Here is a 57671-nt window from a genome sequence, read left to right on the forward strand (position 1 = left end):
GGTGAGCCGGTCGACCAGGTGCGTGCGGATGAAACGCACGGGGTCGTACAGGTCCAAACGGGTATCCCCCAGGTCCTGGACCAGGCGCAACGTGCAGGGGCTGGTGTCGCAATAGATCGGGTCCAGGCCGCCACGGCTGGCGTGCAGCAAGGCATTGATCAGCTCCTGGCGCTTGTGTTCAGCCTGCTCGGGATAGCCTTTGGAGGCGAAGGGCTGGCCGCAGCACAGGCTTTCGGCATTCTCTGGGAAGACGACCTGATACCCCGCTTTCTCCAACAGGCTGCGGGTCTTGTCCAGCAACGAGCTCTGCTCGCGATCGGCATACGCAGGGCCCATGACCTTGGACACGCAGGCAGCCAGGTAAACCACGCGCGGGCGCGGGTCGTTGCTCGCCTCACCTACGCGCACAGGGCGCAGAGGCTGGGGCATCGCCGGGGTCCAGCGGGGCACGCGGCCTTTGCTGGTCTTGCTCAGGGCGGCGCTCAAGCGGTTAAGACGAGGCGCGCCCAGTAGCTTGCGGGCTGTATTGGCGGCGGTCAGGGACAGGCGCGCGCCGCCCATGGCCGTCTTGAAGTGTTCGGCCAACCAGTCGGCGGCCTTGCCATGTTCGGCCGCCTGGGCGCGCAGCTTCTTGACCAGCTCGCCGGTGTTGATGCCCACCGGGCAGCGCTGGGCACACAGCCCCGTGGCAGCGCAGGTGTCCATGCCCTGGTACTGGAAGGTGTCGCGCAGGGCGCGGGTATCCTGGCCGTTGCGTTCCTTGGCCTGGATATCCCGCCACATGACGATGCGCTGGCGCGGGCTGAGGGTCAGCCCCTTGGACGGGCACACCGGCTCGCAGAAACCGCATTCGATACACTTGTCGACGATCACGTCGGCAGCCGGTAGCGGCTTGAGGTGCTTGAGGTGAATGGCCGGGTCTTCGCTGAGCACCACATCAGGGTTGAGAATGCCGTTGGGGTCGAGCAGGCGCTTGAGCTGCCACATCAGCTGGTAGGCATCATGCCCCCATTCGAGCGCCACGAAGGGCGCCATGTTGCGGCCGGTGCCGTGCTCGGCCTTGAGCGAGCCGCCGAACTCCACGGCCACCAACTGCGCCACGTCGTCCATGAAAGCCTGGTAGCGAGCCACCTCCTCGGCGCTGTTGAAACCCTGGGTGAAGACAAAATGCAGGTTGCCTTCCAGCGCATGGCCGAAAATGATCGCCTCGTCGTAGCGGTGCTGGTCGAACAGCTGGATCAGGCGGTTGACGCCCTCGGCCAGTTGCTCGACGGGGAAGGTGACGTCTTCGATGATGACCGTGGTGCCGGTCTGGCGCACGGCGCCCACGGCGGGGAAGGTGTCCTTGCGGATCTTCCACAGCTGGTTGTACACCACCGGGTCTTCGCTGAAATCCACTTGCTGTTCCAGGGGGAACTCGCCAATCGAGGCCATCACCTGGTGCACCTGCTCGTGCAGCAGGGTCTGGCTGGCGGCGCGGGATTCGATCAACAGCGCGCAGGCATTGGCCGACAGGCCCTTGACCCACACCGGCATGCCGGCCATGTCCTGCACCGAGCGCAGGCTGCGCCGGTCCAGCAACTCCACCGCCGACACGGGCTGGCGCTTGAGGATCGGCACGGCGCGGCAGCAGCTTTCGACACTGGGGAACACCAGCAGGGCGCTGGCCTTGTGTGGGTGGTCGGGCACGGTGTCGTAGGTCACCGCGCTGATGAAACCCAGGGTGCCCTCGGAGCCGACCAGCAGGTGCTGCAGGATGTCGAGCGGCTGGTCGAAATCCACCAGGGCATTGAGCGACAGGCCAGTGGTGTTCTTGAGCCGGTACTTGTGCCGGATGCGCTCGGCCAGGGCCGTGTTGGCGCGGGTCTCCCGGCCCAGGCGGGCGAGGGCGTCGAGCAAGGGGGCGTGGCTTTTCTGGAAGGCCGCGACGCTGGCCGGGTCCTCGCTGTCCAGGCAGGTGCCGTCGGCCAGCACCAGGCGCAGGCCGGCCAGGGTGTGGTAGGTGTTCTGCGCCGTGCCGCAGCACATGCCGCTGGCGTTGTTGGCAACGATGCCGCCTATCTTGCAGGCATTGATCGAGGCGGGGTCCGGGCCGATCTTGCGCCCGAATGGCGCCAGCCAGGCATTGGCCTGTGCGCCGATGACTCCCGGCTGCAGCCTGATCTGCTCGCCCTGGCCGCGCACCTCGCGCCCGTTCCAGTTATCGCCCAGTACGATCAGAACCGAATCGCTGATGGCCTGGCCGGACAAGCTGGTGCCGGCAGCGCGGAAGGTGATGGGCACTCGCTCACGCTGGGCCAGCTTGATCAGGCCGACCACCTCGGCTTCGGACTCCACGCGCACCACCAGCTTGGGGATCAGGCGATAGAAGCTGGCATCGGTGCCGAAGGCCAGGGTAGAGGTCGGGTCGTCGAAGCGACGCTCGGCAGGTATCAGGCGCTCGGCATCGCGCAGAAACGCAGCAGGCAGGCTCATGCAGTCTCCTCGCGGGGCCGCGACGTCTGGTGCGGCGCGTGCCCCGGTAATCAGGCGGTGTTTCAGGCAGGCGCTCAGGCGCCCAGTTCGCGTACCAGCGAGTCGCGGGTGATCTCGCCGATGGACTTGGTGCCGGTCAGCACCATGGCCACGCGCATTTCTTTCTCGAACAGCTCCAGCAGGTTCTTCACCCCCGCCTGGCCATGAACTGCCAGGGCATACAGGAAGGCCCGGCCGATCAGCACGGTGTCCGCGCCCAGGGCGATCATGCGCACCACGTCCAGGCCGCTGCGAATGCCGGAGTCAGCCAGGATCTTCAGGTCGCCCTTCACCGCGTCGGCAATCGCCGGCAAGGCGCGGGCACTGGACAGCACGCCGTCGAGCTGGCGGCCACCGTGGTTGGACACGACGATGCCGTCGGCGCCGAACTTGACCGCATCGCGGGCATCGTCGGCGTCGAGGATGCCTTTGATGATCATCGGGCCGTCCCAGAACTCGCGGATCCACTCCAGGTCGCGCCAGGAAATGGACGGGTCGAAGTTGTTGGCCAGCCAGCCGATGTAGTCGGCCAGGCCCGTGGGGTTGCCCCGGTAGGTGGAGATGTTGCCCAAGTCGTGCGGGCGGCCCATGACGCCCACGTCCCATGCCCACTGCGGGTGGGTCATGGCTTGCAGCATACGCCGCAGCGGGCCGTTCTTGCCGCTCATGCCCGAGTGGGCATCACGGTAGCGGGCGCCGGGAGTAGGCATGTCGACGGTGAACACCAGGGTGCGAACGCCGGCGGCCTTGGCGCGCTCCAGGGCATTGCGCATGAAGCCGCGGTCCTTGAGCACGTACAGCTGGAACCACATCGGCCGGTCGATGGCCGGGGCCACTTCTTCGATGGGGCAGACCGAAACGGTGGACATCGTGAACGGGATGCCGTGGGCGGCCGCCGCACGGGCCGCCTGCACTTCGCCACGACGGGCGTACATGCCGGTCAGGCCGACCGGGGCCAGGGCCACGGGCATGCTCAGGGTTTCACCGAACAGCTCGGTCTGCAGGCTGAGTTCGGACATGTTCTTCAGCACGCGCTGGCGCAGGGCGATGCTGGCCAGGTCCGAAACGTTGTGGCGCAGCGTGTACTCGGCGTAGGCGCCGCCGTCGGCATAGTGGAACAAGAAGGGCGGCAACTTGCGCTGGGCGGCGGCGCGGTAATCGGTAGAGGCAGAAATGATCATGGGCTCTCGCAGCTTGGCAGGTGAGTAAGGCCGGGCAATGTGTGCTGCCCGGCCCCTTTCACTTTAGTGATGAACCAGCATGCCGGTCAGCCAGTAGGCCTGCACCAAGGTGATCAGGCCGACGATGGTGGCGAAGAACAGGCTGTGCTTGACGGTGAAGCGGAACAGGTCGGACTCCTTGCCCACAAGGCCGGTGGCGGCGCACGCCACGGCGATCGACTGCGGCGAGATCATCTTGCCGGTCACGCCGCCACTGGTGTTGGCTGCAACCAGCAGGGTGTCGTTCACGCCGATCTGGTGCGCGGTGGTGGCTTGCAACGAGCTGAACAGGGCATTGGAGGAGGTGTCCGAACCGGTCAGGAACACCCCCAGCCAGCCCAGGAACGGCGAGAAGAACGGGAACGCCGCGCCGGTGCCAGCCAGTACCAGGGCCATGGTCGAGGACATGCCGGAGTAGTTGGTCACGAAGGCGAAGGCCAGCACCATGCCGATGGACAAAATGGGCCAGCGCAGCTCGTACAGCGTTTCCTTCAAAGTGGTCAGACCAGTTTTGAGGTTGATCTTGAGCACGGCCATGGAGATCAGCGCCGACAGGAAAATCGCGGTGCCCGTGGCAGAAATCGGGTCGAGCTTGAACACGGCCGGCATGGCCGTAGGCGCGGCCACGATGGGGGCGGTCTTGATCACCAGTTGGTCGAGGTGCGGGATGGCGAAGTTGAACACGAAGTTGTACATCGCACCGCCCGGGGCGAACGCGGCCTTGAAGGGCTTGAGGGTCCAGATCGTGACCAGCACCGTGAGAATCAGGAACGGCGACCAGGCTTTGAAGATTTCACCCAGGCTGTAGGGGCTTGGCTGGCTGCCACCGGTTTGCACCACGGCCGCGCCAACGCTGCCGGTGGCCGCTGCGAACGAACGCTTGGGCTGCCACACTTTCAGGAACAGGGTCAGGGCGATCAGGCTGGCCAGGGCCGAGGTGATGTCCGGCAGTTCCGGGCCGATGAAGTTCGAGGTGAAATACTGGGTGACGGCGAAGCTCAGGCCGGCCACCAGGGCTGCGGGCCAGGTTTCTTTCACGCCGCGCAGGCCGTCCATCATGAACACCAGCCAGAAAGGCACGAACAGCGACAGCAACGGCAGCTGGCGACCGGTCATGGCGCCGATGTGGAAGGCGTCGATGCCGGTGACCTGGCCTGCCACGATGATCGGGATGCCCAGCGCGCCGAAAGCGACCGGTGCGGTGTTGGCGATCAGGCACAGGCCTGCGGCGTACAGCGGGTTGAAGCCAAGGCCCACCAGCAGCGCGGCGGTGATCGCTACCGGCGCACCAAAGCCGGCCGCCCCTTCCAGGAAGGCGCCGAAGCAGAAACCGATCAGCAGCACCTGCAAGCGCTGGTCGTCGGTGATCGACAGCACCGAGCTGCGGATCACCTCGAACTGGCCGCTCTTGACCGTGAGTTTGTACAGGAACACGGCCGCGACGATGATCCAGGCGATGGGCCACAGACCATAGAGGAAGCCGTAGCCGGCAGCGGCCAGAGCCATGTCGACAGGCATCTTGAAGGCGAAGATCGCCACCAGGATCGACAGACCCAAGGTGATGCTGCCGGCGACGTGGCCTTTGAGGCGGAAGACGGCCAGGGCCAGGAAGAAGAACACGATGGGGATGACCGCCGCCAGGGCGGACAGGCCGAGACTGCCCAGCGGGCTGTAGAGTTGTTGCCAGGTTTGCATATGGGGTGGCCCCTAATTGTTGTTGGTCATGCGCTGGCCCTGGATAATTGGTAAGACCAATTTACAATGGCTCGCCGCTAGGTTAAAAGCGCACACGGGGGTGTGTCAATTTGTCCGAGGCAGCACTTTGGTCGAATGCCGATAAGCGGGCAGGTGATGTGGCATGAAAAACGAGCGCTGGTGGGTGTCGGCCGGCTGCGGATCGGCGAGAATGGATGCCCCGGATATCAGCCGGGATTCGTGGAGAGCGTGTGATGGTTTTTGATCAGGTCCGCCAGCGGCGCCTGTCCGACGACATTGTCGATCGGTTGGAAGGGATGATTCTGGAAGGCACGTTGACGTCGGGCCAGCGGCTGCCGGCCGAACGCGTGCTGGCCGAGCAGTTCGGGGTGTCACGCCCGTCGCTGCGCGAAGCGATCCAGAAGCTGGTGGCCAAGGGCTTGCTGGTCAGCAAGCAGGGCGGCGGCAACTATGTGGCGCAGTCGCTGGGCTCCACGTTCAGCGACCCGTTGTTGCAACTGCTCGAACACAGCCCCCAGGCGCAACACGACCTGCTGGAGTTCCGCCACACCCTGGAGGCGTCTTGTGCCTATTACGCTGCCCAGCGCGCCACTGCACCCGACCGGGCTCGCTTGAAGGAGGCGTTCGACGTGCTGCAGGACTGCTACGCGCGGGCAGGGGAGGTCACACGGGCCGAAGAAGGCGCCGCCGATGCGCGTTTTCACCTGGCCATTGCCGAGGCCAGTCACAATGCCGTGCTGCTGCATACCATCCGCGGGTTGTTCGACTTGCTCAAGCGCAACGTGGTCACCAACATCGGGGGCATGTATCAGCAACGCAGCGAAACGCGCGACATGCTGATCAGTCAGCACCGGGAGTTGTACCTGGCGATTGTCGAAGGTCGGGCCGAGGATGCGCGGGAGGTGTCCAGCCGGCACATTCTGTACGTGCAGGAGGTGCTTGAAGAGGCGCACGAAGAGGCGCAGCGGGTCGCGCGGGCGGAGCGACGCAACGGGCACTAAGGGTATTTGTGCAGGCGAGTGTGCGCGTGAACAGCAGGCCGCTGCGGGCGACGTGCTGTTCACGGCAGGTACACATCCCTTTGAGGAAAAGATCGGGCAACTAGCTGCCCGTACCATCACTCGGCGGGGAAGGGGGCAAACGTTAGTCTTCCTTGCCCTTGTTGCGTACGGCCCGCTGCAGCTCGCGGTTGGAATCGCGTTCGCGCACGGTATCGCGCTTGTCGTATTCCTTCTTGCCCTTGCCCAGTGCGATTTCGCACTTGATCAGGTGCTTGCTCCAGTACAGCGCCAATGCCACGCAGGTATAACCCTTCTGCGCCACGGCTGCTTCGAGGCGCTCGAGCTCACGCTTGTTGAGCAGCAGCTTGCGGGTGCGGATGGGGTCTGCGATGACGTGGGTGCTGGCGGTGGTCAGCGGGGTGATGTGGCTGCCGAACAGCCAGGCCTCACCGTCCTTGAGCAGCACATAGCTGTCAACGAGGTGCGCCTTGCCGGCTCGCAGGCTTTTTACTTCCCAGCCGGACAGGACCAGCCCGGCCTCGAACTTGTGCTCGATGAAGTAATCGTGTCGCGCTTTCTTGTTCTGCGCGATGGTCCCGGTCGGATGTTTTTTTTGCTTAGCCATAGGGACGGCATTATAGGCAAGTCCGCGCGTCGTCCGCTATGGGATTTCTGCGTGCTTGAGCCACTGGAATGAATACCGGACAATACCTGCACTGTCATAGGTACAGAACCTGTAATCGGAATGCTGCGAAGCACCGCCACCCAGCCTTGGAAGTGACGCCTGGATGACTACCCATATTCAACGCTCCGCCCTGCTGCCATACCCCGCCCAGGCCTTGTACGACCTGGTAAACGATGTGGCCAGCTACCCGGACTTCTTGCCCTGGTGTTCCGACTCGACGGTGCTCGAAGCCAGCGAAACCCACATGCGCGCCAAGCTCGAGGTGGCCAAAGGCGGTATCAGCCAGCACTTCGTTACCCGTAATGTGCTGGTGCCGGGGCAATCCATCGAGATGAACCTGGAGGAGGGGCCGTTCTCCCAGCTGCATGGCATATGGGTGTTCAAGCCCTTGGGTGAGAAGGCCTGCAAGATCAGCCTGGACTTGTCGTTCGACTATGCCGGCTCATTGGTACGCGCCACGCTGGGGCCGCTGTTCAATCAGGCCGCCAATACCCTGGTGGATGCGTTTTGCGAGCGTGCCAAGCAGTTGTACGCTGCTTCCTAAGGGTTGCAATCGAGGTATGGCCACACTCAAGTGGCAGGGAGCGGTGACGCTTGATTGGAAGCGTCTCTTGCAGCAATGAAAAAGCCCGGACACCGTCCGGGCTTTTTTCGTATCAGCGCGTTTAGCGCGTTTCCAGCGGTGCCGGTGTAGGCACTGGCGTGGTTTCGATGGTGTCGATCTCGCGCTGGATGGATTCCTCGACCGAGCCTGGTTTGGCCGGTTTTTCTTCCGGTTGGGCTGCCGGCTGCTCGCCGTTGGCACCTGGGCTGACCGTGGTGTCGCCGCTGCCACCAAGGATTTCCTGGTCGCGGCTGACGCCCGGCATGAAGTCGCCAGACAGGCTTACCAGCTGGTCGCTTTCATTGAAGAAAATGCTCATGCGTTCCTGTTGGCGCTGACCGCCACCAGGTTGCAGGCTGTAGAGGTAGTCCCACCGGTTGGTGTGGAACGTATCCTGAATCAGAGGGTTACCCATGATAAACCGCACTTGCCGCCGGGTCATTCCCGGACGCAATTGGTCTATCATGTCCTGCGTGACGACATTGCCCTGCTGGATGTCGATTTTGTAAACCCCGGGAAACGAGCAACCGGCGAGTGCGAGCAGTCCCACGAAGGTGAGGCTGGTTAGCAAGAGCTTGGTGTTTTGCATCGGTGGGCGACTTCCACTATCTTGGCTGGACAACGTAAACACCGATCATACCCGTATTAAGAGAAGCTGCGAAGCAGCATCGGCGAGAAAGCTGACCATGGTTGAAAATAGCGAATTGCGCAAAGCCGGTCTCAAGGTGACCCTGCCTCGAGTCAAGATCCTTCAAATGCTCGACTCTGCCGAGCAGCGTCACATGAGCGCCGAAGATGTGTACAAGGCCCTCATGGAGGCAGGCGAGGATGTTGGCCTGGCCACCGTGTACCGTGTACTGACCCAGTTCGAAGCAGCGGGTCTGGTGGTTCGCCACAACTTCGACGGCGGTCATGCGGTGTTCGAACTGGCCGATGGCGGTCACCACGACCATATGGTCAACGTGGATACCAGTGAAGTCATCGAGTTCATGGACGCCGAGATCGAGAAGCGTCAGCGTGAAATCGTCGAAGAGCACGGTTTCGAGCTGGTGGACCACAACCTGGTCCTTTATGTGCGTAAGAAGAAGTAACGATTACTTCGTTCCGAACAGCAAAGGCGACCCTAGAGTCGCCTTTGTTTTTTCTGCAAACGGTGGTGGTGGCCGTTCTCCCGGCCCTGTGCCGAAGTGCCTCAGGCCTTGCCGCTGACCACCATCTTGCGCGCATGGGCCAGCGATTCCTTGGTCAGGTCGATGCCACCCAGCATGCGCGCCACTTCTTCGACCCGCTCGCGTTTGCCAAGGCTGGCCACGGCCGTGTGCGTGGTATCGCTCTCGCGGACCTTGTGCACGAACAGGTGGTGATGGCCTTGGGCGGCCACCTGAGGCAGGTGGGTGACGGTCAGCACCTGGCCGCGTTCGCCCAGGCGACGCAACAGCTGGCCCACGATTTCCGCCGTAGGCCCGCCGATACCCACGTCCACTTCGTCGAATACCAGGGTAGGGATGCGCGACGTCTGTGCCGTAATGACCTGGATCGCCAGGCTGATCCGGGACAGTTCGCCGCCCGAGGCGACTTTGGACAGCGCCTTGAGGGGCTGGCCTGGGTTGGCGCTGACCAGCAATTCGATCTGCTCCAGCCCATTGGGTGATAGGTCGGCCGTGTCATTGGGCGTGAGCTGAATGCAGAAGCGGCCACCGGGCATGCCCAGGCGCTGGATTTCCTGCTCGACCGCCTCTGCCAGTTGCTTGGCGGCATGCTGGCGCAGCCCGCTCAGTTCGCGGGCCTTCTCTTTGTAGTGCTGAGCGAATGCAGCCATTTCTTCGCCCAGGCGCTCCAGGGATTCATCGCTGGCGTTGAGCCCTTCGAGCTCCTCCATCAACTGCTGCTGCAGGTGTGGCAGCTCCGTGGGGTGCACCCGGTGTTTGCGCGCCAGGGTATAGATAGTGTCGAGGCGCTCTTCCAGGGCCTGGAGGCGCATGGGGTCAGCATCGAAATTGTCGAGGAAGCGGTTGAGTTCGCCCACGGCTTCTTCCACCTGAATCTGCGCGCTGGCAATCAGGTTGGCCGCTTCCGACAGGGCCTTGGGGGCGTTGCTGGCAGCGCCCAACCGGTTGAGGCTGGAGGTGAGCGCGCCAAGCACATTGCCCGAATCGCTTTCACTGCATTGGTCGATGACCTGGCGGCAAATGCCGAACAGGGCCTCGGCGCTGGTGAGGTTCTTGTGCTCCTGCTCCAGGTGCTCCAGCTCGTTTTCGCCCAGGCCCAGGTTGTCCAGCTCTTCGAGCTGGTAGCTGAGCAGTTGGTGGCGGGCCCGCTGTTCGTCGCCGGAATTGGACAGGCGCTCCAGTTCGAGCCGCGTCTGGTTCCAGCGCTTGGCCGCCATCTGCACTTGCCGGGCCAGGTCGATGGCCCCGGCGTACTCGTCGAGCAGGCGCCGGTGGGTATCGGCCTTGAGCAGGGACTGGTGCTCGTGCTGGCTGTGGATGTCGATCAGCAGCTCGCCCAGAGCCTTGAGGTCACCGAGGGGGCAGGGCGTACCGTTGATATAGCCACGGCTGCGGCCTTCGGCAGTGATGACACGCCGCAGGATGCACAGCCCATCGCTGGCCAGGTCGCGTTCGGCGAGCCAAGTGTGGGCCTCGGGGATGTCGACCAGGTCGAACGTGGCCAGGATGTCGGCCTTGTCGGTGCCGGGACGTACCACGCCGCTGTCGGCGCGGTCGCCCAGGGCCAGGCCCAGGGCATCGAGCATGATCGACTTGCCCGCACCTGTCTCGCCCGTGATCACGGACATGCCGCGGGCGATTTCCAGGTCGAGGTGTTCAACGATGGCGTAGTTGTGGATGGACAGGTGCACCAGCATGAGGGCGACTCCAGAAAGTCATGTCTGGTTATTTATACAGTAGTTTTTTCCAGCCTGCCAATGCCCTTTTGGCGCAAACGCTTCAAGGCGTAAAAACCAGGCTGCCCCTTGAAGCTGTATTTTCCGGCCCCATATACGCCACATCACCGGCGAGCCTGGCTCGCAGTCCACCAAATTGCGCAGGAGATATCCCATGGCTGATGAGCAGCTGAACGAGAAAGACCTCAACGTCGAGCAAACCGGTGCCGACAACGCAGCTGATGCCCGCGTGCTGGAACTCGAAGAACAGCTGGCCGCGGCCAAGGACCAGTCACTGCGTACCGTGGCCGAACTGCAGAACATTCGCCGGCGTGCCGAGCAGGATGTGGAAAAGGCGCACAAGTTCGCCCTGGAGAAGTTCTCCACCGACCTGCTGCCTGTGATCGACAGCCTGGAACTGGCCCTAGCTCACTCCAGCGCCCAGGACGAACACGTCAAGCAGATCCGCGAAGGCGTCGAGCTGACCCTGAAGATGTTCCAGGACACCCTCAAGCGCTACAACCTCGAAGCCATCGATCCGCATGGCCAGCCGTTCAACCCTGAGCACCACCAGGCCATGGCCATGCAGGAAAACGCCGAGGTCGAACCCAACAGCGTGCTGAACGTGTTCCAGAAGGGCTACCTGCTCAATGGCCGCCTGCTGCGCCCCGCCATGGTGGTGGTCAGCAAGGCGCCGAGCGCAGCGCAACCTTCTATCGATGAAAAGGCTTGAAATCCTTTCGGGCATCCCCATCTAGGTGTCAAGCCTTCAAGTATTACCGCAGTTGGCCGCAGTAGCCGCTGCTACCTCATTCAAGTTTCGGGAGAGTTAACATGGGCAAGATCATCGGTATCGACCTGGGGACCACCAACTCGTGCGTCTCCGTGCTGGAAAACGGTAACGTCAAGGTCATCGAGAACGTCGAGGGTGCGCGTACCACCCCATCGATCGTGGCATACGCCAACGACGGCGAAATCCTGGTCGGCCAGTCGGCCAAGCGCCAGGCCGTGACCAACCCGCACAACACCCTGTTCGCAGTCAAGCGCCTGATCGGCCGCCGCTTCGAAGAAGACGTCGTGCAGAAAGACATCAAGCTGGTGCCTTACAAGATCGTCAAGGCCAGCAACGGCGACGCCTGGGTCCAGGCCAGCGGCAAGGACATGGCGCCACCGCAGATCAGCGCCGAAGTTCTGAAGAAAATGAAGAAGACCGCCGAAGACTACCTCGGCGAGCCTGTGACCGAAGCGGTCATCACCGTACCGGCCTACTTCAACGACAGCCAGCGTCAGGCCACCAAGGACGCCGGTCGCATCGCCGGTCTGGACGTCAAGCGCATCATCAACGAGCCGACCGCCGCTGCACTGGCCTACGGCATGGACAAGGCCAAGGGCGACCACACCGTGATCGTCTATGACCTGGGTGGTGGTACCTTCGACGTTTCGGTCATCGAAATTGCCGAAGTCGACGGCGAGCACCAGTTCGAAGTACTGGCCACCAACGGCGACACCTTCCTGGGTGGCGAAGACTTCGACATGCGCCTGATCGACTACCTCGTCGACGAGTTCAAGAAAGAGTCCGGCATGGACCTGAAGAACGATCCGCTTGCCCTGCAGCGTCTGAAGGAAGCTGCTGAAAAGGCCAAGATCGAGCTGTCTTCGGCCCAGTCGACCGACGTCAACCTGCCGTACATCACTGCAGATGCAACCGGTCCGAAGCACCTGAACGTGAAGATTTCCCGCGCCAAGCTGGAATCGTTGGTCGAAGACCTGGTCAGCCGCACCATCGAGCCTTGCCGCATCGCGCTCAAGGACGCCGGTATCGACGCCAGCAAGATCGACGACGTGATCCTGGTCGGCGGTCAGACCCGTATGCCGATGGTCCAGAAAGCCGTTGCCGACTTCTTCGGCAAGGAAGCGCGCAAGGACGTGAACCCGGACGAAGCCGTCGCCATGGGTGCTGCCATCCAGGGCGCAGTATTGGCCGGTGACGTGAAGGACGTTCTGCTGCTGGACGTCAGCCCGCTGACCTTGGGTATCGAAACCATGGGCGGCGTGATGACCTCGTTGATCGAGAAGAACACCACCATTCCGACCAAGAAGTCGCAGGTGTTCTCGACTGCCGACGACAACCAGGGCGCCGTGACCATTCACGTGCTGCAAGGCGAGCGCAAGCAGGCGGCACAGAACAAGTCGCTGGGCAAGTTCGACCTGGCTGACATTCCGCCAGCGCCACGTGGCGTGCCGCAGATCGAAGTGACCTTCGACATCGACGCCAACGGCATCCTGCACGTCAGCGCCAAAGACAAGGCCACTGGCAAGTCGCAGTCCATCGTCATCAAGGCCAACTCCGGCCTGTCGGACGACGAAATCGAGCGCATGGTGCGCGACGCCGAGGCCAATGCCGAGGAAGACCGCAAGTTCGAAGAGCTGGCCGCTGCCCGTAACCAGGGTGATGCACTGGTTCACTCGACCCGCAAGATGGTCGCTGACGCGGGTGACAAGGTCACCGCTGAAGAAAAGACTGCCATCGAAGCGGCCGTGGTTGCCCTGGAAGCCGCCGTCAAAGGCGACGACAAGGCTGCCATCGACGCCAAAGTCGAAGAGCTGTCCAAGGTCTCTGCACCGGTTGCCCAGAAAATGTACGCCGAGCAGTCGGCCGAACAGCCTCAGGGCGGCGCGCAGCAGGCCGAGCCGGAAGCCAAGCACGATGACGTGGTGGACGCCGAGTTCGAAGAAGTGAAAGACAACAACAAGCAGTAATTTCTGCAAGTTGTCGGCCAGTGCACCGCCGTTTGGCGGTGAACTGGTAGGATGTCGCCGCGCGGGGGCTTGCTCCCGCGTTGACGTATCTGGAATTCGAGAATTTTTGCAGCATTTGTCAGCCCCTCATGGGGAGCAGGTGCTGACGGCGCGGCGCAGATGCCGGACGCCCAACAAGGTGCAAATGACCTATGTCCAAGCGTGATTATTATGAGGTCCTGGGTGTCGAGCGCGGCGCCACGGATGCTGACCTCAAGAAAGCCTATCGCCGGTTGGCGATGAAGTACCACCCCGACCGCAACCCGGGTGACAAAGAGTCCGAAGACAAATTCAAGGAAGCCAACGAGGCCTACGAGGTCCTGTCGGATACCAGCAAGCGCGCGGCGTTCGACCAGTATGGCCATGCCGGCGTCGACCCGAGCATGGGTGGCGGCGGGGCCGGTTTCGGGGGCGCCAACTTCTCCGACATCTTCGGTGATGTGTTCAGCGACTTCTTCGGCGGTGGCCGGGGTGGCGGACGTGGCGGCGCTCAGCGCGGTAGCGACCTGCGCTACACCCTGGAGCTGAACCTGGAAGAAGCCGTGCGCGGCACCACGGTCAGCATTCGCGTGCCGACGCTGGTGAACTGTCAGCCGTGCGATGGCAGCGGTGCGAAGAAAGGCTCCACCCCGTCGACCTGCCCCACTTGCGGTGGTATCGGCCAGGTACGCATGCAGCAGGGCTTCTTCTCGGTGCAGCAGACCTGCCCGCGCTGCCATGGCCAGGGCAAGATCATCACCGACCCTTGCGGGGCCTGCCATGGCGAAGGCCGGGTCGAGGAATACAAGACCCTGTCGGTCAAGGTGCCAGCAGGTGTCGACACCGGTGATCGCATTCGCCTGTCAGGCGAGGGTGAAGCCGGCGCGCACGGTGGGCCGACCGGCGACCTGTACGTGGTGATCAACGTGCGCGAGCACGAGATCTTCCAGCGTGATGGCAAGCACCTGTACTGCGAAGTGCCGATCAGCTTTACAGACGCTGCGCTGGGTGGCGAACTCGAAGTGCCAACCCTCGATGGTCGGGTCAAGCTGCGCATCCCCGAAGGCACCCAGACCGGTAAGCAGTTCCGCCTGCGTGGCAAGGGCGTGGCGCCTGTGCGCGGTGGTGGTGCGGGTGATCTGCTGTGCCGCGTGGCGGTGGAAACGCCGGTCAACCTCAGCCGTCGTCAGCGCGAACTGCTCGAAGAGCTGCGTGATTCGCTCGAGGGCGACAGCTCCCATTCGCCCAAGGCCAGTGGCTGGTTCGATGGCGTGAAGCGCTTCTTCGGCGATCTCTGACAAGGAAAAGGCTATGCGACGTATTGCAGTGATGGGCGCGGCAGGGCGAATGGGCAAGACCCTCGTCGAAGCCGTGCAGCAAACCGCAGGTGCCGGCCTGACGGCTGCCATCGACCGCCCGGACAGCACGCTGGTGGGTGCGGACGCAGGCGAGTTGGCCGCCCTGGGGCGCATTGGCGTGCTGTTGTCCGACGACCTGGTCAAGGTTGCCGATGACTTCGACGTGCTGATCGACTTCACCCATCCATCGGTCACCCTGAAGAACCTGGCGTTCTGCCGCAAGCATGGCAAGGCCATGGTCATCGGCACCACCGGGTTCACCGTGGAAGAAAAGCACCTGCTGGCCGAAGCGGGCAAGGACATTCCGATCGTGTTCGCGGCCAACTTCAGTGTAGGGGTCAACCTCAGCCTCAAGCTGCTGGACATCGCGGCGCGTGTGCTGGGCGACGACGTCGATATCGAGATCATCGAGGCGCACCACCGCCATAAAGTCGATGCGCCTTCGGGCACCGCGCTGCGCATGGGCGAAGTGGTGGCCAATGCGCTGGGGCGCGACCTGCAGGAAGTGGCGGTGTATGGCCGCGAAGGGCAGACCGGTGCACGTGATCGCAAGACCATTGGCTTTGCCACGGTGCGCGCCGGTGACGTGGTCGGTGATCACACGGTGCTGTTCGCTGCCGAAGGCGAGCGCCTGGAGATCACCCACAAGGCCTCCAGCCGCATGACGTTCGCCAAGGGTGCCGTGCGAGCGGCCTTGTGGCTGGACGGGCGCGAGCCTGGCCTGTACGACATGCAGGATGTGCTCGAGCTGCACTGAGCCCTCGGCCCAGACCAGAGCAACCTGCCGCCGATGATACGCACCCAGGCGTGTCTGGGCGGTGGGGCCCACCTCTAGCAAGTGGCTCTGGTAGCGGCCTGTCGCATTCATGTGTTTAAGAGGCACATATGCGGTAGACCGAAAACGCACTTTTCTGTAAGCTACAGCTTTAGTGTGTCCACTAAAAGCGCGCAGCGAATTGAATTCAGCACATAAAAGCGGGGTGACGTGTCCATACGTCACTCCGCTTTTTTGCAACCTGCGATCGCCCTTTCATGCTTGATTTTCGGGAGGTCTTCTTGACAAAGCCAGCCATACTCGCCCTTGCCGACGGCAGTATTTTCCGCGGTGAGGCAATCGGTGCCGACGGCCAGACCGTTGGTGAAGTGGTATTCAACACCGCTATGACCGGCTACCAGGAAATCCTTACAGACCCTTCCTACGCGCAGCAAATCGTTACCCTGACCTACCCGCACATCGGCAACACCGGCACCACGCCAGAAGACGCAGAATCCAACCGCGTCTGGTCGGCCGGCCTGGTCATTCGCGATCTGCCGCTGCTGGCCAGCAACTGGCGTAACACCCAGTCGCTGCCCGAGTACCTCAAGGCCAACAACGTGGTGGCCATTGCGGGCATCGACACCCGTCGCCTGACTCGAATCCTGCGTGAAAAGGGCGCTCAGAACGGCTGCATCCTGGCCGGTGACGACATCAGCGAAGAAGCCGCAATCGCCGCTGCGCGCGGCTTCCCAGGCCTCAAGGGCATGGACCTGGCCAAGGTGGTTTCCACCAAGGAGCGCTACGAATGGCGTTCCAGCGTGTGGGAGCTCAAGACCGATAGCCACCCCACCCGCGAAGTTGCCGACCTGCCTTATCACGTGGTGGCGTTCGACTACGGCGTCAAGCTGAACATCCTGCGCATGCTGGTCGCCCGTGGCTGCCGCGTCACCGTGGTGCCGGCCCAGACGCCCGCCAGCGAAGTGCTGGCCCTCAACCCGGACGGCGTGTTCCTGTCCAACGGCCCGGGCGACCCCGAGCCCTGTGACTACGCCATCCAGGCGATCAAGGAAATCCTGGAAACCGACATCCCGGTCTTCGGCATCTGCCTGGGTCACCAGCTGCTGGCCCTGGCCTCCGGCGCCAAGACCGTGAAGATGGGCCATGGCCACCACGGTGCCAACCACCCGGTGCAGGACCTCGATACCGGTGTGGTCATGATCACCAGCCAGAACCACGGCTTTGCGGTGGACGAAGCGACCTTGCCTGGCAACGTGCGCGCCATTCACAAGTCGCTGTTCGACGGCACCCTGCAGGGTATCGAGCGCACCGATAAGAGCGCGTTCAGCTTCCAGGGCCACCCTGAAGCGAGCCCAGGCCCGACCGACGTCGCGCCACTGTTCGATCGTTTCACCGATGCCATGGCCAAGCGCCGCTGAGTCTCCTGCTTCAAGGCCCCGGGCTGGCATGTGCCATGCCCGGATGCGCCTGACCCAGATTGTTCAACGCGGCTTGCCGACTGACCCCGGATTTGAGTGACAACCATGCCAAAACGTACAGACATCAAAAGCATCCTGATTCTCGGCGCTGGCCCGATCGTGATCGGCCAGGCCTGCGAATTCGACTACTCCGGCGCCCAGGCTTGCAAAGCCCTGCGCGAGGAGGGGTTCCGCGTCATCCTGGTGAACTCCAACCCAGCCACCATCATGACCGACCCGGCCATGGCCGACGCCACCTACATCGAGCCGATCAAATGGCAGTCGGTGGCCAAGATCATCGAGAAAGAGCGCCCTGACGCCGTCCTGCCGACCATGGGTGGCCAGACTGCCCTGAACTGCGCCCTGGACCTGGAGCGCCACGGCGTTCTGGAGAAGTTCGGCGTGGAAATGATCGGCGCCAATGCCGACACCATCGACAAGGCCGAAGACCGTTCGCGCTTTGACAAGGCCATGAAGGACATCGGCCTGGAGTGCCCGCGCTCCGGTATCGCCCACAGCATGGAAGAGGCCAACGCGGTGCTCGAGAAGCTTGGCTTCCCTTGCATCATCCGTCCGTCGTTCACCATGGGCGGCACTGGCGGCGGCATCGCCTACAACCGCGAAGAATTCGAAGAAATCTGCACCCGTGGCCTGGACCTGTCGCCGACCAAGGAACTGCTGATCGACGAATCGCTGATCGGCTGGAAGGAATACGAGATGGAGGTGGTCCGCGACAAGAAGGACAACTGCATCATCGTCTGCTCCATCGAGAACTTCGACCCGATGGGCGTGCACACCGGCGACTCGATCACCGTCGCCCCGGCGCAGACCCTGACCGACAAGGAATACCAGATCATGCGCAACGCCTCCCTGGCGGTGCTGCGTGAAATCGGCGTCGAGACCGGCGGTTCCAACGTGCAGTTCGGCATTTGCCCAAACACCGGTCGTATGGTCGTCATCGAGATGAACCCGCGTGTGTCGCGCTCCTCGGCATTGGCTTCGAAAGCCACCGGCTTCCCGATCGCCAAGATCGCCGCCAAGCTGGCCATCGGCTACACCCTGGATGAGCTGCAGAACGACATCACCGGTGGCCGCACGCCGGCTTCCTTCGAGCCGTCGATCGACTACGTGGTGACCAAGTTGCCACGCTTTGCCTTCGAGAAATTCCCGAAGGCCGACGCTCGCCTGACGACCCAGATGAAGTCTGTCGGTGAAGTCATGGCCATCGGCCGTACCTTCCAGGAATCCTTGCAGAAAGCCCTGCGCGGCCTGGAAGTCGGCGCCTGCGGCCTAGACCCGAAAGTCGACCTGGCCAGCCCCGAGGCTGCCAGCATCCTCAAGCGCGAGCTGACCGTGCCGGGCGCCGAGCGCATCTGGTATGTAGCCGACGCCATGCGTTCGGGCATGACCTGTGAGCAGATCTTCGACCTGACCGGTATCGACATGTGGTTCCTGGTGCAGATGGAAGACCTGATCAAGGAAGAGGAGAAGGTCAAGACCCTGGCCCTCACCGCGATCGACAAGGACTGCATGCTGCGCCTCAAGCGCAAGGGTTTCTCGGACCAGCGTCTGGCCAAGCTGCTGGGCATCACCGACAAGACCCTGCGCCGTCACCGCCACAAGCTGGAAGTGTTCCCGGTGTACAAGCGCGTCGACACCTGCGCCGCCGAGTTCGCCACCGATACCGCCTACCTCTATTCCACCTACGAGGAAGAGTGCGAGGCGAATCCGTCGAGCCGCGACAAGATCATGATCCTCGGCGGTGGTCCTAACCGCATTGGCCAAGGCATCGAGTTCGACTACTGCTGCGTGCACGCCGCCTTGGCGCTGCGTGACGACGGTTACGAAACCATCATGGTCAACTGCAACCCGGAAACCGTGTCCACCGACTACGACACTTCCGACCGCCTGTACTTCGAGCCGCTGACCCTGGAAGACGTGCTGGAAGTCTGCCGCGTCGAGAAGCCCAAGGGCGTGATCGTGCACTACGGTGGCCAGACCCCGCTCAAGCTTGCCCGCGCCCTGGAAGAAGCCGGCGTGCCGATCATCGGCACCAGCCCCGACGCCATCGACCGTGCCGAAGACCGTGAGCGCTTCCAGCAGATGGTGCAGCGACTGAACCTGCTGCAGCCGCCAAATGCCACCGTTCGCAGCGAAGAAGAGGCCATCAGCGCCGCCGGCACCATCGGTTACCCGCTGGTCGTGCGTCCGTCCTACGTCCTGGGTGGTCGCGCCATGGAGATCGTCTACGAACTGGACGAGCTCAAGCGTTATCTGCGCGAAGCCGTGCAGGTGTCCAACGACAGCCCGGTGCTGCTGGACCACTTCCTCAACTGCGCCATCGAGATGGACGTGGATGCGGTCTGCGACGGTACCGACGTGGTCATCGGCGCGATCATGCAGCACATCGAACAGGCCGGCGTTCACTCCGGTGACTCGGCATGCTCGCTGCCGCCTTACTCGCTGAGCAAGGAGGTGCAGGATGAAGTGCGTGTGCAGGTCAAGAAAATGGCCCTGGAGCTGGGCGTGGTTGGCCTGATGAACGTGCAGCTGGCCCTGCAGGGCGACAAGATCTACGTGATCGAAGTCAACCCGCGCGCCTCGCGTACCGTACCGTTCGTGTCCAAGTGCATCGGCACGTCGCTGGCCATGATCGCCGCTCGTGTCATGGCAGGCAAAACCCTGAAGGAGCTGGGCTTCACTCAGGAAATCATCCCGAACTTCTATAGCGTGAAGGAAGCCGTCTTCCCATTCGCCAAGTTCCCAGGGGTTGACCCGATCCTCGGCCCTGAGATGAAATCGACCGGTGAAGTGATGGGTGTCGGTGACAGCTTCGGTGAAGCCTTCGCCAAGGCCCAGATGGGTGCCAGCGAAGTGCTGCCGACCGGTGGTACCGCGTTCATCAGCGTGCGTGACGACGACAAGCCGCAAGTGGCCGGCGTTGCCCGCGACCTGATCGCCCTGGGCTTCGAAGTGGTGGCAACCGCAGGTACCGCCAAGGTCATCGAGGCGGCGGGCCTGAAGGTGCGCCGCGTGAACAAGGTGACCGAAGGCCGTCCTCACGTGGTCGACATGATCAAGAACGACGAAGTGTCGCTGATCATCAACACCACCGAAGGCCGTCAGTCGATCGCCGATTCCTACTCGATTCGTCGCAATGCGCTGCAGCACAAGATCTACTGCACCACGACCATTGCGGCCGGTGAAGCCATCTGCGAGGCGCTGAAATTCGGTCCGGAAAAAACCGTTCGCCGCCTGCAGGATCTGCACGCAGGACTCAAAGCATGAGCATGACCAAATACCCGATGACCGTTCAGGGCGCTCGCGCCCTGGAAGAAGAACTGCTCTTTCTGAGCAAGACCGAGCGCCCGCGCCTGAGCCAAGCCATTGGTGAAGCGCGTGAGCTGGGCGACTTGAAGGAGAACGCCGAATACCATGCCGCCCGCGAAGAGCAGGGCATGGTCGAGGCACGTATCCGTGACATCGAAGGCCGTTTGCAGAACTCGGTCGTGATCGACGTGACCACCATTGCCCATACGGGCAAGGTCATCTTCGGCACAACCGTCGATCTGGAAAACACCGAGACGGGTGATCAGGTCACCTATCAGATCGTTGGCGAGGATGAAGCCGACGTGAAGAAAGGCAAGCTGTCCAACAGTGCGCCGATCGCTCGCGCCATCATCGGCAAGGAAGAGGGTGACACCGTTGTCGTCAAGACGCCAAACGGTACGGTCGAGTACGAGATTGTCGAAGTCAAGCACATCTGACCGGCGCCTGCGGGCGCCTTCCCTTGAGGGGATCCTCTGGCAACTGGCCCAGGTATTCTGGGTCGGCGGCCTGTGGGTGTTCCACGTGGGGTTGGTGCCTGCTTTGAAAGTCAGCGGCCTTGCGCCGTTACTGGTTCAAGACATTGCCGGGCAGATCGATCGTTGGTTGATCGGCGTGGCACTGCTCGGCTTGATCACCCAGCTGGCGGTATTGGCAAAGGTGGAAGGCCTGGCTGCCTGGTGGCGCCAGTTCCGTGGCCAGATGCTGTTGCTGGGCCTTGGGGCCTGCATCGGCTACTACACCTTGCGTTACGGGATCTCCGTAGGCGAGCGCTGGCAGATGTTCTGTTTCCTGGTGCTGGGCTTCTCCGGCATCGTGCTGGTAGCCCAGCCCGTCCCGCTCAGGGCGCGTCACGCGCGCCACTGAGCGGCGCCGCCGTTACTTGTAACGGTGGACGTTGGACAGCTGCTTGTTCGGCTGAGGGTTCTTGCGGTAGATCAGTGCCTTCTTGCCGATGGTCTGCACCAGCTCGGCGCGGCCGGCCTTGCACAGCGCGGCGATGGTTTCGGCACGCTCTTCGCGGTCTTCGGAGCGAATTTCGACCTTGATCAGCTCGTGGTCGGCCAATGCGCGTTCCAATTCGGCGACGACGCCTTCATTCAAACCGTTGCCAGCAACGATCAGGACCGGCTTGAGGTCATGACCAATGGACTTGTATTGCTTCTTCTGCTCGTTATTGAGCGGCATAATCTGACCCTTTCCGTCTGATTCTGTAAAATTGACCGGCATTTTACCCGAGGGCCACCGGCTCCGCCCAGTCAATCACCACGCATATCATCGAGGTGCCCCGTGGTACAACGTTCCAAAAGCAGCGCAAACTGGCTGCGAGAGCATTTCAACGACCCTTTCGTCAAACAGGCGCAGAAGGACGGCTACCGCTCGCGGGCAAGCTACAAGCTGCTTGAGATCCAGGAGAAGGACCGTCTGATCCGTCCTGGCATGAGTGTCATCGACCTGGGTGCAGCGCCGGGCGGCTGGTCCCAGGTGACCAGTCGTCTGATTGGCGGTCAGGGTCGACTGATCGCCTCGGACATCCTGGAGATGGACTCCATCCCCGATGTCACCTTCATCCAGGGGGACTTCACCCAGGACGAGGTGCTGCGGCAAATTCTCGAAGCCGTCGGCGATTCACACGTAGACCTTGTGATTTCGGACATGGCCCCCAATATGAGTGGTACGCCCGCGGTCGACATACCGCGAGCCATGTTCCTTTGCGAGCTGGCCCTGGATTTGGCAACCCGCGTGCTGCGGCCCGGCGGTGATTTTTTGATCAAGATCTTCCAGGGTGAAGGTTTCGATGTGTACCTCAAGGACGTGCGCACCAAGTTCGACAAGGTACAGATGCGCAAACCGTCTTCATCGCGGGACCGCTCCCGCGAGCAGTACCTGCTTGGCAAGGGGTTCAAAGGCGCGTGAACGGTACTAAGCGCAGCGGCCGATAGTTAATTCCAATCGGCCACGGCGTCAGGATCGTCCGAACTTCGTGTAGTCTGGATTTCACAAAGGGTTACAGACGGTGCCTGCGGTTGCGTGGGCAATGTAGTAAGTTAGGGCGATGAATATCATGCGAGGCACGGCTGCGTCGTGCGCCGGCCTCAGAGGGTAGCGAATTGAACGACATGGCAAAGAATCTGATCCTGTGGTTGATCATCGCAGCTGTCCTGGTGACGGTGATGAACAACTTCTCCAGCCCTAACGAGCCGCAGACCCTCAATTACTCCGACTTCATCCAGCAGGTCAAGGATGGCAAGGTCGAGCGAGTGACCGTCGACGGTTACATCATCACCGGCAAGCGCTCCGACGGCGACAGCTTCAAGACCGTGCGCCCGGCGATCACCGACAATGGCCTGATCGGCGACCTGGTGGACAACCACGTGACCGTCGAAGGCAAGCAGCCCGAGCAACAGAGCATCTGGACCCAGTTGCTGGTCGCCAGCTTCCCGATCCTGGTCATCATCGCCGTGTTCATGTTCTTCATGCGCCAGATGCAAGGCGGGGCGGGCGGCAAGGGTGGCCCCATGAGCTTTGGCAAGAGCAAGGCGCGCCTGCTCTCCGAAGACCAGGTCAAGACCACCCTGGCTGACGTCGCCGGCTGCGACGAGGCCAAGGAAGAAGTAGGCGAGCTGGTCGAGTTCCTGCGCGACCCGGGCAAGTTCCAGCGCCTGGGTGGCCGCATTCCCCGCGGTGTGCTGATGGTCGGCCCACCCGGTACCGGTAAGACCCTGCTGGCAAAGGCCATTGCAGGTGAAGCCAAGGTGCCGTTCTTCACCATTTCCGGTTCGGACTTCGTGGAAATGTTCGTCGGTGTCGGTGCCAGCCGTGTGCGCGACATGTTCGAACAGGCCAAGAAGCACGCCCCGTGCATCATCTTCATTGACGAGATCGACGCCGTCGGCCGTCACCGTGGTGCTGGCATGGGCGGGGGCCACGACGAGCGTGAGCAGACCCTCAACCAGTTGCTGGTGGAAATGGACGGCTTCGAGATGAACGATGGCATCATCGTCATTGCCGCGACCAACCGCCCTGACGTGCTTGACCCCGCGCTGCTGCGTCCCGGGCGCTTCGACCGTCAGGTTGTTGTAGGCCTGCCGGACATCCGTGGTCGTGAGCAGATCCTCAAGGTGCACATGCGCAAGGCGCCGATTGGCGACAACGTCAACCCGGCTGTCATTGCCCGTGGTACGCCTGGCTTCTCCGGTGCCGACCTTGCCAACCTGGTCAACGAAGCCGCTCTGTTTGCCGCCCGCTCCAACAAGCGCCTGGTCGACATGAAGGAGTTCGAGCTGGCCAAGGACAAGATCATGATGGGCGCCGAGCGCAAAACCATGGTCATGTCCGAGAAGGAAAAACAGAACACCGCCTACCACGAAGCCGGCCATGCGATCGTAGGTCGCCTGGTGCCCGAGCACGATCCGGTCTACAAGGTGTCGATCATCCCGCGGGGTCGTGCCCTGGGTGTGACCATGTTCCTGCCCGAAGAAGATCGCTACAGCCTGTCCAAGCGTGCGCTGATCAGCCAGATCTGCTCCCTGTACGGCGGTCGTATCGCCGAGGAGATGACCCTGGGCTTCGATGGCGTCACCACCGGCGCTTCCAACGACATCATGCGTGCCAGCCAGATTGCGCGAAACATGGTCACCAAGTGGGGCTTGTCCGAGAAGCTGGGCCCGCTGATGTATGCCGAGGAAGATGGCGAAGTGTTCTTGGGTCGTAGCGCAGGTGGCCAGCAGACCAGTGTCTCCGGTGAGACGGCCAAGCTGATCGACTCCGAAGTGCGCAGCATCATCGACCAGTGCTACGCGACCGCCAAGCAGCTGTTGACCGAAAACCGCGACAAGCTCGATGCGATGGCCGAGGCCTTGATGAAGTACGAAACCATCGACGCCGAGCAGATCGACGATATCATGGCGGGCCGTACGCCTCGCGAACCTCGCGATTGGGATGATGATTCGGCTTCCGGTACACCGGCTGCCCAGGGTGATCGCCCGGAATCGCCAATCGGTGGTCCAGCGGCTCAACACTAAGGGCATCTATGAGCTCAGTGCAGCACCCGACCCGATTGCCTTGCGGCAATCGGGTTCTTGATTTGTCGCGTACCCATGTCATGGGTATCCTCAATGTCACGCCCGATTCCTTTTCCGACGGCGGCCGCTTCAGTCAGCGCGACGAGGCCTTGCGCCACGCCGAAGCGATGGTGGCCGCCGGTGCCACGCTGATCGATGTAGGCGGGGAGTCCACCCGCCCGGGTGCGCGGCCCGTTTCGGTCACCGAAGAGCTGGAGCGCGTGGCGCCGATGGTCGAAGCCATCCACCGTCATCTTGATGTCGTGGTGTCGGTCGATACGTCCACGCCTGCCGTCATGCGCGAAGCCGCCCGCCTGGGCGCTGGCCTGATCAACGATGTGCGCGCCCTCGAGCGCGATGGTGCGCTGGATGCCGCGGCTGCCACCGGGCTGCCGGTGTGCCTGATGCATATGCGCGGCGAGCCCGGCACCATGCAGGACGACCCGCATTATGACGATGTCACCGAGGACGTGGCGCGCTACCTTCAGCAGCGCATGATGGCCTGTGCGCACGCGGGCATAGAGGCCGACCGCATCGTGCTCGATCCAGGCTTCGGTTTCGCCAAGACCCTGGCCCACAACCTCAGCCTGTTCAAACACCTCGAAGCGCTCCAACGCCTGGGGCGTCCGCTTCTGGTGGGCGTTTCCCGCAAAAGCATGATCGGCCTGACGCTAGAGCGTCCTGTCGGTGAGCGTCTTTATGGCAGCCTGGCGCTGGCGGCGCTGGCCATGACCAAGGGTGCAAGTATCCTGCGCGTGCATGACGTGGCACAAACCGTTGACGTCGTTCGCATGATCGCGGCCGTTCAGCACGCCGAATAAGAACATTGGAGTCCCTATGAGCAGAAAATATTTTGGTACCGACGGCATTCGTGGCCGCGTCGGCGAATACCCGATCACCCCGGAGTTCATGCTCAAGCTCGGCTGGGCAGCCGGCATGGCGTTTCGCAAGCAAGGCCATTGCCGCGTGCTGGTTGGCAAGGACACGCGAATTTCCGGCTACATGTTCGAATCTGCGCTCGAAGCTGGCCTTTCAGCCGCTGGAGCCGATGTGATGCTGCTGGGCCCGATGCCCACGCCTGCCATTGCCTACCTGACCCGTACCTTCCATGCCGAAGCCGGTATCGTCATCAGTGCCTCGCACAACCCGCACGATGACAATGGCATCAAGTTCTTCTCGGGGCAGGGCACCAAGCTGCCGGACGAAGTGGAGCTGATGATCGAGGAGCTGCTCGACCAGCCCATGACCGTTGTGGAATCGAGCAAGCTGGGCAAGGTCTCGCGCATCAACGACGCAGCCGGCCGCTACATCGAGTTCTGCAAGAGCAGTGTGCCCAGCAGCACCAGCTTCGCCGGCCTCAAGCTGGTGGTCGACTGCGCCCATGGCGCCACGTACAAGGTCGCGCCCAGCGTGTTCCGTGAGCTGGGTGCCGATGTCACTGTGCTGCACGCCCAGCCAGATGGCCTGAACATCAACGAAGGCTGTGGTTCGACCCACATCGAATCGCTGCAGGCCGCCGTGCTGGTCGGGCATGCGGACCTGGGCATCGCCTTCGACGGTGATGGCGACCGTGTGTTGATGGTCGATCACACCGGCGCGATCGTCGACGGTGACGAGCTGCTGTTCATCATCGCGCGCGACCTGCATGACCGCGGCAAGCTGCAAGGCGGCGTGGTGGGTACGCTCATGAGCAACCTGGGGCTGGAGCTGGCGCTCAAAGACCTGGATATTCCGTTCGTGCGTGCCAAGGTCGGTGACCGCTACGTCATGGCCGAGCTGCTCGAGCGCGAGTGGCTGATAGGTGGGGAAAATTCCGGTCATGTGGTGTGCTGCAACTACACCACCACCGGTGATGCGATCATCGCCGCGCTGCAGGTGCTGATGGCGCTCAAGCGCCGTGGCGAGACCCTGGCCCAGGCGCGCCAGGCATTGCGCAAATGCCCGCAAGTGCTGATCAATGTACGCTTCGCTGCAAGCGACGTGGACCCGCTCGAGCATCCGGACGTCAAGCAAGCCAGCGCGCAGGTCACAGAGGCCCTGGCAGGCCGTGGGCGGGTATTGCTGCGTAAATCCGGGACCGAGCCGCTGTTGCGCGTCATGGTCGAAGGTGAGGATGAACACCAGGTGCGTCTGCACGCCGAAGCACTGGCAAAGCGCGTCGCAGAAGTTTGTGCCTGAAGCCGCTTGCCAGCGCGAATCTGGTTGGGTAAGATCTGCGCCCACTTTGACCGACGAGGTAAAGCATGCGTCGCCCTATGGTTGCTGGTAACTGGAAGATGCACGGTACCCGCGCCAGCGTCGCTGAGCTGACCGAGGGCTTGCGTAATCTTGCCCTGCCGAGCGGAGTGGAAGTCGCGGTATTCCCGCCAACTTTGTTCATCAACCAGGTGGTTGCTGAACTCGATGGCAAAGGTATTATCGTCGGCGCACAGAATTCTGCAGTATTGCCCGAACAGGGCGCGCTGACCGGTGAAGTTGCTCCGGAACAGCTGGCTGAGGCAGGTTGCAAGTTGGTGTTGATTGGCCATTCGGAGCGTCGCCAGGTAATCGGCGAAGATGACGAAGTGTTGAATCGCAAGTTTGCAGCGGCTCAGGCCAAAGGTTTGAAGCCAGTGCTCTGTATCGGGGAAACCCTTGAAGAGCGTGAGGCAGGCAAAACGCTCGAAGTTGTTGGGCGTCAACTGAACAGTATCATCGAAGCCTTCGGTGTTAGTGTGTTTGCCAATGCGGTAATTGCCTATGAGCCTGTATGGGCCATCGGCACCGGCCTAACGGCCACGCCTCAGCAGGCCCAGGATGTGCACGCCGCCATCCGCAGCCAGCTTGCGGCGAAAGATGCTGAAGTGGCTGCGAAGGTGCAGTTGCTCTACGGCGGCAGCGTGAAGGCGGCCAATGCGGCCGAACTGTTCGGCATGCCGGATATCGATGGGGGCCTCATTGGTGGGGCTTCCCTGAACGCAGACGAATTCGGTGCAATTTGTCGCGCCGCAGGAAACTGAACAAATGCTGGAAACAGTCATCGTTGTTTTTCATCTGTTGGCAGCGCTGTCGCTGGTAGTGCTGGTACTGTTGCAACAGGGTAAGGGGGCGGAAGCCGGTGCATCTTTTGGTGCGGGTGCTTCCAATACCGTCTTCGGAAGTCAGGGCTCTGCCACCTTCCTGAGTAAATTCACTGCAATACTCGCTGCCACTTTCTTTTTGACAGCACTTGGGTTAGGATACTTCGCGAAGCAACAAGCTCACCAGCTTAGCCAAGCAGGTCTTCCAGATCCAGCAGTGCTAGAAGTGAAAGAGCAGCCAAAACCGGCCATCAATGATGATGTACCGGTGCTCCAAGAACAGAAGAGCGAAGCCACTCCTAATTCGAGTGATGTACCTCCTCCGGCAGAAGAGCAGAAGTAACGGGTTTCAAAGTAGTATTGCCGAGGTGGTGGAATTGGTAGACACGCAACCTTGAGGTGGTTGTGCCCATAGGGTGTAGGGGTTCGAGTCCCCTTCTCGGTACCATTTAAAGCTTGAGAGCCCGCCTTCGCGGGCTTTCTTGCAGGTGAAGGTTTGGATTTGACCCTCAAGTGGGTTCGGTCTTATACTTTCGCCCCAGCTTTGTCGCGGGGTGGAGCAGCTTGGTAGCTCGTCGGGCTCATAACCCGAAGGTCGTTGGTTCAAATCCAGCCCCCGCAACCAGCTTCAGCGAAGCCCCTTTTCAGGGGCTTTTTGCTAACCGAACAGTTCAGGCGTCGTTGTCCAACGGCGCTTTCAGGGATGGGCGCTTCGCCCATTTTTTATTTGCACAGCATGCACGAGGGGGTTCAGGTGTCGAGCAAGCTAGAACAGTTGCAGGCCTTGTTGGCCCCGGTTGTCGAGGGTCTGGGCTATCAATGCTGGGGGATCGAATTCGTTTCCCAGGGCAAGCATTCGGTATTGCGTATCTACATCGACAAGGAAGGCGGCATTCTGGTGGACGACTGCGAAGCTGTCAGCCGTCAAGCCAGCGCCATCCTGGATGTCGAGGATCCGATCAGCAGCGAGTACACCCTTGAGGTGTCTTCTCCAGGCATGGATCGCCCACTGTTCACACTGGAACAGTTTGCCTCGCATGCCGGCGAACAAGTGAAGATCAAGCTGCGCTCACCCTTCGAGGGTCGTCGTAACTTCCAGGGCCTTCTCCGCGGTGTGGAGGAGCAGGATGTGGTGGTCCAGGTGGACGACCAGGAGTTCCTACTGCCGATCGATTCGATCGACAAGGCCAATATTATTCCCAGTTTTGACTGAGACGTGCCGGGTCCGACGGATTATCCGGGCCCAATGGCTTGCGCAAGGCGAGGCGTACGATGAGCAAAGAAGTACTGCTGGTTGTTGAATCGGTATCCAACGAAAAAGGTGTACCGCCCGGCGTCATTTTCGAAGCGCTGGAGGTGGCCCTGGCCACCGCAACCAAAAAACGTTTTGAAGACGAAGTCGACCTGCGTGTGGAAATCAACCGCCACACCGGTAGCTACGAGACCTTCCGTCGTTGGACCGTGGTCGATGAAGCCGACCTCGATGATCCGGCCATCGAAACCTGGCTGGACAAGATCAAGGACACACATCCCGAAGCCAAGATTGGCGACGTGATCGAAGAAAAGATCGAGTCCATCGAGTTCGGCCGTATCGCCGCGCAGACCGCCAAGCAGGTGATCGTGCAGAAGGTCCGTGAGGCCGAGCGTGCGCAGGTGGTCGATGCCTACCGTGAGCGTGTGGGCGAAATCATCTCCGGCACCGTCAAGAAGGTCACCCGCGACAACGTCATCGTCGACCTGGGCAACAACGCCGAGGCGTTGCTGGCCCGCGAAGACATCATTGCCCGCGAAACTTTCCGTGTTGGTGTGCGCCTGCGTGCACTGCTCAAGGAAATTCGCACCGAAAACCGTGGTCCTCAGCTGATCCTGTCGCGCACCGCGCCGCAGATGCTGATTGAGCTTTTCCGCATCGAAGTGCCGGAAATCGCTGAAGGCCTCATCGAAGTCATGGCCGCCTCCCGTGATCCGGGTTCGCGAGCCAAGATCGCCGTCCGCTCCAAGGACAAGCGCATCGACCCGCAAGGCGCCTGCATCGGCATGCGTGGGTCGCGCGTCCAGGCCGTATCCGGAGAGTTGGGTGGTGAGCGTGTGGATATCGTTCTCTGGGACGATAACCCGGCGCAGTTCGTCATCAACGCCATGTCGCCGGCTGAAGTCGCGGCGATCATCGTTGATGAAGATGCCCATGCCATGGACATCGCCGTCGCCGAAGACAACCTGGCCCAAGCCATTGGCCGTGGCGGTCAGAACGTTCGCCTGGCCAGTCAGTTGACTGGCTGGACCCTGAACGTGATGACCGAGAAGGACATCCAGGCCAAGCAGCAAGCCGAAACTGGCGACATCCTGCGCAATTTCATCGATGAACTGGAAGTCGACGAGGAGCTGGCCCAAGTGCTGGTCGACGAAGGCTTCACCAGCCTTGAAGAAATTGCCTACGTACCGTTGGAAGAAATGCTCAACATCGATGGCTTTGACGAAGATATCGTCAATGAGCTCCGCGCTCGAGCCAAGGACCGTTTGTTGACCAAGGCCATCGCTACCGAAGAAAAACTGGCAGACGCTCATCCGGCCGAAGACCTGCTCTCCCTTGAGGGCATGGACAAGGACCTGGCGGCGGAACTGGCGGTGCGCGGCGTGGTTAACCGCGAAGACCTGGCCGAGCAGTCGATCGACGACCTGCTCGACATCGACGGCATCGACGAAGAGCGTGCCGGCAAGTTGATCATGGCCGCCCGAGCCCACTGGTTCGAGTAATTAGGCGCGGCCTGAGGAGAGAAGTGCATGACGCAAGTCACGGTGAAAGAACTGGCCCAAGAGGTCGAGGCACCGGTAGAGCGCCTGCTGCAGCAGATGCGTGAGGCAGGTCTGCCGCACACCGACGCCGGTCAGGTAGTGACCGACAATGAGAAGCAGACGTTGCTGACTCATTTGAAGAGCAGCCACAAGAGCAAGGCGGAAGAACCGCGCAAGATTACCTTGCAGCGCAAAACCACCAGCACCCTGCGTGTCGCCGGTAGCAAGAGCATCAGCGTAGAAGTACGCAAGAAGAAAGTATTCGTGCAGCGCAGCCCTGAAGAAATCCAGGCTGAGCAGAAGCGTGAGCTCGAAGAGCGCCGTGCAGCTGAAAACGCTGCCCGCGACAAGGTTGACGCCGAAGTACGTCAGCGCAACGAAGAGCAGGCGCGTCGCCAGGCTGCTGAAGCCGCTGCCGCCGCTCCGGCCCCTGCTGCCAAGGCAGAACAGGCTTCGGCCCCTGCCGCAGCGCCGGTAGTGGCCAATGCGCCGACGTCGGAAGACGCTGCCGCCCGTGCTGCCGAGCGCAAGAAAGACGAGACCCGTCGCAACGAGAGCCGCACCCGTGATGACGACCGTCGTCGTGGCGAAGCGCCGCGTGTGTCGATCAAGGTCAAGGTCAAGGAAAAGGAAAAGGCTCCGACGCCTCGTGCCGCGCCGCGCACCACCGACGAAGAGAGCGATGGCGCTCGTCGTGGTCGTGGTGGCAAGAGCAAGCTGAAGAAGCGTAACCAGCACGGCTTCCAGAACCCGACTGGTCCTGTCATTCGTGACGTGACCATCGGCGAGACCATCACCGTCTCCGAGCTTGCCAACCAGATGTCCGTCAAGGGCGCTGAAGTGGTCAAGTTCATGTTCAAGATGGGCACCCCGGTGACCATCAATCAGGTGCTCGATCAGGAAACCGCACAGCTGATCGCAGAAGAGCTGGGCCACAAGGTCACGCTGATCAGCGATTCCGCCCTGGAAGACTCCCTGGCCGAATCCCTGAAGTTCGAAGGCCAGACCGAATCCCGTGCGCCGGTCGTGACCGTCATGGGTCACGTTGACCACGGTAAGACCTCGCTGCTCGACTACATCCGTCGTGCCAAGGTTGCTGCTGGCGAAGCCGGTGGTATCACCCAGCACATCGGTGCCTACCATGTGGAAACCGACCGCGGCATGGTCACCTTCCTCGACACCCCAGGCCACGCTGCGTTTACCCAGATGCGTGCCCGCGGTGCCAAGGCGACCGACATCGTCATCCTGGTGGTGGCGGCGGACGACGGCGTGATGCCACAAACCCGCGAAGCCGTTCAGCATGCCAAGGCAGCTGGCGTACCGCTGGTGGTGGCGGTCAACAAGATCGACAAGCCTGGTGCTGACCTCGATCGCATCCGCAACGAGTTGGCCGTCGAAGGCGTGACCTCTGAGGACTGGGGTGGTGACACGCCATTCGTCAAGGTGTCGGCCAAGATGGGTACCGGCGTGGACGAACTGCTCGAAGCGGTACTGCTGCAGGCCGAGATCCTCGAGCTGACCGCTACGCCGACCGCCCCAGGGCGCGGTGTGGTCGTCGAATCGCGCCTGGACAAGGGCCGCGGCCCAGTCGCTACCATCCTGGTTCAGGACGGTACGCTGCGTCAGGGCGACATGGTGCTGTGCGGCTCCAACTATGGCCGCGTTCGCGCCATGCTGGACGAGAACGGCAAGCCTGTGAAGGAAGCTGGGCCGTCCATCCCGGTCGAAATCCTTGGCCTGGACGGCACGCCGGAAGCCGGCGACGAGCTGTCGGTAGTGGCTGACGAGAAGAAAGCCCGCGAAGTTGCCATGTTCCGCCAAGGCAAGTATCGCGAGGTCAAGCTGGCCCGTGCTCACGCAGGCAAGCTGGAAAACATCTTCGAGACCATGGGTCAGGAAGAGAAGAAGACGCTCAACATCGTCCTCAAGACCGATGTGCGCGGTTCTCTCGAGGCGCTGCAGGGCTCGCTCGGCGGCCTGGGCAACGACGAAGTGCAGGTTCGTGTCATTGGTGGCGGCGTAGGTGGTATCACCGAAAGCGATGCCAACCTGGCGCTGGCTTCGAACGCAGTACTGTTCGGCTTCAACGTGCGTGCCGATGCCGGTGCGCGCAAGATCGTCGAGCAGGAAGGTCTGGATATGCGTTACTACAACGTGATCTACGACATCATCGAAGACGTCAAGAAAGCCCTGACCGGCATGCTCGGCAGCGATGTTCGCGAGAACATCCTGGGCGTCGCCGAAGTGCGTGACGTGTTCCGTTCGCCGAAGTTCGGCGCCATTGCTGGCTGTATGGTCATCGAAGGTACCGTCTACCGTAACCGCCCGATCCGCGTACTGCGCGACGACGTGGTTATCTTCGAGGGCGAGCTGGAATCGCTGCGTCGCTTCAAGGACGATGCCGCCGAAGTGCGCAACGGCATGGAGTGTGGTATCGGCGTGAAGAGCTACAACGACGTCAAGGTCGGCGACAAGATCGAAGTGTTCGAGAAAGTCCAGGTGGCTCGTACCCTCTAAGGGTGAGCAGGCTGCAAGCGCCTTGGCGGGCGCTTTGCAGCACCTCTTCAGGTAGCGCCCGGTCAGGCATCGTTCTGACCGGGCGTTTGCCGCTTTACGTTACAGGTAACAAGAATGGCCAAAGAATATAGCCGTACCCAACGCATTGGCGATCAGATGCAGCGCGAACTGGCTGAGCTGATCCGTCGTGAAGTCAAGGATCCGCGTGTCGGTCTGGTCACCATCACTGCCGTGGATGTGAGCCGCGACCTGGGCCATGCCAAGGTGTTCATCACCGTGATGGGTGAAGAAACCCCCGATGCCGTGCAGCAGTCGCTCAAGGCCCTGAACAGCGCTGCCAGCTTCCTGCGCCTGCACCTGGGTCGCTCCATGCAGCTGCGCAGCGTGCCGCAATTGCACTTCCACTTCGACGAGAGCGTCAGCCGTGGCGTGCACCTGTCGGCATTGATCGAGCGTGCAGTGGCTGAAGACCGCCTGCACAAGGATGCCGACGAGTCTGGCACCAAGGAGTAATCGGTGGCCCAGGTCAAACGTATCCGCCGCAACGTCAGCGGCATCATCCTGCTGGACAAGCCCTTGGGCTTCACCTCCAACGCTGCCTTGCAAAAGGTGCGCTGGTTGCTCAATGCCGAGAAGGCCGGTCATACCGGTAGCCTCGACCCGCTGGCCACCGGTGTCTTGCCGCTGTGCTTCGGCGAGGCCACCAAGTTTTCGCAGTACCTGCTCGACTCCGACAAGGGCTACGAGACGGTCATGCAGCTGGGCCAGACGACCAATACCGGCGACGCCGAGGGCGAGGTGCTGCGCACCCGCGAGGTGACCGTTGGTCGCGCCGAGCTGGAAGCCGCGCTACCCGGTTTTCGTGGCCCGATCAGCCAGGTACCGCCCATGTACTCGGCCCTCAAGCGTGACGGTCAGCCGTTGTACAAGCTGGCGCGTGCAGGAGAGGTAGTGGAGCGCGAGGCGCGTTCTGTTACTATTAGCCGTCTTGAACTGCTCGAGTGCGAAGGCACCCGTGCACGCCTGAGCGTCGGCTGCAGCAAAGGCACCTATATTCGTACCCTGGTGGAAGATATCGGTGAAGTGCTGGGCTGTGGTGCGTATGTCGCAGAGCTGCGCAGAACGCAGGCCGGGCCCTTCGCGCTGGCGCAGACGGTCACGCTCGAGGAGCTTGAACAGGCCCACGCCGAAGGCGGCAACGAAGCGCTCGATCGCTTCCTCATGCCGTCGGACAGCGGGCTGCAGGACTGGCCGATGGTGAGCCTGTCCGAGCATAGCGCCTTCTACTGGCTGCATGGGCAGGCAGTGCGCGCACCGGACGCGCCGCAATTCGGCATGGTTCGTGTACAGGATCACAATGCCCGCTTCATCGGTATCGGTGAAGTGAGTGAAGACGGGCGGATCGCGCCACGTCGATTGATTCGGTCGGAATGACCGAAACCATGGGCCTAGGCATTTGCCGAGGTCCGTGGAGCAGAGGGTGGCTGTCAGTAGGCACGGTCACACCTCTTTCTATTGATACAGGGATAAGTCCCTGGCCTATTGGAACCCGTTCGCGGGGTCCGTTTAATCAGGAGAAGCCTCATGGCCCTCAGCGTTGAAGAAAAAGCTAAGATCGTTGCCGAACACCAGCAAGCCGCCGGCGACACCGGTAGCCCGGAAGTACAGGTTGCTCTGCTGACCGCCAACATCAACAAGCTGCAAGGCCACTTCAAGGCCAACGACAAAGACCACCACTCCCGTCGTGGTCTGATTCGCATGGTCAACCAGCGTCGTAAGCTGCTGGACTACCTGAAGGGCAAAGACACCACCCGTTACAGCGCGCTGATCGCTCGCCTGGGCCTGCGTCGCTAATAGCGGCCTGGTTGGTGGTGTGCATGGCGTGCCGCTGGTTTCGACAGGGCTGTTTTACAGCCTTGTCGTGGGGCACGCCACGCATGACTTCGAGGCTGGCAGCCTGGTAATTCGAGCGGTTTTTTGCTCGGTTCTAGGCTCCCGGCCTCGAGTTGTATCTGGACGGTAGACAGGGCCGATTCCCTGCACTGCCCAAGCATTCGCAAGAAAACAGTTCCCCCAAGAGCCACTGAAGAAGGTAGGAAACCGTGAACCCGGTAATCAAGACATTCCAGTTCGGTCAATCGACCGTTACTCTCGAAACGGGCCGCATTGCCCGTCAGGCCACCGGCGCCGTGCTGGTCACCGTCGACAACGACGTCACCGTGCTGGTGACCGTGGTCGGTGCCAAGCAAGCTGATCCAGGCAAGGGCTTCTTCCCGCTGTCGGTTCACTACCAGGAAAAGACCTACGCTGCCGGCAAGATCCCAGGTGGTTTCTTCAAGCGTGAAGGCCGTCCTTCCGAGAAAGAAACCCTGACCTCGCGCCTAATCGACCGTCCGATCCGTCCGCTGTTCCCTGAAGGGTTCATGAACGAAGTGCAGGTCGTCTGCACCGTGGTTTCCACCAGCAAGAAGACCGACCCCGATGTTGCCGCAATGATCGGTACCTCGGCGGCCCTGGCCATCTCCGGCATTCCATTCGAAGGCCCGATTGGCGCGGCGCGCGTTGCCTTCCACGAAAGCACCGGCTACCTGCTCAACCCAACGTACGAGCAACTGGCTGCCTCGAGCCTGGACATGGTCGTCGCCGGTACCGAAACCGCCGTGTTGATGGTTGAATCGGAAGCCAAAGAGCTCACCGAAGACCAGATGCTGGGCGCCGTGCTGTTCGCCCACGACGAGTTCCAGGCCGTTATCCAGGCCGTCAAGGAGCTGGCTGCAGAAGCCGGCAAGCCAACGTGGGACTGGCAGCCTGCTGCCGCCAACACCGAGCTGATGAACCTGGTACGCGCCGAATTTGGCGAGCAGGTGTCGCAGGCCTACACCATCACCCAGAAAGCGGACCGCTACACCCGCCTGGGCCAGCTGCGCGATGAAGCCATTGCCCGCCTGAGCAACGAAGAAGCCGGCCCGACCGCTGGCCAGATCAAGGAAATCTTCGGCGAGCTGGAATACCGCACCGTGCGCGAGAACATCGTGAACGGCAAGCCGCGCATCGACGGCCGTGACACCCGCACCGTGCGTCCGCTGAACATCGAAGTCGGTGTTCTGCCCAAAACCCACGGCTCGGCACTGTTCACCCGTGGCGAGACCCAGGCGCTGGTCGTTGCCACCCTCGGTACTGCCCGCGACGCACAGTTGCTGGACACCCTGGAAGGCGAGAAGAAAGATCCCTTCATGCTGCACTACAACTTCCCACCGTTCTCGGTCGGTGAGTGCGGTCGCATGGGCGGTGCTGGCCGTCGTGAAATCGGCCACGGTCGTTTGGCGCGTCGCGGCGTGCAGGCGATGCTGCCAAGCGACAGCGAATTCCCGTACACCATCCGTGTCGTCTCGGAAATCACCGAGTCCAACGGTTCGAGCTCCATGGCTTCGGTCTGCGGTGCCTCGCTGGCCCTGATGGATGCCGGTGTGCCGATGAAAGCACCGGTTGCCGGTATCGCCATGGGCCTGGTCAAGGAAGGCGAGAAGTTTGCCGTTCTGACCGACATCCTGGGTGACGAAGACCACCTCGGCGACATGGACTTCAAGGTAGCCGGTACCGCCAAGGGCGTCACCGCGCTGCAGATGGACATCAAGATCAACGGCATCACCGAAGAGATCATGGAAATCGCCCTGGGCCAGGCCCTGGAAGCGCGCCTGAACATCCTCGGCCAGATGAACCAGATCATTGCCCAGTCGCGTACCGAACTGTCGGCCAACGCGCCGACCATGATCGCCATGAAGATCGACTCGGACAAGATCCGTGACGTGATCGGCAAGGGCGGCGCCACCATTCGCGCCATCTGCGAAGAGACCAAGGCTTCGATCGATATCGAAGACGACGGCTCGATCAAGATCTTCGGCGAGACCAAGGAAGCGGCAGATGCAGCCAAGCAGCGCATCCTGGGCATCACTGCCGAGGCCGAGATTGGCAAGATCTACGTGGGCAAGGTCGAGCGTATCGTCGACTTCGGCGCCTTCGTCAACATCCTGCCTGGCAAGGATGGCCTGGTGCACATCTCCATGCTGAGCGATGCGCGCGTCGAGAAAGTCACCGACATCCTCAAGGAAGGTCAGGAAGTCGAAGTATTGGTACTGGACGTGGATAACCGCGGCCGTATCAAGCTGTCCATCAAGGACGTCGCGGCAGCCAAGGCGTCTGGCGTCTAATAGCCTAGTGCTTCATAAAGGGCTCCCTCGGGAGCTCTTTTTTTTGGCTCGGTTCTGGGCTTTGCCGTTGTAAATACAAAAGTAGACCAGGAACTATTAACGGACTTGCATCTTGCATGCAGGTTTATCGTGCAGATTGCAGAATGCACGAGCAGTAAAGAGGTCGATGCTTTTTAAGTCATTGATTTATAAGGAAACAAGCGAAGCGTAAAACCTGGCACAGGCCATGCAACTACCTGTTTACCTGCCGCCAGACACATGGCGCAGACCTTTCGAAAAACAGGAGTGACTCACATGAAGAAGTTCGCCATTGCTGCCGCTACTGCTACCGCTCTGACCCTGACCATGGCCAATGCCGCTTTCGCAGGCCAGGCCACTCAGGCTCCGGTGATGCTGGCTGCCAACACCACCACTGAACACGCCAAGCAAGAAACCTCTGACACCTGGATCACCACCAAGGTCAAAGCGGATCTGCTGACCGAGAAAGGCGTACCAGGCAGCGACATCAAAGTAGAAACCAGCCACGGCGTAGTTTCTCTGTCCTCGGACGTAAAAGTGACCGAGTCTCAAAAAGAAGTGGCCGTGCGTGTTGCCAAGAACATCAAAGGCGTCAAGAGCGTGATGGCTGACGGCCTGAAAGCTGAATAAGGATCGTCCTGTCGGCCAAATGGATTTGGCCAGCTACAACCAAAGCCCCGGCCTGTGCCGGGGCTTTTCGTGTGCGGTCTAATTAGGCCGTGCAGGCTTCGCTAAGCCTGCCGTTGAAAGTCAGTCGGCATCAAGATGCATCGGCGTCACAACGCGGCCATCTCTCTCGGGCTGCCCCAGGTGGGTATCGATGAAGTACACCCGGTCGTCCTCGAGCTTGGCCTTGTCCACCAGGTAGTCCTTGATGCTGCTGGCGCGCTCCTGCCCCAGGGTGCGTAACAGGGCTGTGCTTTCGGCCCAGGATTTGAGCACGGCGTCACGAAGGTTGGCGGTGCGCGCGTCACGGTCAAGCTGCTCCCATTCGGCAGGGGGCTGCTGCTTGAGGCGACTGCGGTAAATACCTTCGAGCATCGCCGGCTTGTCGGCCTCGTCGACCACCATCAGGGACGCACTGGCCGGGACCTTGTCGCCGCGCCGCTGCAGGATCTTGTACCAGGTGGCCTGGTATTCCCGTTCCAGGCGCTGCTGGGCAAGGATGGGGCCGTCACTTGCCTGGGCGCTGGTGCCTTCGATTTCCAGGCGCAGTTCCGGCCGCTTTCTCAGGCCCTCGGCGAGCTTGTCCAAGGACGCCTGAGCGTCGCCTGCCAGCTCGCTGGACCCAGGGGCGAAAGCGACGGTGCCCAAGTCTTCGGCGCCGCCTCCGGCAACCAGGCCACCGATGAGCTTGAACGGTGCCTGCGCGGCGCGCAGCACAAGGTTGCGCAAGGTTTGCCACACGATCGGCATTACGCTGAACTGCGGGTTGTTCAGATCGCCCGCCACGGGCAACTCGATTGAAATCTTGCCGTGCGTATCTTTGAGCAGTGCCACCGCAAGGCGAATCGGCAGATCGACCGCGTCCGGGCTGTCTACCTTTTCCCCAAGCTGCAACTGCTCAACGACTACTTTGTTCTCGGCTTTGAGTTGGCCCTTGGTAATCAGGTAATGCAGGTCCAGGTTCAGCCGGCCTTTGCGGATGCGGTAGCCGGCAAACTTGCCCGAGTAGGGCGTCAGGGTAGTCAGTTCGACGCGTTTGAACACGGCGGCGATGTCCAGGCTCGCGAGCGGGTCGAATGGGTTGAGGCCACCTTTGATGGTGACGGGCGCGTACCGGTCGACCTTGCCTTGCACATCCACTGGGGCAGGGAGGGGCTTGCGGTTATCGATGGTGCCGACCTGGCCGTTGAGCTGTTGCACGGCCGTGGCGAAATTGGGCGTGAGCGACAGGTCGGCGAAGTTGGCCGAACCGTCCTTGATCACGATCTGACCAATGCGGATACCGAGTGGCTTTTCCTCGGTGGCGCTTGCAGGCTGGGACTGAGCCTTGGCAGGCGCATCGGTTGGCTGTGGAATCAACAGGTCATTGATGTTGGTGGTACGGTCTTCATTGATGATGAAGCGTGCATAGGGCTGTTGCAGCGTCACCTTGTCGATCGACAGGGCATCGCCATGCACATACGTCAGGCCATCGAGGTTGACCTGCTGCCATTTGACGAAGTCCCGGCTCTTGATGGTGTCGAGGGTGTGCAACTGATTCACCTGGGCCTTGCCGCTCACCGTCAAGGCCAGCGGCGATGCGCTTTTCAGGTCCACCTTCAGGTCGCTGTCGAGCATGCCGCTGCGCAGCTCCAACAGAATGTAGGGGTTGATGTAGGCTTGCGCCAACCGCAAGTCGATGTCCCGGGTACCGACATCCAGCTTGGCCCACACCGGCGCCAGGTTGACCTGGCCCTGCCCTTGCAGGGTGCCTTGCTTGCCGATGCCGGTGTCGAACTTGACCGTGAAGGGCTTCTGGTTGAGGCTATCGAAGCCCTTCAAGTCAGCGTTCAAGGGGCCTACGTCCAGGGTGACCGGCTCTTTTTGCGTGCGGTCTGCCAGGTGCACGCGGTAGTTCCTGAGCTGGACATCGTTGAGCAGCACCTGCCAGGGCTTGCTCGGGGCCGCTGGCGTCTGCGGTGCCGCCGCAGGCCCTGCGGTGGGCGGCTCGGCCTTTTCTGCTGGCGTTGGCTTGCCAGGCTCGCCGGCAAACAGCACCTGCCAATCGAGCTGACCGTCCTTCTCCAGCGCCGCCCAGGTTTCGAGCTTTTCACTGCGCACTTTGCCGACCGTTACCTGTTGCTTGACCAGATCGACAGAGGCATCACTCAACTCCAGATTGGCAAGCCTTGCCAACGGGCGACCGTCCGGGGCCTTGATGGCAAAGGGCGCCACCCGCACCGACGCCTTTTCCAAACGCAGTTCGGTCTTATCTGCCAGGTTGAGCCGATAATGCGTGCTCAGGCTGAGCTTGCCGTCTTCCAGCACCAAGGGCACGGCATCGCGCACATAGGGCCAGAACAGCTTCATCTTGCTGTCGCTGACCTTGAGCGTGCCTTCGGACGCGATAGGCGCCAGGCTCAATGTACCCTGCCAGTCGATGCGTCCACCGTTGGGGCCGTTGGCCACCATGGTCATGTCGGCATTGTCGTTGGCGAGGGTGCTGAGGTTCTTCAGCTCCAGGCCAAGGTTGTCATAGAGAAACTCGATCGGCTCGCTGGGACGCAGGTCTTCGAAACGCACAAAGCCCTGCTCGAGCTTGATGCTGCCGATACGCAGCGGGAAAGGATCGCCTGGGGGTGTATCGGGCTCGCTTTTGCTGGTGGGCAGTTGGAAAAGGCGCGTGAGGTTGAGGGTGCCATCTTTGGCGAACAGCACTTCGGTGCGCGGTTTGACCAGCTCGAGGGCATCAAGGTGCAGCGCGCCGGTCCACAGGCTGTCCAGCGACAGGTTGGCGTACAGTTTTTCGAAACCGACCTGCTCTTTGCCGGGCTCGCCGATCTGCAGGCCCCACAAGGTCAATTCAAGGCTGAAGGGGTTGAACTCGGCCCGTTGCAAGTGGGCCGGCACCGTGGCGTAGTGGGCAAGCTGCTGGTTGGCGATACGCAGTGCCAGGCCCGGAAGAATGAGAAAGCCAAGCAGGCTGTACAGGGCGAGCAACGCCAGCAATGCGCCGATGGCGCGAGTCAGTCCTTTGTACATGAATCGCTTCGTCTGTCCGGGGCGGGATGCCTTGGAGTATGGCACGTTAAATCAGTTCCGCTGAGGGGCGCCCAGTGCTTATTCGATGCCCATGCGGCGCCTGGCCCTGTGCGCAGAGCCGTCGCGCATGGCCCAGCGCAATACCGGGGCGGTGCCATGCACGCCCAGGCGGATCAACCGTTTTTGCCAATGGCCCTGTTCGAGGCCAAGCTGCTGTTGTGCCCAATGGGGCAGTAGCTCGATACCGGCGTGCAGCATCAGCTTGGCTACGTGTTTTGCCAGCCGGCTAGGCGCAGGGGCGTTGAGCAGAATACCGATGACTTCCTGGCTGCGGGCATCGCAGTTCAGCTGTGGGCGCATCTCATGCAAGTAGTGTGCGACCTCATGGCGCGAGCGGGGCACGTCCTGGGCGCCCAGACGCTCAGCGATCAGGGCGATTTCCTGGTAGTAGGCGTCCTGGTCGGCCAGGGACAAGCGGGGGTTGCGGTAGCGCAGGTGTGCGGCCAGAAAGCTACTGACCTCGGCCACATGCACCCAAGTCAGCAGGTGGGGGTCGCTGGCTGCGTACGGGCGGCCATCCGGCGCCGTGCCTTCGACGTGCAGGTGGATCCGACGCACTTTTTCGATCAACCAGTGCGCATCTTCGGTCGCGCCGAACGTGGTCCCTGAAATGAACTGGCTGGTGCGCCGCAGGCGTCCGATCAGGTCATGGCGAAAGTTGGAGTGGTCCCAGACCCCGGCGAGTGCCAGCGGGTGCAGCAACTGCAGCATCAGCGCGCTGATGCCGCCGACCAGCATGCTGGGGAAGTCACCGTGCACGCGCCAACTGATGCTGTTGGGCCCGAACAGGCCAGGGTCGCCTTTGGGCGACTCCAGGTCGAGCTGGCCTAACGCCAGGCCGGTGAGGCTCATGGCTTGTTTTTCGATACGACGGCGAAGCGCTTCCATGGTGACCTGCAGGGCTGGGCAGCCTGGGAAGCGGCTGCCGGTTATCGGTTCAGGCGAGTGTCGATCAACCCTTGGACGACGCCCGGGTCGGCCAGGGTGGAGGTATCGCCCAGGCTGTCGAGCTCGTTGCAGGCGATCTTGCGCAGTATACGCCGCATGATCTTGCCCGACCGTGTCTTGGGCAAAGCCGGCGCCCATTGCAGTAACTCGGGCTTGGCGAAGCTGCCTATCTCCTTGCTGACCAGCGCCAACAGCTGGGCCTTGAGATCTTCATCGGGGCGGACACCGTTCATGGTGGTCACGAAGGCGTATACGCCCTGGCCCTTGAGATCGTGGGGGTAGCCCACCACGGCTGCTTCGGCCACGCTGTCGTGAAGCACCAGGGCGCTCTCGACCTCCGCCGTGCCGATGCGATGCCCGGACACGTTGATCACATCGTCCACGCGCCCAGTGATCCAGTAATGCCCGTCGGCATCGCGCCTGGCGCCGTCCCCGGTGAAGTAGTAGCCGGGCATGGGTTTGAAGTAGGTGTCGACCATGCGTTGGTGATCGCCATGGACAGTGCGAATCTGCCCAGGCCAGCTGGCCTTGATCGCCAGCAGCCCAGCCCCTTGACCCTCGATGACCTGGCCTTTGTCGTCAAGCAGCACCGGCTGCACGCCGAACATGGGTTGGGTGGCGCAGCCAGGCTTGAGGGTCTGGGTGCCGGGCAGTGGCGTGAGCATGATGCCGCCAGTCTCGGTCTGCCACCAGGTATCGACGATGGGGCAGCGGCGCTGTCCGACCTCATTGAAATACCAGTGCCAGGCTTCCGGGTTGATCGGTTCACCCACGCTGCCCAGCAAGCGCAGGCTTGCACGGGAGGTACTTTGCAGGGGCGCATCCCCTTCGCGCATCAGCGCGCGCAGGGCGGTGGGTGCGGTGTAGAAGATGTTGACCTGGTGCTTGTCCACGACTTGCCAGAACCGCGAGCTGTCGGGGTGGTTGGGCACGCCTTCGAACATCAGCGAGATGGCGCCATTGGCCAAGGGGCCATACACGATGTAGCTGTGGCCGGTGACCCAGCCGACGTCGGCGGTGCACCAGAAGACTTCCCCCTCCCTATAATCGAACACCACGTCGAATGTCATGGCCGCTTGCAGCAAGTACCCCGCCGTGGTGTGCAGCACGCCTTTGGGTTTGCCGGTGCTACCGGAGGTGTAGAGGATGAACAGAGGGGCCTCTGCCTCCATGGGTTCGGGTGGACAGGCTTCGTCGACCTGCTCGATGGCGTGGTGGTACCAGAGGTCGCGATTGTCGTCCCAGGCGACATCACCCCCGGTTCGCCGCACTACCACGACGGTACTGACGGCCGGGCAACTGGCCAACGCCTTGTCGACATTCTGCTTGAGGGCGATTCGCTTACCGCCGCGTACGCCTTCGTCAGCGGTGATGACGGTGCGGCAGTCAGCGTCCAGGATACGGTCACGCAGCGCGTCCGGGGAAAAACCACCGAACACCACGGAGTGAACAGCGCCTATGCGCGCGCAAGCGAGCATGGCGAAGGCGGCTTCGGGGATCATCGGCATGTAGATGCACACCCGGTCACCTTTGGCCACGCCTCGCGACTTCAATACATTGGCCAGGCGACACACCTGGCGGTGCAGTTCACGGTAGCTGATGGCCTGGGTGTCGCTGGGGTTGTCGCCTTCCCATAGCAGGGCGGTCTGCTCGGCCCGTGTGGCCAAGTGGCGATCGATGCAGTTGTAGCTGACGTTCAGTTGGCCCCCGTCGAACCAGCGGGCCTGGCCGGTGCGCAGGTTCGATTGTTGAACCTGTGACCAAGGCCTCATCCAGGTCAGGCGCTGCGCTTGAGCGGCCCAGAAGGTGTCCGGGTCTTCGACCGACTGGCGGTACAGGCGGTGGTAGTCGTCCTGGGAGAGGGCTGCCGCTTGGCTGACGGCGAGGGCGTGCGGGTATTTTCGAATATCGAACATGGCGGTGGTCCTGCTCTTGTGAGGGGCGAGGGACGGCAACGGCTAATGGGTAGGACAGTTTTGCGGGGAGGGGTGTTCCACCGGTTTGGCGATTGGGCGGGTACGGTCGATAGGGGCTATGGAACCGTCGACTGGCCTGCTGTAGAGGCTTGGCCCACGTGCGATGGGCGCTGCGCAACAGCCCCGGCAATTGCCCAGGGGGCGAATTGTAGAAGCTGCGGCGCATCTCTTGATGCCTTGCCTGGCGAGCACAAGCCCTGCCAGGTAGAGGTCTGATCAGCCGCGATGGCGGCCGCGGAAGTAATTGATCAGGCCTTGGGTAGAGCCGTCCTCGGCCACCTCTTCCTGGCTGCCTACAAGACGCTGGTACACGCCCTTGCCCAGTTCCTTGCCCAGTTCCACACCCCATTGGTCGAAGGCATTGATACCCCAGACCACGCTTTGCACGAACACCTTGTGCTCATACATGGCCACCAGGGCACCCAGCCGGCGTGGGCTGATACGCTCGACCACCAAGGTGTTGCTCGGGCGATTGCCCGGGATGACCTTGTGCGGGGCAAGCTTCTGCACCTCGGCTTCGCTCATGCCCTTGGCACGCAGTTCGGTCTCGGCTTCTTCTCGCGTCTTGCCCAGCATCAGCGCCTGGCTCTGGGACAGACAGTTGGCGTACAGCCATTGGTGATGGTCGGCTACCGGGTTGAAGCTGACGACCGGCACGATGAAGTCGGCCGGGATCAGCTGCGTGCCCTGGTGCAGCAACTGGTGATAGGCATGCTGGCCGTTGCAGCCCACACCGCCCCAGATCACAGGGCCAGTCTCGGTTTTCACCGGGGTGCCGTCCTGCAGCACGCTCTTGCCGTTGGACTCCATGTCCAGCTGTTGCAGGTGCTTGGTGATGTTGCGCAGGTAGTGGTCGTACGGCAGGATCGCATGGCTGCTGGCACCCCAGAAATTGCCGTACCACACACCCAGCAGCGCCAGCAGCACGGGCATGTTCTTCTCGAACGGCGCGCTCTGGAAATGCTGGTCCATGGTGTAGGCACCGGAGAGCAGTTCCTTGAAGTTGGCGGTACCGATGGCCAGCGCAATCGGCAGGCCGATGGCGGACCACAGCGAATAGCGCCCACCGACCCAGTCCCACATCGGAAAGATGTTCTCTTCGCGGATGCCAAACGCAACGGCGGCGGCCTTGTTGCTGGACACGGCGATGAAGTGGCGGTACAGCTCGGCTTCCGAGCCGCCCTGGGCCAGGTACCAGGTACGCGCGGCCATTGCGTTCTTCAGGGTCTCGAGGGTGTTGAACGACTTGGACGAGACGATGAACAGGGTGGTTTCGGCGCGCAGGCTGGCCGACAGTTCGTGGAACTCGCTACCGTCGATGTTCGCCAGGTAATGGCAGCGTACACCGCGCTGGGCGTAAGGCATCAATGCTTCGGATACCAGTTCCGGGCCCAGGAACGAGCCACCGATACCAATGTTGACCACGTCGGTGATGGGCTTTTCGCTGTAGCCACGCCACAGGCCATCATGAATGCGGCCGACCAGCTCGGTGATCTGGTTGAGCACCTTGTGCACTTCGGGCATGACGTTCACGCCGTTGACGCTGAGCTTGTCACCCACCGGGCGGCGCAGCGCAGTGTGTAGCACCGGCCGGCCTTCGGAGGCGTTGATGATCTCGCCGTTGAACATCGAAGTGATGGCGTCCTTGAGGCCCACTTCGTCGGCCAGGTTCACCAGCAGGTCACGTGTCTGTTCGGTGATCAGGTTCTTGGAATAATCCAGGAACAGGCCACAGGAGCTCAGGGAGAATTGTTCGAAGCGCTGAGGATCGGCGGCGAAAGCTTCTCGCATGCTGAAGCCTTGCATGGCATCGCGGTGCTGCTTGAGCGCCTGCCAGGCGGGTAGAGCCGTGACATCGTGGGGGGTACGGTAATACGCCATTGCGCGGGGGTCCCTTGGTCCGTGGTGATGCGTTGGACACGGCAGTCATTGCCGGGTTCAGGCTGGCATCATTATAGGCAAAGGCCCGGCGCTGGGAATGGGGGGCGCAAAAGTAGATGGGGTGCCTAGGCACCCCAGGCCGTTCAGGCCGTCTTGTGCTGCACCTGCACGTACAGGTTGTCGATCAGGCGGGTGTTGCCTAGGTAAGCCGCCGCGATGACCACCAGGTCTCGGTCATCGACCATGGCCGGGCGCAGGGTCAGGGCATGTCGAACTTCCAGGTAATCGGGGCGCAGACCGGCTGCGCTCAATTGGGCTTGGCCGTCGGCCACCAGCGCGGCGAAGTCCTTTTGGCCACGGGCGATGGCAGCTGCCATCGTCTGGAGCACGCGATACAGCACAGGCGCCGTTGCCCGCTGCTCGGCGGTGAGGTAGCCGTTGCGCGATGACAGTGCCAAGCCGTCTGCGGCGCGCACCGTAGGCAGCCCTATCACCTGGATGGGCATGTTCAGGTCGCGCACCATGGCGCGAATGACTGCCAGCTGCTGATAGTCCTTTTCGCCGAAGACCGCGAGATCAGGCTGCACCATGTTGAACAGCTTGCTGACCACGGTGGCCACGCCTTCGAAGTGCCCTGGCCGACTGGCGCCGCACAACCCTTCTGACAGGTTGGGCACGCTGACCCGCGTCTGCACGCTCATCCCGTCCGGATACATTTCGTCCACGGCAGGGGCAAACAGCAGGTTGCAGCCCGATTCGACCAGCAGTTGCTGGTCGGCTGCCAACGTGCGGGGGTATTTGTCCAGGTCTTCATTGGCCCCGAACTGCAGCGGGTTGACGAAGATGCTGGCAACCACGAAGTCGGCGCATTGCGCAGCCTTTACCACCAGGGCCGCATGGCCGCTGTGCAGGTTGCCCATGGTGGGCACGAAGCCGATGCGCTTGCCTTCGCTGCGGGCGCGGGCTACGGCGGCGCGCAGCTCCGGCACGGTCTTGACTGTATTCATGCGCTGAACCCGTGTTCACTGGCGGGGAACGTGACTTGCTTGACGGCCTGGACATAAGCGGCGAGGGCGCTGGCGATGTCAGGCTGGCCGTCCATGAAGTTTTTCACGAACTTGGGTACCCGGCCGCTGAGGGACAGGCCGAGCATGTCATGCAGCACCAGTACCTGGCCATCGGTGGCGCTGCCGGCACCGATGCCGATGACCGGGATGCGCACGGCCTGGGTGATCGCTGCGGCCAGTTCGCTGGGCACGCATTCGAGCAGCAGCATGGCAGCGCCTGCGGCTTCAAGCGCGATGGCATCGGCCTGCATCTGCCGGGCTTGTGCCTCCAGGCGACCTTGTACCTTATAGCCGCCGAGCACATTTACGGTCTGAGGCGTCAAGCCCAGGTGGGCGCACACAGGCACCCCACGCTCGGCCAGCAGCCGGATGGTCTCGGCCAACCAGGCTGCACCTTCGATCTTGACCATGTGGGCGCCTGCCTGCATCAGCGCCGCGCTGTTGGCGAAGGCCGATTCGGGCGTGGCGTGGGCCATGAACGGCAGGTCGGCGAGAATCATTGCGCCGTGATTGCCGCGCTTGACCGAGGCGGTGTGGTAGGCCATGTCTGCCGTGGTGACCGGCAAGGTGCTGTCATGGCCTTGCAAGACCATGCCCAAGGAGTCGCCCACCAGCAGGACGTCGACGCCGGCCTGGCTGGCTGCCTTGGCGAACGTCGCGTCATAGCAGGTCAGCATGGCGATTTTTTCACCCTTGGCCTTCAGGCCATTGAGGGTGGAAAGGGTTACTTCAGGCATGTAGAGAGTTCCTCATTCTGGCGCCAGGGGAAACGACTGCATGCAACCTGAGTAGTCATCTTCCGCAGCGGCACATCATCGCGCGTGATGTTCTGGCACAGGTCCGTCCGGGCCTCGATAGGGGGGCGCAACACAGGGGTGCCACGCGGGTCGCCTATAGTCGTGAGCGAAATGAGGGAAGTCAATCACCCTGTTACCGCATTGTTACGATCAGGGTGTTACTGGCGTTACTGCCCTAACGAACGGCCGATTACAGGCGTTCGAGGCCAATGTATGGGCAAGCGGCGAGCAGTTGGGACAATTGGCGGCCATCGGCAAGCCGGAAGTCTGCAGGTACCAGTTCGGCCAGCGGATAGAGCACGAAGGGCCTGGCATGCATGTGATAGTGCGGTACCTGCAGGCGCGGCAGGTCCAGCACCTGGTCGCCGTACAGCAGAATGTCCAGGTCGAGGGTGCGCGGCCCCCAGCGTTCCTTGCGCACCCGGCCCTGGTCGTTTTCGATGGCCTGCAAGGCATCGAGCAGGTCAAGGGGCGCCAAGGCGCTGTCGAGCGCGGCGACGGCATTGGTGTAGCGGGGCTGGCCCGGCAGTAGCGAATCGCTGGTGTACAGCGCCGAAGCGGCCACCAAACGCGTCGCCTGGACCTGATCGAGTGCGTCCAGCGCGCTGCGCAACTGCTCGGCCGGGGCATCCAGATTGCTGCCCAGGCCGACGTACACGCGGATGCTCACTCGAAGGCCTCTTCACCACCGCGCTTGCGCTTGCTGTTGCTGCGCTTGCGCTTGCGGGACACACCGCCTTCATCACGGCTGCCCAGGTCGCGGATCATGTCGCGGCGCTCGCTGTCATTGGCTTCCTGATACTCGGTCCACCACTGGCCAAGGTCATCGGTTTCTTCGCCAGCGCTTTCGCGCAGCAGCAGGAAATCGTAACCGGCACGGAAGCGTGGGTTGTCCAGCAGCATGTCGGCGCGTTTACCGCTGCGGCGCGGCAGGCGTTCCTGCATGTCCCAGATCTCGCGGATCGGCAGGGTGAAGCGCTTGGGAATGGCAATGCGTGCGCACTGCTCGGCGATCAGGTCATGGGCTGCACCGTTCATGGCCGGAATCGGCGGCACTCCTTGGTTCTGCAGGTGCAGAACGCGCGCTGGCAGGGCAGGCCAGAGCAGGGCTGCGAACATGAAGGCAGGCGTTACCGGCTTGCCTTGCTTGACGCGCAGGTCCGTATTGCTCAACGCCTGGCTGATCAGCGTGTGGGTATAGGTGGGGCGGTCCTCCAGCGCCTGGGCACTGGCGGGGAACAGGGGTTCGAACAGCTGCAGGTCGACCAGCATTTCGAACGCCATGGCGCCCTGGCCCGAAAGGAACAGCTTCAGGCTCTCTTCGAACAGCCGCGCCGGCGGTATTTCACGCAGCAACGGCGCCAGTTCGCGAATCGGCTGGACGGTGTGCTTTTCGATACCGAAGTCGAGCTTGGCTGCGAAACGCACCGCACGCAGCATGCGCACTGGGTCTTCCTGATAGCGATGGGTAGGATCGCCGATCAGGCGCAACAGGCGATTGCGCACATCGTGCACGCCGTTGGCGTAATCGAGAATGCGCTCGCTCACCGGATCGTAGTACAGCGCGTTGATGGTGAAGTCGCGGCGCTGCGCGTCTTCTTCCAAGGTGCCATACACGTTGTCGCGCAGGATTCGCCCGCTGGCATTATGGGACGAGCGGTGGCTGTCGCCCTGATCGTCCTCGGAGTGAGGGGCGCGGAAGGTGGCAACTTCAATGATTTCACGGCCGAAATGCACGTGAACCAGCTTGAAGCGGCGGCCGATGATACGCGCGTTACGGAACTCGGCACGCACCTGTTCGGGGGTGGCGCTGGTGGCCACGTCGAAGTCTTTCGGTGTGATGCCCAGCATCAGGTCGCGGACACAGCCACCGACCAGATAAGCCTGGTAACCGGCGCTCTGCAGGCGCTCGACGATGTTCACCGCATGGCGGCTGAACTGGTGGCGCTGCAGCGAATGCTGGCTTTTGTTGATCACCTCGGGCGTGGTGCGCCGGTGGTGCTGGCCCGGTACGGGCGGGCGGAACGACTGGAACAGCTTCTTCAGCATGGGATGCACTGTTTGAAGGAATGTTCGGCCAAGAATATGAGAATGGCCGCATGATGGGCGGGGATTCTAGCATTTACTCGCGGGATGGTGTAGGCGGTCGCAGAATGCCTGCCCAAAGGCAGAAACGACAAGGGGAGCCTAAGCTCCCCAAGAAGTCGTTGCGTGTGCTCTTATTGTTTTTTTTGCGGGCTTCTTGTTTTTGTTGAGTGCCCTGCCACTAAGCGTGAAGCTTGTGGACGACCCCCAAACCAGGGGTAAAGAGCAAACGGATTGCTTTGGCCGCTGATGTCACGTTGATCGTCGATCCATCCAGTTCAGGTGCTGCTTTATAGTGCAGTTTTTGTTGTTCTCTGCCTGGGTGTGGGGCAAGCCCCAAACATGCATCCTCTCCAAAAGAATCAGTTAGCTGCGCCTCCGCCGTCTTGTTCTTATTGTGCGTGAGTCGTTTCGTCTTGTTCTTATTGTGGGTTGCAGTGCTTGTTATTGTTTTTGTACTAAGCATATAGCAGAAGGCGTGCCAACTTTGGCTGGCCCAGCAAATCCGGGGATTTGGCTATTTTTGCAGGGGAGCATGCCAAGTGCGCGGCGTGTTTTTCGTTACCGTTTACCTCGGCAACTGTTACGCACCTGCAGGCAGGTAACAGATTTTTGCGGCGGGGGGACGCGGGGGAATCAGTCTGAGGCCCCGTTACGGGGAACAAGCCTGCAGGGTGACCGAAGACGGGCAGGAGACGCCTCCTGCCCGGTCGAATCAGTTCTCGCTGGTGGCGTTGCTTTTGCGGCGAGGAATGCCCAGGCGCTGCCTGCGCTCCCAAAGGCACTTGCGACTGACGCCCAGCTTGCGTGCCAGCTCGGTCTCGGTCATGTGGTCCTGATGCTCGAGCACGAAATGCTGGAAGTAGTCCTCCAGCGACAAATCTTCGGTCGGCTCATGACTGGCCGTGGCGGCACTGGCTGCGGTCAGCGCACTGTCGAGCAGCTCGTCCTCGTCCAGATCGCTGAGCTCGATATCGATGCCCAACAGCTCCGCCGAAATTTCCGGGCTTTCGCTCAGGATGACTGCGCGTTCCACGGCATTTTCCAGTTCTCGCACGTTGCCGGGCCAGCTGTAATGACGAATGGCCTGCTCTGCCTCGGGTGAGAAGTGCAGGTCGTCACGCCCGATCCGCGCGCACTGGCGGGCCAGGAAGGCGCTGGCAATTTCGTTCACATCGCTGCCGCGCTCGCGCAGGGCAGGTAGCTTCAGCGCGATCACATGCAAGCGGTAGTACAAGTCTTCACGGAACTGACCGGCCTTGGCCAGGTTTTTCAGGTCCCGGTGAGTGGCCGCGATCAGGCGCACGTCGACCTTTTGCGACTGCACCGAGCCCACCCGCCGAATCTCGCCTTCCTGAAGCACGCGCAACAGGCGCGCCTGGGCTTCGAGCGGGAGTTCGCCGATCTCGTCCAGGAACAGAGTGCCGCCGTCAGCGGCCTCCACCAACCCAGCCCGACCTGCGCTGGCACCGGTAAAGGCGCCCTTTTCATGACCGAACAGCTCGGATTCGATGAGCGTCTCGGGAATCGCTGCGCAGTTGACCGAGATCATCGGTGCCTTGGCCCGTCGCGACAGGTTGTGCAGCGCACGGGCGACCAGTTCCTTGCCGGTACCTGACTCACCCTGGATCAGCACATTGGAGTCGGTAGGGGCGACCTTGCGGATCTTGCTGAACATGTCCTGCATGGGGGCGCAGGAACCGATGATGCCGATATCCCCATTGGTCGCCGGTGCGTTGCCTTTGTCCGCCGGGGCAGCCTTGGCGGAGGCCAGGCGTGGCTCAGGGGTTGCAGGTGGCGCGCTTGGCCGATCACGCAGGATGCGCGCAACGGCCTGGAGCATTTCATCATGATCGAACGGTTTGGCGATGTAGTCGACCGCACCCATTTTCATCGAGTCCACGGCCGAGCGCAGGCTTGCGTAGCTGGTCATGATCAGCACCGGCCTGCCCTCGCCGAGCTTGATCAGCTCGGTACCGGGGGCACCGGGCAGGCGCAGGTCGCTGACGATCAGGTCGAAGGTCGCAATGCTGAAGCGCTCCTGTGCTTCCTGCACCGAGCCGGCTTCGCTGACCTGGTACTGGTTCCGTTCGAGCAGGCGTCGCAGGGCTGAGCGGATGATGGTTTCGTCTTCGACGATCAGAATATGCGGCATTGATTCAATTCTCTCGACGGTCTCGATTTTCGGGGGACGTCGCTACGACATGCCGGGGCAGGGTCACGCGGATCCGGGTGCCACGTTGCCGTTCGATATCGGCCGGGCTGTCGATGGTGATTTGTCCATAATGCTCCTCCACGATGGAATAGACCAGCGCAAGGCCCAGCCCGGTTCCCTCGCCAGGGTCCTTGGTGGTGAAGAAGGGTTCGAACAGGCGATCCATGATGTTCTTCGGAATGCCGCTGCCCTCGTCCTCCACGATCAGGTCGACCGTGTGCTCGCAGCCCACGGTGCGCACGCGAATCGCGCTGCCGGGTGGAGACGCGTCCCGCGCGTTGGACAGCAGATTGATCAGCACCTGGGCCAGGCGTTGCGGGTCACCCTCTGCCCAGTGGTCGGGGTCGCACAGGTTGAAGAACTGCACGTCGAAGTTGCGCCGATTCAAGGCCAGCAGGCCAATGGCATCCTGGGCCACTTCTGCCAGGCACACGGGCTCTTCGCTGTTCTGATGGCTGCCGCCTGCGTGGGCGAAGCTCATCAGCGATTGCACGATGCGCGACACCCGCTTGGTCTGTTCGAGGATCTGGCTGGACAGCTCGATGATTTCTCCATCGCCTTCGCGCTCCTCGCGCAGGTTCTGCGCAAGGCAGGCGATGCCGGTGATCGGGTTGCCGATCTCGTGGGCCACACCCGCCGCCAGGCGGCCGATACTCGCCAGGCGTTCGGAGTGCACCAGCTTCTCTTCCAGGGCCTGGGTTTCGGTCAGGTCTTCCACCAGCAGCACCAGGCCACTATTGCCTGGGGCCAGCGGTTCGTCGATGGCGGCCTTGTGCAGGTTCAGCCAGCGCGGCTGGCCGTCCAGGGCCAGGCGCTGTTTGTGCAAGTGTTCATCCGGCACATTGATGAAGCCTTGCAGCAGGCCACGCCAGGGTTCGGCAATGGTGATCAGGCGCGAACCGACCACGTGCTTGGCAGCGATGCCGGTCAGCTCTTCCATGGCCTTGTTCCACATGAGGATTTCCTGGTCCTTGGCCAGGGAGCATACCCCCATCGGCAGCTCCTGAAGCGTCTGGCGGTGATAGCGGCGCAAGGCGTCGAGTTCGGCAGCCAGGCCGGTCAGGCGCGAGTGGTAGTCCTCCAGCCGGCTTTCGATGAAGTGGATGTCTTCAGTCACATAGTTTTCATTGCCCGACTTGTAGGGCAGGAAGGTCTCCACCATGTCCTGGGCCACGCTTGGGCCCATCAGGCCGGAGAGGTTGGCCTCGATGCGGTCGCGCAGCCGACGCAGGGCGTAGGGGCGCCGCTCGTCGAAGGGCAGGTACAGGTCGCGCAGGGCTTGCTCCACTTCCTTCTGTGCGGCCTTGGCGCCCAGTGGCTTGGCCAGTTGGGTGGCGAACTCCTGCGGCGAGGCCGCATGCAGTTCGCGGCGCTGGGGGCGGCGGACGTTGTCGACGGCGCAGGCTTCGGCGGCGGCCACCTCCTCGTTGCTGGCATTGGTGAACAGGGAAATCAAGGTGAACAGCAGCACGTTGGCGGCCAGCGATGCAATGGCTGCCATGTGCCAGCTGGTGTCGTCCAGTACGTAGATCATGTCCAGCGAGGGGATGTAGAAACCCTGCAGGTTACCCAGTAGTGGCAGCAGCATGGTGCCCATCCACACCAGGGTGCCTGCCACCAGGCCGGCAATGAACCCCCGCCGATTCGCCGTGGGCCAGTACAGCACCGACAGGACCCCTGGCAGGAACTGCAAGGTGGCCACGAACGCGACGATGCCCAGGTTGGCCAGGCTCTGGTGGCTGCTCTGGGTGAGGTAGAACATGAAACCGGCGGTGATGATCGCCACGATCAAGGCCCGGCGCGTCCACTTCAGCCAGCGGTAGATGTTGCCCTCGGCAGGCGGCTGGTACAGGGGCAGGACCAGGTGATTGAGCGCCATGCCCGAGAGGGCGAGGGTGGTCACGATGATCAGCCCGCTGGCTGCCGAAAGCCCCCCGACATAGGCCAACAGGGCCAAGGCCTGGTTGTTGGCCGCGATGCCCAGCCCCAGGGTGAAGTATTCCGGGTTGGTACTGGCGCCCAGGCGCAAGCCGGCCCATAGCACCAGGGGCACGGCCAGGCTCATCAGCAGCAGAAACAGCGGCAGCCCCCAGCTGGCGCTGACCAGCGAACGCGGGTTGAGGTTTTCGGTGAACGCCATGTGGTACATGTGCGGCATGACGATCGCCGAGGCGAAGAACACCAGCAGCAAGGTGCGCCACGGGCCCTCCTGCAAAGGCGTGTGCAGGGCCGCCAGCGCCGTCTGGTTCTGCAGCAACCAGACCTCCAGGCCATGGGGCCCGCCGAAAACGCCATACAGCGCATAAAGGCCGATGCCACCCAGGGAGATGAGCTTGATCACCGACTCGAAGGCGATGGCGAAGACCAGCCCCTCGTGCTTCTCACGGGTGGCGATGTGCCTTGAGCCGAAGAAGATGGTGAACAGGATGATAAGGGCACAGAAAGCGAACGCTACCCGGGCCTTGACCGGCTCCCCGGTGAGGATGCTGATGGAATCGGCCACGGCCTGGATCTGCAGAGCAAGCAGCGGCAATACCCCGATCAGCATGATCACCGTGGTCAGCGCCCCGGCCCAGGTGCTGCGAAAGCGGAAGGCCAGCAGGTCGGCCAGGGACGATAACTGGTAGGTACGGGTGATTTTAAGGATCGGATACAGCAACACCGGCGCCAACAGGAATGCCCCTGAAACCCCCAGGTAACAGGCCAGGAAGCCATAGCCGTACTGGTAGGCCAGCCCCACCGATCCGTAAAACGCCCAGGCGCTGGCATAGACCCCCAGCGACAATGTGTAGGTAAGGGGGTGGCGGATGATCGAGCGCGGTATCAAGCCGCGTTCGCTGACCCAGGCCACGCCGAACAGCACCAGCAGGTAGCCGGCACTGATCAGGATCATCTGGGTCAGGCTAAAGCTCATCGGCATCTCGTTGGCTCTGCAGGATGAAAGTGACGACGATCAGGATGAGCCAGAGCAGGTACGGGCGGTACCAGGCTCCGGTGGGCTCGATCCACCAGTCCATGATGGCCGGGGAGAACAGGTAGATCCCCACGACCAGAAGCAGGACCAAACGATAGATGTACATGCGGGCCTCGACGGTTGGGCGCTGCGGGTGTGGATCTATTATTGGCGCATACGGCGTGGCGGATGCTAGCGGGAATCGGCAGCGTTGGCCAAGGGTTTGAATTTCATGGCCTTTTGATTCAGGCGGGCGGGTTATCGAAACCCGGCCTAGCGCAAGTCGGCCTCAGGGACCGCGGTGCGCTGGGCAATGCGTTCGGGCCGCCACTGGGCACGTGCCACGGCCAGTACTTGGGCTGGGGTGGCGCTTGCGAGCTGCGCGGGCGTGTCCTGGCCCAGTGCCCTGAGCGCCCGCAGCAGCAGCGGAGTAGCCTGGTCGGCCTGCAGGGGCGGCGAGCGGTAGGACTTGCCCAGCTTGTGGCCATCAGGCTGGACGATCAGCGGCACATGCAGATAGCGCGGCTGCGTGAAACCCAGCAGCTCCTGCAGGTACAACTGACGGGGGGTGTTGTCGAGCAGGTCGGCACCGCGCACGATGTCGGTGATGCCCTGCCAGGCGTCATCGAGCACCACTGCCAACTGATAGGCATAGAGCCCGTCACGGCGCTGGATGACGAAGTCGCCCACTTCCCGGCCCAGGTGCTGCTGGTACTCACCTTGCACCCGGTCGGTGAAACGGTAGGACAGCTCCGGCACCCGGATACGAATGGCCGCACCTTCGCGGGCGTGCCCGGCATTGCGACAAAAACCGGGGTAGATACCGCCGTACGCTTCCAGCTGCTTGCGCGAACAGGTGCAGGCGTAGGCCAGGCCCATGTTGAACAGGCGGTCGACCACGCTGGCATAGGCATCAAAGCGCTGGCTCTGAAAGGCCACTTCGCCATCCCATTCCAGGCCGTAGCGTTCCAGGGTTTGCAAGATGGCATCGCGCGCGCCGGGCATTTCCCGTGGCGGGTCGGTGTCCTCCATGCGCAGCAGCCAACGCCCGTCCACGGCTCGGGCGTCCAGCCAGGAAGCCAGGGCGGCTACCAGGGAGCCGAAGTGCAGGAAACCGCTGGGGGTGGGGGCGAAGCGGCCGGTGTAACGGGACTGGGTCATGGTCGGGCAGGGCATATAAATGAAGCGGGGCGCATGATGCGCCCCGGCTGGAGAAGAAGACGATCAGCCTTTGCCGACGGTCTTTTCTTTCTTCTCGGCAATTTCCTTGCAGTCGAAGCACAGGTCAGCGGTAGGACGGGCTTCCAGACGGCGCAGGCCGATCTCGATACCGCAGGAATCGCACCAGCCGTATTCTGCGTCCTGAATCTTCTGCAGGGTCTTGTCGATTTTCTTGATCAGCTTGCGCTCGCGGTCGCGGTTACGCAGCTCGAGGGCGAATTCTTCTTCCTGGCTGGCACGGTCGGCCGGGTCGGGGAAGTTCGCCGCTTCGTCCTTCATGTGGTCCACGGTGCGGTCCACGCTCTGCATGAGCTCGCCTTTCCAGGCATTGAGAAGCTTGGTGAAGTGCTTCTTCATGGGCTCACCCATGTATTCTTCGCCCTTGGTCTCTTGATAGGGCTCGACACCGTACATGGTTTGACCGGTTTTTTGCTTTTCTACGGTGGACATGAATAGACCGCCTCTCACTCATCTGATCCTATGCGCAGGATGCTCCATCTCCGGCGACCGCCGGCCCTGCGACTGCGAGCCGCCGAACTTACCAGATAGATCGGGGGTGCGCTAGCCCGCCCGATCCTGCTTACTGACACCGGCGCAAACCGTACGTTCGATTGCATGCAAGGGTAGAATCCAAAGTTTAGACCCGATTGAGAGAAGGACATGGCCCAACCCTACAGTGCGCGCAGCCGCGCCATCGAACCCTTCCATGTCATGGCGCTGCTGGCGCGTGCCAATGAGCTGCAGGCAGCCGGGCATGACGTGATCCACCTCGAGATCGGCGAGCCGGACTTCACCACGGCAGCGCCCATCGTCGCCGCAGGGCAGGCCGCCCTTGCCGAAGGCCACACCCGGTACACAGCCGCCCGCGGTCTGCCTGCACTGCGCCAGGCAATCGCCGGTTTCTATGGCCAGCGCTATGGTCTTGACGTTGACCCGGAGCGCATCCTGATCACGCCAGGTGGCTCCGGTGCGCTGCTGCTGGCCAGCAGCCTGCTGGTCGATCCCGGCAAACATTGGCTGCTGGCCGACCCGGGCTACCCGTGCAATCGCCACTTTCTGCGCCTGGTCGAGGGTGGGGCGCAGTTGGTGCCGGTAGGGCCTGAGGTGAACTATCAGCTCGATGCAGGGCTGGTGCACACACACTGGAACGCCGATACGGTCGGCGCTCTGGTGGCTTCACCTGCCAACCCGACGGGGACTGTACTGGGGCGTGATGAGCTGGCCAGCCTTGCCCAGGCCACGCGCGCCCGCGCCGGTCATCTGGTTGTGGACGAGATCTACCACGGCCTGACCTATGGCATGGACGCGCCCAGCGTGCTCGAAGTCGACGATTCGGCCTTCGTGCTAAATAGCTTTTCCAAATATTTCGGCATGACCGGCTGGCGCCTGGGTTGGCTGGTGGCACCCGAAGATGCCGTGGCTGACCTTGAGAAACTGGCGCAAAACCTCTACATCAGCGCACCCAGCATGGCCCAGCACGCAGCGCTGGCCTGCTTCCAGCCAGAGGCGCTCGGTATCTTCGAGGCGCGTCGTGCGGAATTTGCCAAACGCCGTGACTACCTGCTGCCAGCCCTGCGCAGTCTGGGCTTCGAAATCGCCGTGGAGCCCCAGGGGGCGTTTTACCTGTATGCCGATATCAGCGCCTTCGGGGGGGATGCCTTCGCGTTCTGCCGACATTTCCTGGAAACCGAACACGTGGCGTTTACCCCGGGGCTGGACTTCGGTCGCCACCTGGCCGGCCATCATGTACGTTTCGCCTACACCCAGAGCCTCCCGCGTCTGGAACAAGCGGTCCAGCGTATC

At 62.1% G+C, this 57671-nt stretch carries 46 protein-coding genes and 2 tRNA genes (2 of these 48 running past the window's edge); 28 read left to right on the forward strand and 20 right to left on the reverse strand.

The window, feature by feature from the left end; genetic code table 11:
- The 3 genes from CWR53_RS03600 to CWR53_RS03610 all read right to left on the reverse strand — a co-directional run.
- Window positions 1–2475, reverse strand: partial view of an FAD-binding and (Fe-S)-binding domain-containing protein gene (locus tag CWR53_RS03600; protein WP_100850851.1) — the 5' portion only. It extends 330 nt beyond the left edge of the window; only the first 2475 of its 2805 coding nucleotides appear in the window; its start codon is at window positions 2473–2475; its stop codon lies beyond the left edge, outside the window.
- A 74-nt stretch (window positions 2476–2549) separates the two neighbouring features.
- The gene (lldD, locus tag CWR53_RS03605; RefSeq protein ID WP_100850852.1) at window positions 2550–3695 is read right to left on the reverse strand and encodes an FMN-dependent L-lactate dehydrogenase LldD; all 1146 of its coding nucleotides are present in this window, start codon (window positions 3693–3695) and stop codon (window positions 2550–2552) included.
- 63 nt (window positions 3696–3758) lie between these two features.
- Window positions 3759–5429, reverse strand: coding sequence for a lactate permease LctP family transporter (locus tag CWR53_RS03610; RefSeq protein ID WP_100850853.1), 1671 nt, complete (start codon window positions 5427–5429; stop codon window positions 3759–3761).
- Between the two features lie 254 nt (window positions 5430–5683).
- On the opposite strand from CWR53_RS03610, the gene CWR53_RS03615 reads away from it, so the two are divergent.
- Window positions 5684–6451: an FCD domain-containing protein gene (locus CWR53_RS03615; protein ID WP_058604769.1), complete on the forward strand. Its 768-nt coding sequence runs from the start codon at window positions 5684–5686 to the stop codon at window positions 6449–6451.
- A 142-nt stretch (window positions 6452–6593) separates the two neighbouring features.
- On the opposite strand, the gene smpB is transcribed toward CWR53_RS03615, so the two are convergent.
- Window positions 6594–7076 (reverse strand): SsrA-binding protein SmpB, encoded by a 483-nt coding sequence (gene smpB, locus CWR53_RS03620; RefSeq protein WP_023533119.1) that lies wholly within the window; start codon window positions 7074–7076, stop codon window positions 6594–6596.
- A gap of 163 nt (window positions 7077–7239) precedes the next feature.
- Between smpB and CWR53_RS03625 the strand changes: the two genes are divergently transcribed.
- Window positions 7240–7680, forward strand: coding sequence for a type II toxin-antitoxin system RatA family toxin (locus CWR53_RS03625; RefSeq protein ID WP_023533169.1), 441 nt, complete (start codon window positions 7240–7242; stop codon window positions 7678–7680).
- A gap of 121 nt (window positions 7681–7801) precedes the next feature.
- Here the strand turns inward: CWR53_RS03625 and CWR53_RS03630 are convergent, their stop codons facing one another.
- Window positions 7802–8329 carry an outer membrane protein assembly factor BamE gene (locus CWR53_RS03630; protein ID WP_023533140.1) on the reverse strand — a complete coding sequence of 176 codons (528 nt, stop codon included), beginning with the start codon at window positions 8327–8329 and terminating at the stop codon, window positions 7802–7804.
- Between the two features lie 97 nt (window positions 8330–8426).
- On the opposite strand from CWR53_RS03630, the gene fur reads away from it, so the two are divergent.
- Complete coding sequence (gene fur, locus CWR53_RS03635; protein ID WP_023533128.1) at window positions 8427–8831, forward strand: ferric iron uptake transcriptional regulator; 405 nt, start codon at window positions 8427–8429, stop codon at window positions 8829–8831.
- Window positions 8832–8932: 101 nt separating this feature from the next.
- Here fur and recN read toward each other — a convergent pair whose 3' ends face one another.
- The gene (gene recN / locus CWR53_RS03640) at window positions 8933–10606 is read right to left on the reverse strand and encodes a DNA repair protein RecN (RefSeq protein WP_023533129.1); all 1674 of its coding nucleotides are present in this window, start codon (window positions 10604–10606) and stop codon (window positions 8933–8935) included.
- Between the two features lie 193 nt (window positions 10607–10799).
- Between recN and grpE the strand changes: the two genes are divergently transcribed.
- From grpE to CWR53_RS03680, 8 genes are all read left to right on the forward strand, one after another.
- Window positions 10800–11357, forward strand: a complete 558-nt coding sequence (grpE, locus tag CWR53_RS03645; RefSeq protein WP_027915422.1) for a nucleotide exchange factor GrpE — start codon at window positions 10800–10802, stop codon at window positions 11355–11357.
- A 101-nt stretch (window positions 11358–11458) separates the two neighbouring features.
- Window positions 11459–13384: a molecular chaperone DnaK gene (dnaK, locus tag CWR53_RS03650; RefSeq protein ID WP_058604768.1), complete on the forward strand. Its 1926-nt coding sequence runs from the start codon at window positions 11459–11461 to the stop codon at window positions 13382–13384.
- A gap of 191 nt (window positions 13385–13575) precedes the next feature.
- Window positions 13576–14700 (forward strand): molecular chaperone DnaJ, encoded by a 1125-nt coding sequence (dnaJ, locus tag CWR53_RS03655; RefSeq protein WP_058604767.1) that lies wholly within the window; start codon window positions 13576–13578, stop codon window positions 14698–14700.
- 13 nt (window positions 14701–14713) lie between these two features.
- Complete coding sequence (gene dapB, locus CWR53_RS03660) at window positions 14714–15517, forward strand: 4-hydroxy-tetrahydrodipicolinate reductase (protein WP_058604766.1); 804 nt, start codon at window positions 14714–14716, stop codon at window positions 15515–15517.
- A gap of 299 nt (window positions 15518–15816) precedes the next feature.
- Window positions 15817–16953 (forward strand): glutamine-hydrolyzing carbamoyl-phosphate synthase small subunit, encoded by a 1137-nt coding sequence (gene carA, locus CWR53_RS03665; protein ID WP_058604765.1) that lies wholly within the window; start codon window positions 15817–15819, stop codon window positions 16951–16953.
- Between the two features lie 105 nt (window positions 16954–17058).
- A complete protein-coding gene (gene carB / locus CWR53_RS03670; protein ID WP_058604764.1) occupies window positions 17059–20280 on the forward strand; it encodes a carbamoyl-phosphate synthase large subunit in 3222 nt (1073 codons plus the stop codon).
- Window positions 20277–20759: a transcription elongation factor GreA gene (gene greA / locus CWR53_RS03675; RefSeq protein ID WP_178091239.1), complete on the forward strand. Its 483-nt coding sequence runs from the start codon at window positions 20277–20279 to the stop codon at window positions 20757–20759. Before carB ends, greA begins: the two co-directional genes overlap by 4 nt.
- A complete protein-coding gene (locus tag CWR53_RS03680; RefSeq protein ID WP_081322853.1) occupies window positions 20737–21186 on the forward strand; it encodes an MFS transporter in 450 nt (149 codons plus the stop codon). Before greA ends, CWR53_RS03680 begins: the two co-directional genes overlap by 23 nt.
- A gap of 12 nt (window positions 21187–21198) precedes the next feature.
- Here CWR53_RS03680 and yhbY read toward each other — a convergent pair whose 3' ends face one another.
- Window positions 21199–21507: a ribosome assembly RNA-binding protein YhbY gene (gene yhbY / locus CWR53_RS03685; RefSeq protein ID WP_023533185.1), complete on the reverse strand. Its 309-nt coding sequence runs from the start codon at window positions 21505–21507 to the stop codon at window positions 21199–21201.
- A 102-nt stretch (window positions 21508–21609) separates the two neighbouring features.
- Here yhbY and rlmE point away from each other — a divergent pair, with 102 nt between their 5' ends.
- From rlmE to CWR53_RS03765, 16 genes are all read left to right on the forward strand, one after another.
- Window positions 21610–22236: a 23S rRNA (uridine(2552)-2'-O)-methyltransferase RlmE gene (rlmE, locus tag CWR53_RS03690; protein ID WP_027915415.1), complete on the forward strand. Its 627-nt coding sequence runs from the start codon at window positions 21610–21612 to the stop codon at window positions 22234–22236.
- Window positions 22237–22439: 203 nt separating this feature from the next.
- Window positions 22440–24344 (forward strand): ATP-dependent zinc metalloprotease FtsH, encoded by a 1905-nt coding sequence (gene ftsH, locus CWR53_RS03695; RefSeq protein ID WP_058604763.1) that lies wholly within the window; start codon window positions 22440–22442, stop codon window positions 24342–24344.
- Between the two features lie 8 nt (window positions 24345–24352).
- The gene (gene folP / locus CWR53_RS03700; RefSeq protein WP_058604762.1) at window positions 24353–25204 is read left to right on the forward strand and encodes a dihydropteroate synthase; all 852 of its coding nucleotides are present in this window, start codon (window positions 24353–24355) and stop codon (window positions 25202–25204) included.
- Window positions 25205–25220: 16 nt separating this feature from the next.
- Window positions 25221–26561: a phosphoglucosamine mutase gene (glmM, locus tag CWR53_RS03705; protein ID WP_058604761.1), complete on the forward strand. Its 1341-nt coding sequence runs from the start codon at window positions 25221–25223 to the stop codon at window positions 26559–26561.
- Between the two features lie 65 nt (window positions 26562–26626).
- Window positions 26627–27382, forward strand: coding sequence for a triose-phosphate isomerase (tpiA, locus tag CWR53_RS03710; protein ID WP_058639195.1), 756 nt, complete (start codon window positions 26627–26629; stop codon window positions 27380–27382).
- 4 nt (window positions 27383–27386) lie between these two features.
- A complete protein-coding gene (gene secG, locus CWR53_RS03715; protein ID WP_058604759.1) occupies window positions 27387–27785 on the forward strand; it encodes a preprotein translocase subunit SecG in 399 nt (132 codons plus the stop codon).
- A 19-nt stretch (window positions 27786–27804) separates the two neighbouring features.
- Window positions 27805–27890 (forward strand) — tRNA-Leu (locus CWR53_RS03720).
- 100 nt (window positions 27891–27990) lie between these two features.
- Window positions 27991–28067, forward strand: a tRNA-Met gene (locus tag CWR53_RS03725).
- A gap of 129 nt (window positions 28068–28196) precedes the next feature.
- On the forward strand, window positions 28197–28655 hold the full coding sequence (gene rimP / locus CWR53_RS03730; RefSeq protein ID WP_023533134.1) for a ribosome maturation factor RimP: 459 nt from the start codon (window positions 28197–28199) through the stop codon (window positions 28653–28655).
- 59 nt (window positions 28656–28714) lie between these two features.
- Window positions 28715–30196 (forward strand): transcription termination factor NusA, encoded by a 1482-nt coding sequence (nusA, locus tag CWR53_RS03735; RefSeq protein WP_023533184.1) that lies wholly within the window; start codon window positions 28715–28717, stop codon window positions 30194–30196.
- Between the two features lie 27 nt (window positions 30197–30223).
- A complete protein-coding gene (gene infB, locus CWR53_RS03740; protein ID WP_100850854.1) occupies window positions 30224–32752 on the forward strand; it encodes a translation initiation factor IF-2 in 2529 nt (842 codons plus the stop codon).
- Between the two features lie 114 nt (window positions 32753–32866).
- Window positions 32867–33265: a 30S ribosome-binding factor RbfA gene (gene rbfA / locus CWR53_RS03745; protein ID WP_012274243.1), complete on the forward strand. Its 399-nt coding sequence runs from the start codon at window positions 32867–32869 to the stop codon at window positions 33263–33265.
- A gap of 3 nt (window positions 33266–33268) precedes the next feature.
- Entirely contained in the window at window positions 33269–34186 is a 918-nt protein-coding gene (gene truB / locus CWR53_RS03750; protein ID WP_058604757.1) for a tRNA pseudouridine(55) synthase TruB, read from the forward strand.
- 150 nt (window positions 34187–34336) lie between these two features.
- Complete coding sequence (rpsO, locus tag CWR53_RS03755; RefSeq protein ID WP_023533188.1) at window positions 34337–34606, forward strand: 30S ribosomal protein S15; 270 nt, start codon at window positions 34337–34339, stop codon at window positions 34604–34606.
- 248 nt (window positions 34607–34854) lie between these two features.
- Window positions 34855–36960: a polyribonucleotide nucleotidyltransferase gene (gene pnp / locus CWR53_RS03760; protein ID WP_023533183.1), complete on the forward strand. Its 2106-nt coding sequence runs from the start codon at window positions 34855–34857 to the stop codon at window positions 36958–36960.
- A 294-nt stretch (window positions 36961–37254) separates the two neighbouring features.
- The gene (locus CWR53_RS03765; protein ID WP_100850855.1) at window positions 37255–37608 is read left to right on the forward strand and encodes a BON domain-containing protein; all 354 of its coding nucleotides are present in this window, start codon (window positions 37255–37257) and stop codon (window positions 37606–37608) included.
- A gap of 120 nt (window positions 37609–37728) precedes the next feature.
- On the opposite strand, the gene CWR53_RS03770 is transcribed toward CWR53_RS03765, so the two are convergent.
- The 13 genes from CWR53_RS03770 to dksA all read right to left on the reverse strand — a co-directional run bounded on the left by CWR53_RS03770 (window position 37729) and on the right by dksA (window position 56318).
- A complete protein-coding gene (locus CWR53_RS03770) occupies window positions 37729–40665 on the reverse strand; it encodes a DUF748 domain-containing protein (RefSeq protein ID WP_100850856.1) in 2937 nt (978 codons plus the stop codon).
- Between the two features lie 78 nt (window positions 40666–40743).
- Window positions 40744–41613 carry an oxygenase MpaB family protein gene (locus CWR53_RS03775; protein WP_100850857.1) on the reverse strand — a complete coding sequence of 290 codons (870 nt, stop codon included), beginning with the start codon at window positions 41611–41613 and terminating at the stop codon, window positions 40744–40746.
- 41 nt (window positions 41614–41654) lie between these two features.
- Window positions 41655–43589 (reverse strand): acetate--CoA ligase, encoded by a 1935-nt coding sequence (gene acs, locus CWR53_RS03780; RefSeq protein WP_100850858.1) that lies wholly within the window; start codon window positions 43587–43589, stop codon window positions 41655–41657.
- A 276-nt stretch (window positions 43590–43865) separates the two neighbouring features.
- Window positions 43866–45530, reverse strand: a complete 1665-nt coding sequence (pgi, locus tag CWR53_RS03785; RefSeq protein WP_100850859.1) for a glucose-6-phosphate isomerase — start codon at window positions 45528–45530, stop codon at window positions 43866–43868.
- Window positions 45531–45673: 143 nt separating this feature from the next.
- The gene (panC, locus tag CWR53_RS03790; protein ID WP_100850860.1) at window positions 45674–46537 is read right to left on the reverse strand and encodes a pantoate--beta-alanine ligase; all 864 of its coding nucleotides are present in this window, start codon (window positions 46535–46537) and stop codon (window positions 45674–45676) included.
- Complete coding sequence (gene panB / locus CWR53_RS03795) at window positions 46534–47334, reverse strand: 3-methyl-2-oxobutanoate hydroxymethyltransferase (RefSeq protein WP_058604750.1); 801 nt, start codon at window positions 47332–47334, stop codon at window positions 46534–46536. Before panB ends, panC begins: the two co-directional genes overlap by 4 nt.
- A gap of 250 nt (window positions 47335–47584) precedes the next feature.
- Window positions 47585–48064 carry a 2-amino-4-hydroxy-6-hydroxymethyldihydropteridine diphosphokinase gene (folK, locus tag CWR53_RS03800; protein WP_058604749.1) on the reverse strand — a complete coding sequence of 160 codons (480 nt, stop codon included), beginning with the start codon at window positions 48062–48064 and terminating at the stop codon, window positions 47585–47587.
- Window positions 48061–49443: a polynucleotide adenylyltransferase PcnB gene (locus CWR53_RS03805; protein ID WP_058604748.1), complete on the reverse strand. Its 1383-nt coding sequence runs from the start codon at window positions 49441–49443 to the stop codon at window positions 48061–48063. Before CWR53_RS03805 ends, folK begins: the two co-directional genes overlap by 4 nt.
- A gap of 751 nt (window positions 49444–50194) precedes the next feature.
- Window positions 50195–51634, reverse strand: a complete 1440-nt coding sequence (locus tag CWR53_RS03810; protein WP_058604747.1) for a sigma-54 dependent transcriptional regulator — start codon at window positions 51632–51634, stop codon at window positions 50195–50197.
- Between the two features lie 4 nt (window positions 51635–51638).
- Entirely contained in the window at window positions 51639–54614 is a 2976-nt protein-coding gene (locus tag CWR53_RS03815) for a sensor histidine kinase (RefSeq protein ID WP_181405461.1), read from the reverse strand.
- A complete protein-coding gene (locus CWR53_RS03820) occupies window positions 54598–54774 on the reverse strand; it encodes a hypothetical protein (RefSeq protein ID WP_003250005.1) in 177 nt (58 codons plus the stop codon). The genes CWR53_RS03815 and CWR53_RS03820 overlap by 17 nt, the downstream gene beginning before the upstream one ends.
- A 146-nt stretch (window positions 54775–54920) precedes the next feature.
- A complete protein-coding gene (gene gluQRS / locus CWR53_RS03825; RefSeq protein ID WP_181405462.1) occupies window positions 54921–55808 on the reverse strand; it encodes a tRNA glutamyl-Q(34) synthetase GluQRS in 888 nt (295 codons plus the stop codon).
- Between the two features lie 63 nt (window positions 55809–55871).
- Complete coding sequence (dksA, locus tag CWR53_RS03830; protein WP_058604744.1) at window positions 55872–56318, reverse strand: RNA polymerase-binding protein DksA; 447 nt, start codon at window positions 56316–56318, stop codon at window positions 55872–55874.
- A 210-nt stretch (window positions 56319–56528) separates the two neighbouring features.
- Between dksA and CWR53_RS03835 the strand changes: the two genes are divergently transcribed.
- Window positions 56529–57671 carry the 5' portion of a pyridoxal phosphate-dependent aminotransferase gene (locus CWR53_RS03835; protein WP_100850862.1) on the forward strand. It continues 30 nt past the right edge of the window, so 1143 of the gene's 1173 nt are visible here — the first part of the coding sequence; the start codon lies at window positions 56529–56531; its stop codon lies beyond the right edge, outside the window.

The sequence above is a fragment of the Pseudomonas sp. SGAir0191 genome, from assembly GCF_002812565.2.
Classification (GTDB): domain Bacteria; phylum Pseudomonadota; class Gammaproteobacteria; order Pseudomonadales; family Pseudomonadaceae; genus Aquipseudomonas; species Aquipseudomonas parafulva_B.

Excerpts from the sequence above, each read along its gene's own strand:
- lldD (WP_100850852.1), bottom strand. The coding sequence starts at position 3,695 with ATGATCATTTCTGCCTCTACCGATTACCGCGCCGCCGCCCAGCGCAAG.
- CWR53_RS03610 (WP_100850853.1), bottom strand. The coding sequence starts at position 5,429 with ATGCAAACCTGGCAACAACTCTACAGCCCGCTGGGCAGTCTCGGCCTG.
- CWR53_RS03615 (WP_058604769.1), top strand. The coding sequence starts at position 5,684 with ATGGTTTTTGATCAGGTCCGCCAGCGGCGCCTGTCCGACGACATTGTC.
- smpB (WP_023533119.1), bottom strand. The coding sequence starts at position 7,076 with ATGGCTAAGCAAAAAAAACATCCGACCGGGACCATCGCGCAGAACAAG.
- CWR53_RS03625 (WP_023533169.1), top strand. The coding sequence starts at position 7,240 with ATGACTACCCATATTCAACGCTCCGCCCTGCTGCCATACCCCGCCCAG.
- CWR53_RS03630 (WP_023533140.1), bottom strand. The coding sequence starts at position 8,329 with ATGCAAAACACCAAGCTCTTGCTAACCAGCCTCACCTTCGTGGGACTG.
- fur (WP_023533128.1), top strand. The coding sequence starts at position 8,427 with ATGGTTGAAAATAGCGAATTGCGCAAAGCCGGTCTCAAGGTGACCCTG.
- recN (WP_023533129.1), bottom strand. The coding sequence starts at position 10,606 with ATGCTGGTGCACCTGTCCATCCACAACTACGCCATCGTTGAACACCTC.
- grpE (WP_027915422.1), top strand. The coding sequence starts at position 10,800 with ATGGCTGATGAGCAGCTGAACGAGAAAGACCTCAACGTCGAGCAAACC.
- dnaK (WP_058604768.1), top strand. The coding sequence starts at position 11,459 with ATGGGCAAGATCATCGGTATCGACCTGGGGACCACCAACTCGTGCGTC.
- dnaJ (WP_058604767.1), top strand. The coding sequence starts at position 13,576 with ATGTCCAAGCGTGATTATTATGAGGTCCTGGGTGTCGAGCGCGGCGCC.
- dapB (WP_058604766.1), top strand. The coding sequence starts at position 14,714 with ATGCGACGTATTGCAGTGATGGGCGCGGCAGGGCGAATGGGCAAGACC.
- carB (WP_058604764.1), top strand. The coding sequence starts at position 17,059 with ATGCCAAAACGTACAGACATCAAAAGCATCCTGATTCTCGGCGCTGGC.
- greA (WP_178091239.1), top strand. The coding sequence starts at position 20,277 with ATGAGCATGACCAAATACCCGATGACCGTTCAGGGCGCTCGCGCCCTG.
- yhbY (WP_023533185.1), bottom strand. The coding sequence starts at position 21,507 with ATGCCGCTCAATAACGAGCAGAAGAAGCAATACAAGTCCATTGGTCAT.
- ftsH (WP_058604763.1), top strand. The coding sequence starts at position 22,440 with ATGGCAAAGAATCTGATCCTGTGGTTGATCATCGCAGCTGTCCTGGTG.
- folP (WP_058604762.1), top strand. The coding sequence starts at position 24,353 with ATGAGCTCAGTGCAGCACCCGACCCGATTGCCTTGCGGCAATCGGGTT.
- glmM (WP_058604761.1), top strand. The coding sequence starts at position 25,221 with ATGAGCAGAAAATATTTTGGTACCGACGGCATTCGTGGCCGCGTCGGC.
- tpiA (WP_058639195.1), top strand. The coding sequence starts at position 26,627 with ATGCGTCGCCCTATGGTTGCTGGTAACTGGAAGATGCACGGTACCCGC.
- secG (WP_058604759.1), top strand. The coding sequence starts at position 27,387 with ATGCTGGAAACAGTCATCGTTGTTTTTCATCTGTTGGCAGCGCTGTCG.
- nusA (WP_023533184.1), top strand. The coding sequence starts at position 28,715 with ATGAGCAAAGAAGTACTGCTGGTTGTTGAATCGGTATCCAACGAAAAA.
- infB (WP_100850854.1), top strand. The coding sequence starts at position 30,224 with ATGACGCAAGTCACGGTGAAAGAACTGGCCCAAGAGGTCGAGGCACCG.
- rbfA (WP_012274243.1), top strand. The coding sequence starts at position 32,867 with ATGGCCAAAGAATATAGCCGTACCCAACGCATTGGCGATCAGATGCAG.
- rpsO (WP_023533188.1), top strand. The coding sequence starts at position 34,337 with ATGGCCCTCAGCGTTGAAGAAAAAGCTAAGATCGTTGCCGAACACCAG.
- CWR53_RS03765 (WP_100850855.1), top strand. The coding sequence starts at position 37,255 with ATGAAGAAGTTCGCCATTGCTGCCGCTACTGCTACCGCTCTGACCCTG.
- CWR53_RS03770 (WP_100850856.1), bottom strand. The coding sequence starts at position 40,665 with ATGTACAAAGGACTGACTCGCGCCATCGGCGCATTGCTGGCGTTGCTC.
- CWR53_RS03775 (WP_100850857.1), bottom strand. The coding sequence starts at position 41,613 with ATGGAAGCGCTTCGCCGTCGTATCGAAAAACAAGCCATGAGCCTCACC.
- acs (WP_100850858.1), bottom strand. The coding sequence starts at position 43,589 with ATGTTCGATATTCGAAAATACCCGCACGCCCTCGCCGTCAGCCAAGCG.
- pgi (WP_100850859.1), bottom strand. The coding sequence starts at position 45,530 with ATGGCGTATTACCGTACCCCCCACGATGTCACGGCTCTACCCGCCTGG.
- panC (WP_100850860.1), bottom strand. The coding sequence starts at position 46,537 with ATGAATACAGTCAAGACCGTGCCGGAGCTGCGCGCCGCCGTAGCCCGC.
- panB (WP_058604750.1), bottom strand. The coding sequence starts at position 47,334 with ATGCCTGAAGTAACCCTTTCCACCCTCAATGGCCTGAAGGCCAAGGGT.
- CWR53_RS03805 (WP_058604748.1), bottom strand. The coding sequence starts at position 49,443 with ATGCTGAAGAAGCTGTTCCAGTCGTTCCGCCCGCCCGTACCGGGCCAG.
- CWR53_RS03810 (WP_058604747.1), bottom strand. The coding sequence starts at position 51,634 with ATGCCGCATATTCTGATCGTCGAAGACGAAACCATCATCCGCTCAGCC.
- CWR53_RS03815 (WP_181405461.1), bottom strand. The coding sequence starts at position 54,614 with ATGCCGATGAGCTTTAGCCTGACCCAGATGATCCTGATCAGTGCCGGC.
- CWR53_RS03820 (WP_003250005.1), bottom strand. The coding sequence starts at position 54,774 with ATGTACATCTATCGTTTGGTCCTGCTTCTGGTCGTGGGGATCTACCTG.
- gluQRS (WP_181405462.1), bottom strand. The coding sequence starts at position 55,808 with ATGACCCAGTCCCGTTACACCGGCCGCTTCGCCCCCACCCCCAGCGGT.
- dksA (WP_058604744.1), bottom strand. The coding sequence starts at position 56,318 with ATGTCCACCGTAGAAAAGCAAAAAACCGGTCAAACCATGTACGGTGTC.